This window comes from Campylobacter sp. 7477a, assembly GCF_014892335.1.
GTDB classification, from domain to species: domain Bacteria; phylum Campylobacterota; class Campylobacteria; order Campylobacterales; family Campylobacteraceae; genus Campylobacter_A; species Campylobacter_A californiensis.
The window spans coordinates 57,288-114,958 of record NZ_JADBJH010000001.1; the positions used below are offsets into that span (position 1 = coordinate 57,288).

Annotated in this window: 51 protein-coding genes (2 of these 51 cut by a window edge); 37 read left to right on the forward strand and 14 right to left on the reverse strand. The window is 35.9% G+C overall.

Going from position 1 to position 57,671, the window contains the following annotated elements; translation table 11 throughout:
- The 6 genes from CCAL5182_RS00310 to CCAL5182_RS00335 all read right to left on the reverse strand — a co-directional run.
- Positions 1-1,191, reverse strand: partial view of a hypothetical protein gene (locus CCAL5182_RS00310; RefSeq protein ID WP_336609960.1) — the 5' portion only. The gene continues 291 nt to the left of window position 1, outside the view; only the first 1,191 of its 1,482 coding nucleotides appear in the window; the start codon lies at positions 1,189-1,191; its stop codon lies beyond the left edge, outside the window.
- Entirely contained in the window at positions 1,151-1,705 is a 555-nt protein-coding gene (locus CCAL5182_RS00315) for a HyaD/HybD family hydrogenase maturation endopeptidase (protein ID WP_170016049.1), read from the reverse strand. The genes CCAL5182_RS00310 and CCAL5182_RS00315 overlap by 41 nt, the downstream gene beginning before the upstream one ends.
- Positions 1,706-1,707: 2 nt before the next feature.
- On the reverse strand, positions 1,708-2,367 hold the full coding sequence (cybH, locus tag CCAL5182_RS00320; protein ID WP_169935942.1) for a Ni/Fe-hydrogenase, b-type cytochrome subunit: 660 nt from the start codon (positions 2,365-2,367) through the stop codon (positions 1,708-1,710).
- Positions 2,368-2,370: 3 nt separating this feature from the next.
- Complete coding sequence (locus tag CCAL5182_RS00325; RefSeq protein WP_169971735.1) at positions 2,371-4,095, reverse strand: nickel-dependent hydrogenase large subunit; 1,725 nt, start codon at positions 4,093-4,095, stop codon at positions 2,371-2,373.
- Positions 4,088-5,242 (reverse strand): hydrogenase small subunit, encoded by a 1,155-nt coding sequence (locus CCAL5182_RS00330; RefSeq protein WP_336609961.1) that lies wholly within the window; start codon positions 5,240-5,242, stop codon positions 4,088-4,090. The genes CCAL5182_RS00325 and CCAL5182_RS00330 overlap by 8 nt, the downstream gene beginning before the upstream one ends.
- 181 nt (positions 5,243-5,423) lie before the next feature.
- Positions 5,424-7,997 (reverse strand): ATP-dependent Clp protease ATP-binding subunit, encoded by a 2,574-nt coding sequence (locus CCAL5182_RS00335; RefSeq protein WP_336609962.1) that lies wholly within the window; start codon positions 7,995-7,997, stop codon positions 5,424-5,426.
- A gap of 219 nt (positions 7,998-8,216) precedes the next feature.
- Between CCAL5182_RS00335 and CCAL5182_RS00340 the strand changes: the two genes are divergently transcribed.
- Genes CCAL5182_RS00340 through CCAL5182_RS00380 form a run of 9 tightly spaced genes read left to right on the forward strand, consistent with a single transcriptional unit; the run spans position 8,217 to position 15,010 of the window.
- Complete coding sequence (locus CCAL5182_RS00340; RefSeq protein WP_194238992.1) at positions 8,217-9,500, forward strand: S41 family peptidase; 1,284 nt, start codon at positions 8,217-8,219, stop codon at positions 9,498-9,500.
- Between the two features lie 17 nt (positions 9,501-9,517).
- Complete coding sequence (gene purC, locus CCAL5182_RS00345; protein WP_169935950.1) at positions 9,518-10,228, forward strand: phosphoribosylaminoimidazolesuccinocarboxamide synthase; 711 nt, start codon at positions 9,518-9,520, stop codon at positions 10,226-10,228.
- 8 nt (positions 10,229-10,236) lie between these two features.
- On the forward strand, positions 10,237-10,473 hold the full coding sequence (purS, locus tag CCAL5182_RS00350) for a phosphoribosylformylglycinamidine synthase subunit PurS (protein ID WP_169935952.1): 237 nt from the start codon (positions 10,237-10,239) through the stop codon (positions 10,471-10,473).
- Entirely contained in the window at positions 10,470-11,135 is a 666-nt protein-coding gene (gene purQ / locus CCAL5182_RS00355) for a phosphoribosylformylglycinamidine synthase I (RefSeq protein ID WP_169935954.1), read from the forward strand. The genes purS and purQ overlap by 4 nt, the downstream gene beginning before the upstream one ends.
- On the forward strand, positions 11,129-12,430 hold the full coding sequence (locus tag CCAL5182_RS00360) for an SH3 domain-containing protein (RefSeq protein ID WP_336609963.1): 1,302 nt from the start codon (positions 11,129-11,131) through the stop codon (positions 12,428-12,430). Before purQ ends, CCAL5182_RS00360 begins: the two co-directional genes overlap by 7 nt.
- Positions 12,411-13,097, forward strand: coding sequence for a lysophospholipid acyltransferase family protein (locus CCAL5182_RS00365; RefSeq protein WP_336609964.1), 687 nt, complete (start codon positions 12,411-12,413; stop codon positions 13,095-13,097). Before CCAL5182_RS00360 ends, CCAL5182_RS00365 begins: the two co-directional genes overlap by 20 nt.
- Complete coding sequence (locus CCAL5182_RS00370) at positions 13,090-13,449, forward strand: fluoride efflux transporter FluC (protein ID WP_169935960.1); 360 nt, start codon at positions 13,090-13,092, stop codon at positions 13,447-13,449. The genes CCAL5182_RS00365 and CCAL5182_RS00370 overlap by 8 nt, the downstream gene beginning before the upstream one ends.
- Positions 13,450-14,712, forward strand: coding sequence for a Y-family DNA polymerase (locus CCAL5182_RS00375; protein ID WP_336609965.1), 1,263 nt, complete (start codon positions 13,450-13,452; stop codon positions 14,710-14,712).
- Positions 14,693-15,010 (forward strand): YolD-like family protein, encoded by a 318-nt coding sequence (locus CCAL5182_RS00380; RefSeq protein ID WP_236860494.1) that lies wholly within the window; start codon positions 14,693-14,695, stop codon positions 15,008-15,010. The genes CCAL5182_RS00375 and CCAL5182_RS00380 overlap by 20 nt, the downstream gene beginning before the upstream one ends.
- A 212-nt stretch (positions 15,011-15,222) precedes the next feature.
- On the opposite strand, the gene CCAL5182_RS00385 is transcribed toward CCAL5182_RS00380, so the two are convergent.
- The gene (locus tag CCAL5182_RS00385; RefSeq protein WP_336609966.1) at positions 15,223-15,915 is read right to left on the reverse strand and encodes a hypothetical protein; all 693 of its coding nucleotides are present in this window, start codon (positions 15,913-15,915) and stop codon (positions 15,223-15,225) included.
- A 56-nt stretch (positions 15,916-15,971) separates the two neighbouring features.
- On the opposite strand from CCAL5182_RS00385, the gene CCAL5182_RS00390 reads away from it, so the two are divergent.
- From CCAL5182_RS00390 to CCAL5182_RS00415, 6 genes are all read left to right on the forward strand, one after another.
- Entirely contained in the window at positions 15,972-16,778 is an 807-nt protein-coding gene (locus CCAL5182_RS00390; protein ID WP_336609967.1) for a tyrosine-type recombinase/integrase, read from the forward strand.
- 111 nt (positions 16,779-16,889) lie between these two features.
- Complete coding sequence (htpG, locus tag CCAL5182_RS00395) at positions 16,890-18,746, forward strand: molecular chaperone HtpG (protein ID WP_336609968.1); 1,857 nt, start codon at positions 16,890-16,892, stop codon at positions 18,744-18,746.
- Positions 18,747-18,813: 67 nt separating this feature from the next.
- On the forward strand, positions 18,814-19,377 hold the full coding sequence (locus CCAL5182_RS00400) for a LemA family protein (protein WP_336609969.1): 564 nt from the start codon (positions 18,814-18,816) through the stop codon (positions 19,375-19,377).
- Positions 19,378-19,633: 256 nt separating this feature from the next.
- A complete protein-coding gene (locus CCAL5182_RS00405; protein WP_336609970.1) occupies positions 19,634-20,287 on the forward strand; it encodes a DUF3137 domain-containing protein in 654 nt (217 codons plus the stop codon).
- A gap of 102 nt (positions 20,288-20,389) precedes the next feature.
- Positions 20,390-20,935: a DUF3237 domain-containing protein gene (locus tag CCAL5182_RS00410; protein WP_169971742.1), complete on the forward strand. Its 546-nt coding sequence runs from the start codon at positions 20,390-20,392 to the stop codon at positions 20,933-20,935.
- Positions 20,936-21,015: 80 nt separating this feature from the next.
- Positions 21,016-21,423, forward strand: a complete 408-nt coding sequence (locus CCAL5182_RS00415; protein WP_228026805.1) for a DUF3237 family protein — start codon at positions 21,016-21,018, stop codon at positions 21,421-21,423.
- Here CCAL5182_RS00415 and CCAL5182_RS00420 read toward each other — a convergent pair whose 3' ends face one another.
- Entirely contained in the window at positions 21,424-23,457 is a 2,034-nt protein-coding gene (locus CCAL5182_RS00420) for an ATP-dependent helicase (RefSeq protein WP_336609971.1), read from the reverse strand. It lies immediately after the preceding gene.
- A 61-nt stretch (positions 23,458-23,518) separates the two neighbouring features.
- Between CCAL5182_RS00420 and pbpC the strand changes: the two genes are divergently transcribed.
- The 22 genes from pbpC to rfbB all read left to right on the forward strand — a co-directional run bounded on the left by pbpC (position 23,519) and on the right by rfbB (position 50,530).
- Positions 23,519-25,702 carry a penicillin-binding protein 1C gene (gene pbpC, locus CCAL5182_RS00425; protein WP_336609972.1) on the forward strand — a complete coding sequence of 728 codons (2,184 nt, stop codon included), beginning with the start codon at positions 23,519-23,521 and terminating at the stop codon, positions 25,700-25,702.
- Between the two features lies 1 nt (position 25,703).
- Positions 25,704-30,821 (forward strand): alpha-2-macroglobulin family protein, encoded by a 5,118-nt coding sequence (locus tag CCAL5182_RS00430; RefSeq protein ID WP_336609973.1) that lies wholly within the window; start codon positions 25,704-25,706, stop codon positions 30,819-30,821.
- 116 nt (positions 30,822-30,937) lie between these two features.
- A complete protein-coding gene (locus tag CCAL5182_RS00435; protein ID WP_336609974.1) occupies positions 30,938-33,550 on the forward strand; it encodes a valine--tRNA ligase in 2,613 nt (870 codons plus the stop codon).
- A gap of 108 nt (positions 33,551-33,658) precedes the next feature.
- A complete protein-coding gene (locus CCAL5182_RS00440) occupies positions 33,659-34,642 on the forward strand; it encodes a diaminopimelate dehydrogenase (protein WP_169971748.1) in 984 nt (327 codons plus the stop codon).
- Positions 34,643-34,686: 44 nt separating this feature from the next.
- Complete coding sequence (locus tag CCAL5182_RS00445) at positions 34,687-35,643, forward strand: methionine ABC transporter ATP-binding protein (protein WP_169935981.1); 957 nt, start codon at positions 34,687-34,689, stop codon at positions 35,641-35,643.
- Entirely contained in the window at positions 35,643-36,317 is a 675-nt protein-coding gene (locus tag CCAL5182_RS00450; RefSeq protein WP_336609975.1) for a methionine ABC transporter permease, read from the forward strand. Before CCAL5182_RS00445 ends, CCAL5182_RS00450 begins: the two co-directional genes overlap by 1 nt.
- 405 nt (positions 36,318-36,722) lie before the next feature.
- Positions 36,723-37,496, forward strand: coding sequence for a MetQ/NlpA family ABC transporter substrate-binding protein (locus CCAL5182_RS00455; protein WP_336609976.1), 774 nt, complete (start codon positions 36,723-36,725; stop codon positions 37,494-37,496).
- Positions 37,497-37,632: 136 nt separating this feature from the next.
- The gene (locus CCAL5182_RS00460) at positions 37,633-38,412 is read left to right on the forward strand and encodes a MetQ/NlpA family ABC transporter substrate-binding protein (RefSeq protein WP_336609977.1); all 780 of its coding nucleotides are present in this window, start codon (positions 37,633-37,635) and stop codon (positions 38,410-38,412) included.
- A gap of 33 nt (positions 38,413-38,445) precedes the next feature.
- A complete protein-coding gene (locus CCAL5182_RS00465; RefSeq protein WP_170000140.1) occupies positions 38,446-39,234 on the forward strand; it encodes a MetQ/NlpA family ABC transporter substrate-binding protein in 789 nt (262 codons plus the stop codon).
- A gap of 38 nt (positions 39,235-39,272) precedes the next feature.
- Positions 39,273-39,926 (forward strand): LysE family translocator, encoded by a 654-nt coding sequence (locus tag CCAL5182_RS00470; protein ID WP_169935998.1) that lies wholly within the window; start codon positions 39,273-39,275, stop codon positions 39,924-39,926.
- Between the two features lie 41 nt (positions 39,927-39,967).
- Positions 39,968-40,573 carry a DedA family protein gene (locus CCAL5182_RS00475; protein WP_336609978.1) on the forward strand — a complete coding sequence of 202 codons (606 nt, stop codon included), beginning with the start codon at positions 39,968-39,970 and terminating at the stop codon, positions 40,571-40,573.
- 46 nt (positions 40,574-40,619) lie between these two features.
- Entirely contained in the window at positions 40,620-41,498 is an 879-nt protein-coding gene (locus tag CCAL5182_RS00480) for a lysophospholipid acyltransferase family protein (RefSeq protein ID WP_169936002.1), read from the forward strand.
- Positions 41,495-42,385: an ELM1/GtrOC1 family putative glycosyltransferase gene (locus CCAL5182_RS00485; protein WP_336609979.1), complete on the forward strand. Its 891-nt coding sequence runs from the start codon at positions 41,495-41,497 to the stop codon at positions 42,383-42,385. Before CCAL5182_RS00480 ends, CCAL5182_RS00485 begins: the two co-directional genes overlap by 4 nt.
- On the forward strand, positions 42,382-43,479 hold the full coding sequence (locus CCAL5182_RS00490; RefSeq protein ID WP_336609980.1) for a glycosyltransferase family 4 protein: 1,098 nt from the start codon (positions 42,382-42,384) through the stop codon (positions 43,477-43,479). The genes CCAL5182_RS00485 and CCAL5182_RS00490 overlap by 4 nt, the downstream gene beginning before the upstream one ends.
- Complete coding sequence (locus CCAL5182_RS00495; protein ID WP_336609981.1) at positions 43,457-44,671, forward strand: O-antigen ligase family protein; 1,215 nt, start codon at positions 43,457-43,459, stop codon at positions 44,669-44,671. Before CCAL5182_RS00490 ends, CCAL5182_RS00495 begins: the two co-directional genes overlap by 23 nt.
- A complete protein-coding gene (locus tag CCAL5182_RS00500) occupies positions 44,664-45,641 on the forward strand; it encodes a glycosyltransferase (protein WP_336609982.1) in 978 nt (325 codons plus the stop codon). The genes CCAL5182_RS00495 and CCAL5182_RS00500 overlap by 8 nt, the downstream gene beginning before the upstream one ends.
- The gene (locus tag CCAL5182_RS00505) at positions 45,638-46,414 is read left to right on the forward strand and encodes a polysaccharide deacetylase family protein (RefSeq protein WP_336609983.1); all 777 of its coding nucleotides are present in this window, start codon (positions 45,638-45,640) and stop codon (positions 46,412-46,414) included. Before CCAL5182_RS00500 ends, CCAL5182_RS00505 begins: the two co-directional genes overlap by 4 nt.
- A complete protein-coding gene (locus CCAL5182_RS00510; RefSeq protein WP_170000147.1) occupies positions 46,411-47,166 on the forward strand; it encodes a glycosyltransferase family 2 protein in 756 nt (251 codons plus the stop codon). The genes CCAL5182_RS00505 and CCAL5182_RS00510 overlap by 4 nt, the downstream gene beginning before the upstream one ends.
- A complete protein-coding gene (gene rfbA / locus CCAL5182_RS00515; RefSeq protein WP_170000148.1) occupies positions 47,163-48,050 on the forward strand; it encodes a glucose-1-phosphate thymidylyltransferase RfbA in 888 nt (295 codons plus the stop codon). Before CCAL5182_RS00510 ends, rfbA begins: the two co-directional genes overlap by 4 nt.
- A 2-nt stretch (positions 48,051-48,052) precedes the next feature.
- Positions 48,053-48,637 carry a dTDP-4-dehydrorhamnose 3,5-epimerase gene (gene rfbC, locus CCAL5182_RS00520; RefSeq protein ID WP_169937431.1) on the forward strand — a complete coding sequence of 195 codons (585 nt, stop codon included), beginning with the start codon at positions 48,053-48,055 and terminating at the stop codon, positions 48,635-48,637.
- The gene (gene rfbD, locus CCAL5182_RS00525; protein ID WP_336609984.1) at positions 48,630-49,496 is read left to right on the forward strand and encodes a dTDP-4-dehydrorhamnose reductase; all 867 of its coding nucleotides are present in this window, start codon (positions 48,630-48,632) and stop codon (positions 49,494-49,496) included. The genes rfbC and rfbD overlap by 8 nt, the downstream gene beginning before the upstream one ends.
- Positions 49,496-50,530, forward strand: a complete 1,035-nt coding sequence (gene rfbB, locus CCAL5182_RS00530) for a dTDP-glucose 4,6-dehydratase (protein ID WP_336609985.1) — start codon at positions 49,496-49,498, stop codon at positions 50,528-50,530. The genes rfbD and rfbB overlap by 1 nt, the downstream gene beginning before the upstream one ends.
- A gap of 46 nt (positions 50,531-50,576) precedes the next feature.
- Here rfbB and mog read toward each other — a convergent pair whose 3' ends face one another.
- The 6 genes in view from mog to CCAL5182_RS00560 are tightly spaced (at most 55 nt apart) and all read right to left on the reverse strand, a layout consistent with a single transcriptional unit that may run on beyond the window.
- On the reverse strand, positions 50,577-51,116 hold the full coding sequence (gene mog / locus CCAL5182_RS00535) for a molybdopterin adenylyltransferase (protein ID WP_170000152.1): 540 nt from the start codon (positions 51,114-51,116) through the stop codon (positions 50,577-50,579).
- A 9-nt stretch (positions 51,117-51,125) separates the two neighbouring features.
- On the reverse strand, positions 51,126-52,781 hold the full coding sequence (locus CCAL5182_RS00540; RefSeq protein WP_336609986.1) for an ATP-dependent metallopeptidase FtsH/Yme1/Tma family protein: 1,656 nt from the start codon (positions 52,779-52,781) through the stop codon (positions 51,126-51,128).
- Positions 52,768-54,012, reverse strand: a complete 1,245-nt coding sequence (gene mtaB / locus CCAL5182_RS00545; RefSeq protein ID WP_322619322.1) for a tRNA (N(6)-L-threonylcarbamoyladenosine(37)-C(2))-methylthiotransferase MtaB — start codon at positions 54,010-54,012, stop codon at positions 52,768-52,770. The genes CCAL5182_RS00540 and mtaB overlap by 14 nt, the downstream gene beginning before the upstream one ends.
- Positions 54,009-55,598 carry a mechanosensitive ion channel domain-containing protein gene (locus tag CCAL5182_RS00550; RefSeq protein WP_336609987.1) on the reverse strand — a complete coding sequence of 530 codons (1,590 nt, stop codon included), beginning with the start codon at positions 55,596-55,598 and terminating at the stop codon, positions 54,009-54,011. The genes mtaB and CCAL5182_RS00550 overlap by 4 nt, the downstream gene beginning before the upstream one ends.
- Entirely contained in the window at positions 55,595-56,635 is a 1,041-nt protein-coding gene (gene aroB / locus CCAL5182_RS00555) for a 3-dehydroquinate synthase (protein ID WP_336609988.1), read from the reverse strand. Before aroB ends, CCAL5182_RS00550 begins: the two co-directional genes overlap by 4 nt.
- 55 nt (positions 56,636-56,690) lie before the next feature.
- Positions 56,691-57,671: the 3' portion of a COG3400 family protein gene (locus CCAL5182_RS00560; protein WP_336609989.1), read on the reverse strand. 444 nt of this gene lie beyond the right edge of the window; only the last 981 of its 1,425 coding nucleotides appear in the window; the start codon falls outside the window, past its right edge; it ends in the stop codon at positions 56,691-56,693.

Here is a 57,671-nt window from a genome sequence, read left to right on the forward strand (position 1 = left end):
TATCAAAACGCCTCTATTTGCACCAAAGTTAAAGGCGTTTAATAGCAGCCTTTCTCCTGCTTGTTTTAAATTTGGACTAAAATTTAACACCTTTGCACTCATGTAAAACAGTGAGTAAAAATTTGCATTTAGGTTTAAATTTTCGCTTGGTAAAACATAAGTTTTTGCAAAATTTTCAAGCAACCTTTCTCCGCCATCAAGCCCTTTTATCTCCTTAAAAATTTCGTCAAAACTTATAAAATTTGGTATAAAAAGTAGCGGTATCTTATCATTTTTACGCACTAAAAATATACCGTCGGCACTATTTTTGTTTAAATTTAACTCAAAATAATAACTCTCTAGCTCTTCTTTTGAACTGCTATCGTAAACCAAGCTTTCTTTATCAAAAAGGCAAAATTTCAAAATAGAATTTTTGCCTAAATTTCTAACTCCGATAAAATTTATCTTATCATTATAAAGTTTATCGCAAAGAGCAAAGATAAAAAAATCCTGTGGTAATTTAACATTTGCCGTAGTTTGAATTTGAGGGTGTTTTTGCTTAAAAAGCGCATTTGTTTTTAGTCTTAACATCGGCTTTTCAAAGCTAGCAAGTGCCGTTATCTCACGCTCATTAAAAGCAAAGATATTTAAAAGCGCTTTTGAATTAGTTGGCATGATAAAGTCAAATTTATCAAAGCTATGTAGGATCTCTACTTCAAATTCACTAGAGCTGCTCTTAAATTTCACTACCTCTCCATCTTTTATCTTTTTAGCGCACTGCCCTAAAAGGAGGTTAAAATTTTCTTCGCAAATTTTTTGATCAAGTACAGAAATTTTACTTAAAACACCAAATTCATTTTTGCAAATTTGTCCGTTTTGTTTAAAATTTAGCTCTTGAAGCGGGGTTAGAGCTGGCAAATCACACTCCAAGTGCACATCTTTATCGCTTTTGTCATTTGGCATGCTTGCTTCATAAACTCTACAGCCTTTTATAAAAAGCGAACTTGGTAAATTTATGCAAAGTTTGTCACTAAATTTAGAAAGTTCACTCTCGTTTGCACTAATAAAAAGCGTAAGTCCTTCGCTATCTTTTACTACTTTATGAGGTAAATTTTTAGCCGTTTGTCTTAGGATGATCTCAAGCCAAACAAGCTCTTTTATCCATAAAAATTCAAAAGCTAGAACCATAAAAACCTTTCTTCTTATACTCATTTGCTATATCTTGTATGCTAAGATTATCTATCTTTTCATACTCAAATCCGCATTTTAAAAGATAGTTTAAAAGTGCGTTTAAAGCGACATTTGCGCCATTTATCAGTTGGCTTGAGAGTTCAAAACTCATGGGCTCTATCCGCTTTGGGATAAGTCCTAAAATTTTAACCTCAGGTCTATCACCTAAAATGTCCATATATGCTAATGTTTGCTTCATCTCGACTTCATGTGCAGATCCGTCAAAATTTATAAATTCAGGGATATTTTCATAGTCAAAGAAGTAAATTTCACCTACTTTTGAGTCGTTAGCCTCTATACAATCAACCATCACTATACTATCAAATTCCGAAATAACGGGAGTTAGCGCCATGGCTAACGTCCCGCCGTCTATAAATTCAAGCAAATGCTCCTTGCTTGTAAAGCGGTAGTTTCTCTCTATCCACTTTATAAAATGCACTCCAAAGCCCTCATCGCCAAACATAACGTTTCCGATACCAAGAAGCAGAAATTTCATCTTTATTCTTTTACGAATTTATATCCGCTAACTATCGCATCCATGGCTCCGTTTTTGCCTTTAACGGCATTAAATACAGCCATATAGACGTGAATGGGCACAAATATCATGATAACCCACATACAAATTCGATGTATCGTTCTAACATTTGCCAAACCACCCATCATCTCCTCAAGCCATCTAGCAATGTCATATATAGCGCCACCAAGTCCTTCGTGATAAACGTGAGCGTAAAGCACAAGGCCACTAACGCATATAAGAGCCAAAACAACATAAAAGAAAAAATAAGACGCAAACTGAAGCGGGTTGTAAACACCTTTTAGATGAGGATGTTTGCCTAAAAACAGATAGTATTTGATCTGCGAGAACCAAATTTTTGGATTTAAAAAGTCAAAAACACTTCTTAACTCCTTTCTACTATGTTTGTCAAATATAAATAGATAAACTTTAAATATAAAGCACGCTATCAAAATAAACCCAGCAACCTGATGGGCGGCTCTCCATTTTGCGTTTAAAAACAACGTAGGTTCTGCCGAAATTTCAGGCGCTATAAATACATAAGAGATGTAAAACCCGCTAAAAATCAAAAACGCTATCGCAATAGCTCTAATCCAATGCGTAAGTCTAACTCCTATGCTAAATTCATACTCTGCTTTTCTCATGGCTTATCCTTTTAGATTTGCATCTATCTTATACTCGCCAAGTTTTGCCCCCTTTGTGTCCATCACATGAACGGCACAAGCTATACAAGGGTCGTATGAGTGAATTTTACGCACGATCTCAAGTGGCTGTGTAACATCGGCTATCTTTAAACCGATCAAACACGCCTCATACGATCCCATTTGACCTTTGGCATCTTTTGGAGAGGCGTTCCATGTGCTAGGAACTACAGCTTGCCAGTTGGTTATGACGCCATCTTTTATGCGACACCAGTGACTTAGCGTTCCGCGTGGCACATGACCCATGTATCTGCCTTTATACTCTTTGTTTTTGTCTATAGAGTATTTAGCACATGTCTCACGGTCGGTTTTTAAATTTTCTATGAGGTTATTAAAGGCCGTAATAGTGTTATCGGTTATGATTTTAGCTTCAAGCATCCTTGTTGCAGTTCTACCAAGTGTTGATAAAACAGCACTTAAAGGAAGTCCCGTGTCTTTTAAAAATTTATCCACCACAGGCACTACGTATTTGTTTCCTTTTGCGTAATTAACTACGATATTTGCCAAAGGACCTACTTGCAGAGATTCTCCGCCGTATCTAGGCGCTTTTATCCAGCTATATTTACCTTTTGTGTTAAATAATTTAGAATGAACCATCCTACCGTCTTCGCCAATACTTTCACCATCAATTAAACCTGTGTATTTTGGATCGGTTTTGCCATCATACGGATGAAGTGCTTTGTCATCTTCATACCAAGCATGTGTGGCTTCTTCAGTTATAAGGCTCTCATCAACATCATAAACCTTGCTTAGATCGCCGTTTTTAATGATACCACTTTCAAACAACCACTCGTTTGCGCCTATTTGAAATTCTTTAAATGTGTAAAGATTTGCTACACCGATATCATTTAGCACGCTAGGCTCGTTCGCATAGGCTTTTGCCGCCATAACTAAGTCCGGATAGTAAGCACGATTAACAAATTCCTGGATCTCTTTTAGTTTTGTTAGATATTCGCCTAGTCTTGCGGGGCTTTCGATATCCATAACGCAAGTTACACCGCCTACGGTTAAGCTTTGCGGATGTGGGTTTTTACCGCCAAATATCGCCATAAGTTGCGCTGCGGTGCGTTGAATTCTTAAGCATTCAAGATAGTGCGAAAGAGCTATTAAATTTTCTTCAGGACTTAGTTTGTAAGTGCTATGTCCAAAATACGCATTTGCAAATGGTCCAAGGTTACCTTTAGCTGCAAATTCCCCTACTCTTTTTTGAACTTCTTTAAGCTTATCCTCCCCGCACGCATACGGTAGGTCTGTAAATTTAAACGCAACTTCGCTTGCTTTTTTAGGATCAGCGCTAAGAGCTGATATAACATCAACCCAGTCAAGCCCATGCAAGTGATAAAAATGAACGATATGGTCATGCACAAAAAGCGCTGCATTCATAAGAGTTCTTGTTAGTTGGGCATTTAAAGGAGGCGTTATACTAAGTGCGTTTTCAACCGCGATAATACCTGCTTTATAGTGAGAATACGTGCAAACGCCACAAATTCTTTGAGTAAAAAACCCAACGTCTCTGGGATCACGTCCTTTTACTATCTGCTCTATACCACGCCAAAGTGTCGATCCAGAATACGCCTCTTTCACGACGTTATTATCATCAACAACAACCTCTACGCGCAAGTGCCCCTCTATCCTAGTTATAGGATCTATGACAATCTTTCTTTTACTCATCGTTATCTCCTTTTTTCATAGCGGCTATTGCTGCGTGCGCTGCTATGCCAACGGCTGTTAGAGCTAAAATTCCAACTCCGATTTTATCGCTTACGGCGTCAGACCCAATACCAAACGGAGTGTTGTATAATCTATCTGCCATTGGCTCTTCAAACGGCCCCATAGTATCCCAAAAGTCAGGCTCACTGCAACCTATACAGCCATGTCCTGCCTGGATAGGCCATGATGTATGAGAGTTAAAGCGCTCGCGTGAACAGTTATTAAAAGTATATGGTCCTTTACAACCTACCTTGTATAGACAAAAGCCCTGTTTAGCACCTTCGTCACCAAAGCTTTGCACAAACTCGCCGGCATCAAAGTGTCCGCGTCTTTCACAAAGGTCATGAATTCTAAGTCCATAAGCCCATTTTGGTCTGTTGTAAACATCAAGAGCAGGAAGAGTGCCAAATAATATAAAATGAAGCAGTGTTCCTACGATATTTTTCTCGCTTGGAGGACAGCCGGGGACGTTTATAACTTGTTTTGAAGTGATAACGCTTAGCGCTTTTGAGTTGCTTGGATTTGGATGTGCGGCTTGAATTCCTCCAAAACTAGAGCAAGTTCCTATACTAAATATAGCCGCCGCATTTTCACAGGCATTTTGAGCTATCTGCTTACCCGTATGACCTTCGGCGCCTATCGTTAGATAGTATTCGGTAGCTCCGGTTGGGATAGCACCCTCCACCATCAAAATATAGCGGTTTTTATACTTTTTAATGGCATCGTGCAAATTTCTTTCAGCTTGATGACCTGCCGCGACCATTAGGGTTTCATGATACTCAAGGCTAATATAGTCAAAAATAAGACTATCTATAGTTGGAGTATCACTCCTAAGAAGGCTTTCTGAGCAACCCGTGCACTCGGCCATATGAAGCCAAATCACGGGCAGTCTATCACTAAGCTCGGCAGCTTTTGCAATACTTGGCGCAAAACTTGAAGGAAGTGCCATAAATGCGCTCATCGCACCTGCCCACTTCATGAAATCACGCCTAGAAAAACCTTTTTCTTTTAAACGTTTAGCAATAGAACCTTCTTGATTGATTCTTGGAATTTTAGAAAGTTCGAGCAATCTTTTGTTAATCCTTACAAGGACGTCATTCTCGGTCATTTTTACTCCTTTTATATAATGAGATAAAACTAACTGTGAAATATTACACATAGTTTTACTAAAAGGTTATTAAAAATTTTATTAGAGATAATATTTAAGAGAGGATTTATTAATATTTATTTTATGTTAATATTATTTTTTAGCATATTGTAAAGGGCTGCCGCAACAGCCCTAAAATTCACTATTTCTTGGTAATTAAAATTTCATTTGCATTTGCTGAAATTTCTATCTCATCGCCACTTTCAAGCTCGTCTTTGAGTATCATTTCGGCAACATTATCTTCAACAAGCTCATACAGTGCGCGTCTTAGCGGTCTAGCGCCATAAACCGGGTCAAAACCGGCACTTGCGATAAATTTAGCCGCACTTATATCCAGATTTGCTTTTATATCGCGCTCGCCAAGTCTGTTTTGAAATTCTTTAAACATGATTTGCACGATACTTACAAGCCCATCTTCAGTTAGCGGATTAAAAATTATCATATCATCCAGGCGATTTAAAAATTCAGGCTTAAAGTAGTTTTTAAGCTCGTTTTTAACGGCTTTTTCTCGCTCTTCTCCCTCAAGATCAATGATAAAATTTGAAGCGATATTTGAGGTTAGGATAATGATAGTATTTTTAAAATCCACCGTAACACCTTTGTTATCGGTTGCTCGCCCATCGTCTAATATACCAAGCAAGATATTAAACACATCTTTATGAGCCTTTTCTATCTCATCAAACAAGATCACGCTATAAGGACGACGTCTAACCGCTTCTGTTAGTTGTCCGCCCTCGTCGTATCCGACATATCCGGGAGGTGCGCCAAGTAGCCTTGAGACGCTATGCTTTTCCATGTATTCGCTCATATCAAAACGTATAAGCGCCTTTTCATCGTCGAACAAAAATTTAGCAAGTGCCTTTGCCGACTGCGTTTTACCAACTCCCGTAGGACCTAAAAACAAGAACGACCCAATAGGCCTTGAACCTTCATTTAGCCCTGCTTTGTTACGTTTTATGGCACGTGAAAGCGCGTGCAAGGCAGCGTCTTGACCTATAACGCTTTTTTGCAAATGCTCTTCTATTTGTAGATATTTTTGTTTTTCGCTAGCTAGCATTTTTGAAACAGCTATGCCTGTCCATTTGCTCAAAATTCCAGCAACAAGCTCTTCGTCTACTTGATTTTTAAGAAGCACGCCCTCTTTTTTCATGCTTTCCCATTTGCTTTCAAGCTCTTTTTGCTTGTTTGTTTCCTCTAAAATTTTGCCGTATTCTATCTCGGCTGCTTTTTGAAATTCTCCGTTTCGTCTTGCGATCTCGGCTTCATTTTTTAGACTATCGATCTGTTTTTTAGCATTTGAAATTCCGTTAAACACAGCCTTTTCATTTTCAAATTTTATATCTAAACTTTGTTTTTGCTCGTTTAAATTTGCGATCTCTTTTTCTATCTGCTCCAAACGAGCCGAATTTTTAGCCTCATCTTCCATTTTTAATGCTTCTTTTTCAACGGCAAGAGTTGAAATTTCACGCTTTACATGTGCTAACTCGTATGGTTCGCTTTCTATTTGCATTTTTAGCTCAGCCGCCGCTTCATCTATAAGGTCGATGGCTTTATCAGGCAAAAATCGGTTTGATATATAGCGATCGCTCAACTTTGCAGCTGCCACAAGCGCACTGTCAGTTATAGTTACACTATGATGGACTTCAAGTCTAGCTTTTATACCTCTTAAAATTTGCAAGGCCTCATTTACACTTGGCTCTTTTACGTCGATAGGCTGAAAACGACGTTGTAACGCCGCATCTTTTTCAAAATACTTACGATACTCTTTTAGCGTAGTTGCACCAACTGCGTGAAGTTCACCACGCGCTAAAGCCGGTTTTAGGATATTTGCCGCATCCATACTACCCTCGCTTGCACCAGCTCCTACGATGGTGTGAATTTCATCGATAAAAAGTATGATGTTTTCAGCCTTTTTAACCTCTTCTATAACGGCTTTTAATCTATCTTCAAATTCGCCGCGGTATTTTGCACCGGCGATTAACGCACTCATATCAAGAGCTATCACGCGTTTGTTTTGCAAACTTACAGGCACGTCTTTAGCGACTATCTTTTGAGCTAAGCCCTCAACTATTGCCGTTTTACCAACACCCGGCTCACCAAGTAAGATAGGGTTGTTTTTGCTTTTTCTTATTAAAATTTGCATCATCCTTGTTATTTCTTCATCACGACCGATAACCGGATCAAGTGCGCCCTCAAGAGCTTTCTTGCAAAGATCAACCCCGTATTTTTCTAAACTATCAAGTGTTTCGTCACTAGTTTGGGTATCTATCTTGCGACCTGCACGAATGGCTTCTAAATTTTTCTTTATCTCTAAAATATCGCAAAATTTAGACAAAATTCCTTTGATCGGTTCAACGTCTAAATTTGCCATTATCCACGTATCTACTGCCACAAAGCTATCTCCAAGGCTAGTCATAAGCCCTTTTGCACTCTCAAGAGAGTTTATCATATCACGTGAAATTTGGATATTTTCACGGCTTACGTTTGAGCTTGTAGGCAATGATGAAATAATGCTTTTTATCTCAAGCTCCACGGCTTCTTTTGAGATAGACATTTTGTTAAAAACTTGGTTTAAGATCGAACCACTATCCGTAACCAATCCCCAAAAAAGATGCAGTGGCACAACCTGTGAATTTTTAGAATGTATAGCTAAAGACGCGGCACTTTCTAAAGCGCTTGTCATTTGTGCTGTCAAATTCTCTGTTATATTAGACATTCTTGGCTCCTTAATTTTATATTGGTTGTATTATATAACTTTAGTCTATTATTGTCAAGGTATTTTTATAAATTTAGCAGATAAAATATACGAGTGACAATATTTCCCTTTTTTATAATGCGTAGGAATTTTGAATTCATGCGACGATATTGCTAAAATTTAGCCATTTTTTAGGCAAAACCTACTAAAATTCCCAGTATTTAAATTCTAGGAGAAAAATTGAATAAAAAATTCATCTCACTTTTACTTTCTTCAGCACTTTTAGCAACTTCACTGACGGCTAAAAGCGATGATGATGCAAGTATTAGGATCGAAGCGCTTTCAAAACTAACAAAAACTATATCCACCGTTGAAAAATACTATGTTGATGATATAAAATTTAAAGAACTTATCGATAAAACCATAAGCGGTCTTATGCAAAATTTAGATGCACATTCGGGCTTTTTAAATGAAAAAGCTTTTAAGGATATGCAAGTCCAAACAAACGGCGAATTTGGCGGACTTGGCATAACTGTTGGTATAAAAGATAGCGCACTAACCGTTATCTCTCCTATCGAAGATACTCCGGCAGATAGAGCCGGTATAAAAGCAGGAGATATAATCCTGCGAATAGACGGCAATGCAACCATTGGAACAACGATAGATGAAGCCGTAAATAAAATGCGCGGTAAACCAAAAACTCCAATAACCATAACAATCGTAAGAAAAGGCGAGCAAAAGCCATTTGACGTAAAAATCATACGCGACATAATAAAAGTAGAGTCCGTATATGCTCGCATGATAGAAAAAGAAAACATCTTATATCTTAGGATAACAAATTTCGACAAAAACGTAGTCAGTAAAGCAAGCGAATTTCTTAAGAAATACCCTAAAGTAGACGGGGTTATAATGGATCTAAGAAATAATCCTGGCGGACTACTAAATCAAGCTGTCGGGCTAGTAGATCTTTTTGTAGATAAAGGCATCATAGTATCTCAAAAAGGTCGCGATAGTAATGAAAATGCCGAGTATAAAGCAAGCTCTAGTGCCACGCTAAGCAGACTTCCTTTGGCCATTTTAGTAAACGGCGGTAGCGCAAGTGCTAGCGAGATAGTTAGTGGTGCGTTTCAAGATCACAAACGTGGTGTAGTAGTAGGAGAGAATACCTTTGGTAAGGGCAGCGTTCAAGTCATACTACCTATCGACGACACTGAAGCTCTTAGACTTACTATCGCTCGATATTATCTTCCAAGTGGCAGGACTATACAAGCAGTCGGTGTTACGCCTGATATAGTAGTCTATCCAGGTAAAGTACCGCAAAGCGAAAATAGTGCATTTGCAATAAAAGAAAGTGAGCTAAAAGCGCATTTACAAAGTGAATTAGATAAAATAGACGCAAGTGCCGAAGCAAATAAAACAGAAGCAAAAGATGATAAAACGATAATTTCTCAGAAAAAAATTGATGAAGATTTACAGTTAAAAACAGCCATTGACGTAGTAAAAGTTTTAAAAATAAAACAATAATTTTCAAGGAGTAGTGTATGGAAAAGAGAGAGTTGATTTACGAAGGTAAAGGCAAAAAGATGTATGCAACCGATGACGCAAATTTGCTCATCGCTGAATTTAAAGACGATTTGACCGCATTTAATGCTCAAAAAAGAGGTAAAGAAGACGGTAAAGGCGCCTTAAATAATAAAATAAGCACACAACTTTTTAAAATTTTAAAAGAAAAAGGCATAGCGACTCACCTTGTTGAAACACTTAGCGACACAGAGCAGCTTGTTAAAAAATGTGAAATAGTTCCTCTAGAAGTTGTTGTTAGAAATATAGCAACCGGCTCTCTTTCAAAACGCCTTGGACTAAAAGAAGGCATGGTTTTACCGTTTACATTAGTTGAATTTTATTATAAAAATGACGAACTAAACGATCCTATCGTAACTGACGAACATTGTCTTGTTATGGGTCTTGTAAAAAGCGAAAAAGATCTTGAGACATTACGCCATATCGCTCGCGAAATAAACTCTATACTATTTAAATTCTTTGAAGCAAAAGGCTTAAAACTTGTTGACTTTAAGGTAGAATTTGGTATCGATAAAGACGGTAATATACTACTGGCTGATGAAATAAGCCCTGATAGCTGCCGCTTTTGGGATGCACAAACAAACGAAAAACTTGACAAAGATAGATTTAGACAAGGTATCGGCGAAGTAAAAGTCGCTTATGAAGAAGTTTTAAGAAGAATTTTATCGTAAGGCTAAAAATGAAAGCAGTTATAAATATAGCACTAAAAAACGGGGTCTTAGACCCTGCCGGCAAGGCAACAGAACATGCTCTTAGCTCACTAGGTTTTGCAAATGTATCTAATGTACGTATCGGAAAACAAGTTGTTTTAGATATAGACGCAACAGATAAAGAAGAGGCAAAAAAACAACTTAAAACAATGTGTGAAGAGCTACTAGCAAATACCGTAATCGAAGATTTTGAGATAGTGCTATGAAAGTAGCGGTAGTTTTATTTCCCGGTTCAAATTGCGAAGTAGATACAAAATACGCATTTGATCTTCTAGGCTGTGATACGCAGATCGTATGGCATAAAGAGGATAAAATCGACGCTGATTTGATTGTTTTACCCGGTGGTTTTAGCTATGGAGATTACTTAAGAACAGCAGCCATCGCTAAATTTTCTCCTGCTATGAAAGCAGTCGTAGAACACGCTAAAAAAGGCGGCTACGTGCTTGGAATCTGCAATGGATTTCAGATGTTGCTCGAGCTTGGATTATTGCCAGGCGCTATGAGACGCAACGAAAGCATGAGTTTTATATCAAAATACCAACCACTAAAAGTTGTAGCAAATTCAAATAAATTTCTATCAAATTTAGAAGTTGGAGAGATAGTAAATATCCCTGTTGCACACGGCGAAGGTAATTATTTTACAGATGATAAAACCCTAAAAGAGATGTATCAAAACGAACAGGTGTTGCTAAAGTATTGTGACGAAAAAGGCAATGACGTTAATATCAACGGCTCTATCGATAGTATAGCAGGTATTTGCGACAAGAGTAAAAAGATCTTCGGCCTTATGCCGCATCCTGAGCGCGCTTGTGAAAAAATACTTAACTCAGACGATGGTCTAAAAATGCTAAAAGGACTAGTTTGGTAAAATTTTTTTCAATTTTACTACTTGTTTTAAACATAAATGCGGCTCAAAGGAGTGAGCCTAGCATTTTTGATATGATGGATGGCGACAGAGAAAAGACTATCCAAAGCACACCCAAAGAAGATGTGCCCTCGGCTACACCGCAACCACCTATTTCAAATCCTGACATAAGTCAAAAATTAGTCTCACCACAGCCAGAGCGCATAACCCCGGAACAAATGCGTAATATCATACCCACAAACGAACCAGATATTAGCATACCCGACTCTCAAATTTACGATAGCGTAAAAGCAAAAGACGTCATACTTAAAGCCGTAAATATGCCTAAAAATGCCATTATTGGCGAAATTTTTAGTGTTGACATATTGGCTGATACTCAAAGTGACTTCGACTTTGAATTTACTACAACAGTCGATGAGACTAATATAAAATGGTTAAATTCCAAAAATTTAAAATGGACAAAAACAGATAATGGCGTATATACAACTACGCTTCATATGATAGCAAAAAGTATCGAAGCAAAAAGTCTTCGCGTAAGTCTTAATCTTAAAAGAAATAACCAAGATTACCAAAATGCAAATATAAACATCTTTCTTCCAAGACTTAAAGAGCTAAGGTCTGATGAAAATTTCAACCACATAGTCGCAGACAGCCTGGAAGTAAAGAAATTTAAAACTACTAAATTTGATGATATAAACAATATCATGGTTGTTGAAATAGTAGGTAGAAATATCGACATAAGCGCCTTTGATATACAAAACAAAACCATTTTAAAGCAAGGCGTAGATACTATAGTTGGAGACTTTGGGCTTCAAAGTGCATATTATTTTGCCGTATTTAAACCTAACAAAAAAAGTCTTGACTTCAACTACTATAACTTAAGTAGAAATAAATTCGAGAGCTTTTCTTTGCCTGTTAGTGTTGAGGATGACGATGTAAGCACTCAGATCGGGCTTAATCCAAAACAAAGCGAATTTAGCGCCTATAAAGATATTGCTATTTATTCGTTTGCCGGGATATTTTTCCTTCTTGCCCTTTTAAGAAGAAGATTTAGTTATTTTTTCGTTGCGGCCATCTTTGTAGCGCTTGGAATTTACACTTACAACCCTTTTGGCAAAGCAACACTAAAACCAAACGTAAGCGTGAGTATCTTGCCTACGCAAAACTCAACTATATTCTACACTTCGCTTGCTCAAGAAAATGTTGAAATTTTAGGAGATAAAGATGACTACCGTAAAATTTTATTTAACGACGGAAAGATAGGCTGGGTAAAAAAAGATGATCTTTTCAAGAATTAAAGCTTTTTTTTATCTACTTCAATTCCTGCTTAGCGTTTCAGTTGTTGTGTTTTTAATGTGGGTATTTAACGAAAGTAACCGTGCTATCAGACGAGCTTGGGCGAAATTGCAAAGAATTTGCGGACTTTATAGCTTAGAACTCGAAGGCGAATTTAGCGACGAAGCAAATATCTTACTTATAAACCATAAAAGCATGCTAGACATTATCGTTTTAGAAGAGCTTCATCCCAAAAACCTCTGCTGGATAGCAAAAGCTCAAATCGGTAAAATACCGATAATCGGTAAAATTTTAAGCCTGCCAAAGATGATAGCCGTGGAACGCGAGAGCAAACACTCCCTTATAAAGCTGCTAAAAGATGCAGAAGATAGAGTAAAAAATGGTCGTGTTTTGGCGATATTTCCAGAAGGCACAAGGTCGTATTCGGGCAAGTTACTACCATTTAAAGGCGGCGCAAAGATAATAACCGAAAAGCTAAATTTAAAAGTCCAACCTATCGTAATAATAGGCACAGATATCCTAAATGTTAAAAAATTTAGCTTTAAAAACGGCAACATAAAAGTTATCTGTCTAGACACCATTGACACAAGCGACAAAGAGTGGCTTGAAAATACACGCTCAAAAATGCAAGCCGTACTTGATAAAGAGCGTGCAAATTTAAATGCTTAACTTAATCCTTGTTGGCTTTGGAGGTTTTTTCGGGGCTATTTTTAGATATGGTCTGGATATTTTGATAAATAAAATTTTTATCACATCCTTTCCATTATCTATACTCTTTCTAAATTCACTAGGCAGCTTTTTTATAGGTGTTTTATTTAGCCTAAAATTTGATCCCAGCTTAAAACTCTTTTTGATAACAGGTCTACTTGGTGGATTTACTACATTTTCTACTTTTAGCTATCAAACCGTTACGCTTTTTTCAAAAGATCCGATACTGGCTTTTGCAAATATATTTCTAAGTGTTTTTATGTGTATAACCTTTTGTTATCTTGGGGTTTTAGTAAGCAAAAATTTCATCTAAATGAAAACATATATCGTAATAGACCTAAAGTCATTTTACGCATCCGTAGAGTGCGTGGAGCTTGGACTTGATCCATTTAAGACAAATTTAGTAGTTGCGGACACAAGCAGAGGCGATGGCACGGTATGTCTTGCGGTTACTCCATATATGAAGGCTCAAGGCGTCAAAAATAGATGTCGCCTATACGAGATACCAAAAAATATCAAATACACAACCGTTGCCCCTCGCATGCAGTATTACATAGACTATGCGGCAAAAATTTATGGTATTTATCTAAAATACATCGCAAAAGAGGACATTTATGTCTACTCCATAGATGAAGCCTTTATGGATATTAGCGAGTATATTAAATTTTACTCTCTTGATGCAAGATCGCTAGCTAAAATGATAATGGAAGATATCTTCAAAACAACCGGCATAACAGCTGCTTGTGGGATCGGTACAAATTTATACCTAGCAAAGATCGCACTTGATATGCTTGCAAAGCATAGTGATGACAATATAGCGTTTTTAGATGAAAATTTATACAAAGAAAAGCTTTGGACACATAGGCCTCTTAGCGACTTTTGGCGCATAGGCAAACAAACAGAAGCAAAGCTAAACCGATATGGAATTTTTTGCATGAAAGACATGTCAATGGTTCCTTTAAATTTACTTGAAAAGATATTTGGCATAGACGCCTATATAGCTCTTGATCATGCAAATGGTATCGAGCCGACAACTATCGCTGACATAAAAGCATACAAGCCAAGCACAAGGTCTTTTTATAGCTCTGAAATTTTACCGCGTGATTATGAGTATTATGAAGCTTTAACTGTTATAAAAGAGATGAGCGATAGACTAAGCTTAAAGATGTTGGCGCAAAATGTCAAAGCCAGCGGAATTAGCATAGTGATAAAATTTGCCGATAAAAATCTTGGACACGAACGCGCTACGATAAGCTACCATACTCCTACAAATATCGCCAGCAAGATCATACAAAGCGTTGAGGATCTATATCTAAATAAAATCAAAAATTTAGGACTTATCAGGCAAATTAGCATAAGCACAAACAATATCAAAAAAGATACTCAAGTAGAAAAAAGTCTTTTTGACGAGCAAGACGATAAAGAAAAAACTGCCTTAAAAGCCATAAATGCCATCAAGGATAAATTTGGCAAAAATGCCATCTTAAGAGCGATAGATCTTATGCCAGAAGCAACAGGGCGAGATAGAAACGAAAAAATCGGAGGGCATAAAAGCGGTGTCAAAGATAAAAAATGATAGAGCAAAAATTTTTAGCTCCTTTAATCCTCTGTCAACGCTAAGTAAAGCGCTTAGGGAACAAGAGAGACAAGCTAGTCAAAAGCTTGAAATAGACGAGGCAAAAGCCTATGAAAACTTAGAAATTTTAAGCACCTTAAAGCCTGGAGATAACATATCTCTTACCTACCATGACGGTTTTGACTGCATTCATTTAAGCGGACTTACTACACAGATAAATTTAAAACTACAAAAGATAAACATCGCAAAAACCGAGATAAATTTTAACGATATATACGATATAACTAAAAATAGTTAATAACATTGACATTACCACAGTCAATTTTAAAAATATTTTTAGCACATTACGATATAATTTAATACACGAATTCCAGTAATGTTAAATAGAACGTCTTTATCCCTAAATTAGGCATTCTAATACACTTTAGAAACTCTATAGAGTATATTAGAATTTTTAACTTTTGGCAACATTTTGTCACCAAAGACAACAAGGGGATTGCTCCCCTTGTTTTATAATCCTGTAGCAGTAGCTAACGGGACATGACTTGCAAAGTATTCAGCAGGTGTCACAAGTGGCACACTCGCTACCATGGCTAAGTCTTTAGTAAATATAGAACCCTCAAATGGGTCACTTATATTAAATCCAGGGAGCATAAACATAGACATTAAGCCTAATGCAGCTCTTGTAGGACTTTGTTTTACTAGTTGTGCTAGAGGTCTTTGTAATCTCGTATAGTATTTAGTAAACATAGCTAAACCATAATCATTAAGCATCTTTATACCTGCTGACGTAGGTAAGTTATAGTCTATGAACTGGTCTCTTATTCTATTCAAGTTCTCTTCTTCAGAGAGCTTCAAGTTATCTCTATTGTGTACATACATAGCATATCTAGCTATGAAGTCTCCATACTGAGTAGCTTTAAACAAAAGTTTATTTAGTCTTGTTCTTTCAGAAACAAGAACTATATCAAGACCTGTTTGTATAAATCCAGGTAACTTAGCTCTACCCTTCTCATAATACTCATCTGCTTTATCGAACTTAAGCTCATCAAGGTTTAAGTCCTCATTAATAACATCGAACAATCCAGCCTTCATTAACGGAGCTATAGGACTCTCTTTTAGTTTAGATTTTATATTCTCTAACTCGCCTTCGTTTATCTTTCTCCCACTCTTACGTAAAGCTTCTAGCTCTAGTTTTCTCATAGTTAAAGTTCTATACTCGTTTAGAGCAGTAGCACCTATTAAGCGAGCTATTAGATATGGTTTTAGAAAATACTAAGGCCTATAAAAAACCTTCTACAGTAGATACAACTTCAACTCTTTTAAAAACGCCGAAAAAATATGTTATAGATAAAAATATAACAAAATATACAGTAAAAGATATTGAAGATGTAGCATATAAAATGTATAGTAAAGGACTTGCTTCAGGAAGTATAAAAAATTTATTAGGAGCTATAAAAAGAGCTTTTGATATAGGCATAAAACTAGGTATTATAGGTTTTAATCCTGTTTTTAATATAAAAATTCCTACTAGAAAAATCCGCAGTAAATGTGTTTATACTAAAGAGCAAATAAAAATATTATTAGACAATTCTTGTGGTGAATTAAGGACTTATCTATACGTAGCTATATATACAGGAGCTAGGCCCGGGGAAATACTTGCTTTAACTAAAGAGGATATTCAAGGAGATTATATAAGTATATCTAAAACTCTTATTAATGGTACTAAGACGCTACAGACTCCTAAAAACGGGTGTTCTAGATTAGTATTTATTCCTGAGTGTTTAAGACAGGAGTTAAAGGACTTTAAAGCTTTTACCATAAAGTATACAACTCTACTATACAAATTTAAAAAATTATGCATGTCTTTAGAAGTCCCCTATTCTGGTCTTCATAGTTTAAGGCATAGCTATGCTAGTATTTTGCTTAATAACAAGGTAAATCCTATGATTATAAAAGAAGCCTTAGGACATAAAGATTTATCTATGATAAATACAGTTTATGGGCATTTTCTAGGATACCGAGAGCAAGATAAAGAAGCTATAAAAAGTAGTCTCGATTTTTAGTTTTGGCAATGTAATGTCACTAAATATAAAAGAGATACTGTGTTTTAGGCGCTTAAAGATGGTGTTATTAAATTACGATATAATCTGCTAAAAATTTAAAAAGGACATAAAATGGCAGACAAATTTGAATTTCAAACCGAAGTGAATGATCTGTTAAATTTAATGATACATTCACTATATTCCAACAAGGAAATTTTCCTTCGCGAACTTATCTCAAATGCAAGCGACGCACTAGATAAGCTAAACTACCTATCACTTACTGATGAAGCATATAAAAGTCTAAACTACACTCCACGCATAGATATAAGCGTCAACAAAGAGGCAAAAACACTAACAATCAGTGATAATGGTATAGGCATGAACAAAGATGATCTTATCGCAAATTTAGGCACTATCGCAAGAAGCGGCACAAAAGGCTTTATGCAAAATTTAAGCGGAGATGCCAAAAAAGACAGCTCGCTCATAGGTCAGTTTGGCGTAGGTTTTTACTCTGCGTTCATGGTTGCAAACAAGATAGAAGTCGTTAGCAAAAAAGCGTTAAGCGACGAGGTAAACAAATGGACTTCAGACGCAAAAAGCTATGAAATTTCAAACAGTACAAAAGAATCACACGGCACAAGTATAACACTATATCTAAATGACGAAGAATTTGCCGATACTTGGAAGCTCGAAGGTATTATCAAAAAATACTCAAACCATATCCCGTATGCGATTTTTATGGACAAAGAGGAGTATGTAGCTCCAAGTGGTGATGAAAAAGAGGGCAAATACGAAACAAAAAACGTTCAAATAAACAAAGCAAGCGCTCTTTGGCGCATGAACAAAGCCTCGATAAAAACACAAGAATACAATGACTTTTATAAGCAAATCAGCCACGACAGTACCGATCCGCTTTTGCATATCCACACAAAAGCCGAAGGCAAGATCGAATATAGCACGCTGTTTTACGTGCCTGGTTCAGAGCCGTTTGATTTGTTTAGAGTTGATTACCAAAGCGGTGTAAAGCTCTATGTAAAACGCGTTTTTATAACAGATGACGCAAAAGAGCTTCTACCTCCGTTTTTAAGATTTATCAGAGGCGTTATCGACGTAGAAGATCTACCTCTTAACGTAAGCCGTGAAATTTTACAAGAAAACGCCATCATGCGAAGCGTAAAAGAGCAAAGCGTGAAGAAAATTTTAAGCGAATTAGCTAAATTAAAAGAAAAAGATAGAGAAAAATACATAAAATTTTACACATTTTTCGGGAAAGTCCTAAAAGAGGCACTTTACGGCTTTGGTAATGACAAAGAGGCGGTTTTAGATCTTGTATTATTTAAATCAAGCAAACGAGATGGACTTATCAGCCTAAAAGAGTATAAAGAAGGTATGAAAGAGGATCAAAAAAGCATATATTACATAAGCGGAAACAACGAAAATATGCTTAGAAATTCTCCACTTCTTGAAAGCTTTAAGAAAAACGATATAGAAGTGCTGATAATGGACGAAGAGATCGACACTATCGTTATGCCAATGACCAATGAATTTGATAAAACTCCTATGAAATCAATATCTCACGCAGATATAGACGATGAGATAAAAAGCGAAGAAAATAGCGTTGATGATAGCAAACTGACAAATACGTTGGTTAAAATGCGTGAAATTTTAAAAGATGATGTTAAGGACGTAAAATTAAGCTCGCGCCTTAGCGACTCTGTTGCAGTGCTTATATATGATAAAAATGATCCTGATTTTGCTATGCAGATGATGTTAAAACAAATGGGCCAAAACGACCTACCTAAGGTAAAACCTATACTTGAGATCAATCCTAATCACGAAATTTTTACCAAATTAGAAACAAACGAGTTAATGATAAATGATATCTCTCGCCTGCTTCTTGATATGGCAAAGATAAATGAGGGTATGAACATAGAAGATCCTGCTCAATTTAGCAAAATCTTAACCAAAATAATGACAAAAGCGATATAGCGGCATATATTTGGTTCTATTTTGGAGCCAAATATGCTACAATTTGCAAAAAATTTAAAGGAATTTCATGAACGCTTATGTTGCTATTTTGATCGCTCTACTTGCACTAGTCATCGCTTTTATAAACATCTACAACTCGCTAATCGCAAAAAGAAATCAAGTAAAAAATATCCGTGCAAGCATTGATGCTGCACTTAAAAATCGCTACGATCTTATACCAAATTTGGTTTCAAGCGTTAGTCGATATGCAGAACACGAGAACGAACTTTTAACAAAAGTAACAGAGCTTAGAAGTAAAGCCATTAATGCAAATGAGAGTGAAAATTTAAAGATAAATAATGAGCTTAGCTCGACACTTGGCGGCATAAAAATACTTTCTGAAGCCTATCCCGAGCTAAAAGCAAACGAAAATTTCATAGAGCTTCAAAAGAGCCTAAATGAGATAGAAGCCCAGCTAAGTGCCGTAAGAAGAGCCTATAACTCTGCCGTGATGATTTACAACAACGCACTTGAGATGTTTCCTAGCAATATTGTCGCTTCTTGGTTTAAATTTAGCCCTAAAGAATTTTTTCAAGCACCTCAAAACGAACAAAATACGCCTGATGTAAAAGATCTTTTTAAGCGAGATTAAGATCGAAAATTTAAATTCATACATTGCAGATATTAAAGCAGAGCAGATAGCTGTTTTTAAAAAGCGCAAAAACGCCCTAATACTAGCTGTCTGCGTGGCTGTATTATCATTTTTATTTTTTCATTTTTATGCTCATGCTTTTGGTTTTAATAAACTAGGAGCTTTTATATTTAGCACTATCGCTATTGTCTTTGCTTTTAATTTCTATGTTTCAAAAATTTCCAAAAGCGTAAAAGTTGAGTTTAAAAGCAAAATAATGCCGATCATAATTAAAGATATCAACCCTGATCTAGTCTATAAAAAAGATAAATTTATAACAAAAAACGAGTTTTTATCTACAGAAATTTATAGTCCCGATATATCATTTTATGGCGGAAATGATCTAGTAAATGGCAAAGCAGATGATATTTTGGTTAAATTTAGTGATGCTTTGGTTAAAAGAGTGCAAAAAGACATACAAAACGGTAAAGATATAAAAAAAGAGATTGTTGTGTTTCAAGGAGTGCTTTTTATCGCTAAATTTAATAAAAAAATAAATTCTATCACTCAAATAATAGACAAAAAAGCAAATTTCATAAAAACAAACGGCGATAGAGCCTATATGGACGATGCTACTTTTGAAAGCCATTTTAAAACCTACACAAATGATCAAATAAACGCTCGTTATCTTTTAACACCAAAATTTATGCAGGATTTTTGCGAGCTAAAAAGAATTTTTAAAGCTCAAATTTGTGCTGTTTTGAAAGACGAATTTATTTATATTTACATAAATTTAGGCAAAGACAACTTCGAGCTTGATATGAAAAATGTACTAGACCAAGACAATTTAAACGCTTACAAAAAAGAGATTACCACATTTTTGGATATAGTTAAAAATTTAAATTTAAACAACAATTTATTTTGTAACTAAAAATACAAAAATCTTTTAAAACAGAGCAAAATTCAGTAAAAATTTATTATTCTTATATTATTATTAAAAAATATATTTACTTTATTTTTCAAAGGAGTTTATATGAGAAAGTTATTTTTCGCTGCATTAGCGATAGTCACACTCGGTCTTTTTGGTCTAAATGCTGCTGATATTTCAGCCAAAGACTTAAAGCAGCCTAAACTTGAGCTTGCCTTTATGATAGATATAGAGGTTGAAAAGCCGCTTGTTGTCGGCAAAGATGACGAACACGGCTTAAGAAGACTAATATATATAAAAGGCGGTAAAGTAAGCGGTAAACTAAATGGAGAGGTCTTGCCTTACGGTGTAGATAGTCAAGTCGTTCGCCCTGACGGACTTACGGAACTTACCGCAAGATACGCTATAAAACTTGATGACGGGGCTCAAATTTATATTGATAATAGCGGTATGAGGCATATAACAGACCCTGAAGTTGCAAAAGAGGCTGCACAAGGCAAGATCGTGGATCCAAAATATGTCTACTTTGCAACCGTAACAAAATTTGAAACTTACGATGCAAAATACAAATGGATGGAAAGAGCGATATTTGTTTGCTATGCTGTAAGGCTACCTGATAAAGTTTTATTAAACTTTTATGAAGTTAAATGATAAAAATTAATATAAAATTTTTAATTTTTACTTTTATTTCCATATTTATCTCAGGGTGCGCAAATGTTTCGCACCCTACTTTGCAAGAACCAAAACTTAAATACACATTTAGTATACTTATCAATTCAAACAAAGAAAGACTATATCTTGGAGATAACGAAAGAATTTTCGTACCATTTACACTTAAGGTAAGCGGTAAAATAAACGGTGTCGCCATGCCTTATGGAGTTGACATCCAAAAGCAAAAAGAAAACGGCATAAAAGAAATTTCCGCCAGATATGCCATACTTTTAGATGATGGTGAAACGATATACATACAAAATGAAGGCATGATACATAAAAAGAATGATGGATCTCGATACTTTGTTACAGTGCCAAAATTTGAAGCTTACTCTAAAAAATACAAATGGATACAACAAGCCATATTTATCGGTTACGCGGTATCCACTCCACAAGGAACGCTTCTTAGCTTTTATGAGCTAAAATGATTAAATTCCTGCCTTTGCCATGCCTGCTTCTATCAAAAAGCAACTTGGTTGATAATTTATCTTTTTTATCTTATCAAATTTAGCATAGCTTAGATAAAGCTCGTTTCTAGCTCTGGTGACTGCGACGTAAAAAAGCCTTCGCTCCTCTTCAAGCGAACCGCCCATGCTCATTAGCTTTAAATTTGGAAAACGATTTTGCGCAAGATCAACTATAAATACCTGGTCAAACTCAAGCCCTTTACTTGCATGAACACTAAGCAAGCTCACACCCTCTCCCTCGCTCATCTCATTGCTTCCAAGCGTTATAAAGTTATAAAATTTTTCCATATCATGATAGTTTTTAGACAGCTCGGCTAAGACTAAGGACTTTCTCATTATGCGCTCTTTTACCTCGTTAAATAACGACGGGTCAACATTACCGTTTTTCAGTGTAGCTCGTTTTGTGGCGATATTTTGCACGATAAGTTCGTAAATTTTGCTATCTCTTATCTCGTTTATCAGCGATGTTGGACGAGTTATACGTTTTGCGCGGAGTAAGAAATTATAAATTTCATATAAAAATATCGCTCCATTTTCGCTTAATTTTTGCATCTTAAGTATGGGATGGGATAGAAATTTATCGCTAAATTTAAGTGATGAAAAACGCGACACATCGGCAAATTCGTCTATGTCATCAAAAAGCCCTAGCTGATAGTTGCGTCTTTTATTGCTTTGTATGTTTACATTTTCATCAGGATTTAAAAGCCCCTCAACAAGGCTTCCATGTCCTAATTTTACAAGTGCGTCAAAAAGCTCCTTGCTAACCGCACTTCCAACACCTTTGGCATATTCGCAGATATGTATAAAAGCCATTATGTCTTTTGGGTTTATCACAACACCCATGATATCAACAAGCGCCTTTATCTCTCTACTTTCAAAAAAACTTATCCCACCCTTACGTTTTGAGCTTATCCCTCGCTCTTTTAACGCGACTTCAAGGCCATCCGCGCTTGAGTTGTTTCGAAAGATTATCGCGATATTTTGACGTGAAAACGGCGAGAGAGAGATGATATCTGCGATATTTACGTATTGTTCGAAAAGTTCATTATAAACAAGCAATGTCGGAGCTTTAAAATTTCCCTCTCTGCTTACTATTAAATTTTTCTCGTAAAGGCGCGGATTGTTTGATATTACTTTATTTGCAAGAGCAAGTATGGACGAGCTGGAGCGATAATTTACATTTAGTGCGTATATATTTGCATCTAAAAATCTATCCTTAAAAGAGCCGATGATCTCGATATTTGCACCATTAAAGGCATAAATACTTTGGTCAAAATCCCCAACACAAAAGATGCTTTTTGTTTTAAACGCGCTTATAAGCGAGCCTTGGAGAGTGTTTGTGTCTTGGTATTCGTCTATTAAAATTTCATCATAATTAATTTGAGCATTATTTTTTAGCTCGTTTCTCATATTTATAAGCAAGTCATTAAAGTCAGCGTATGAAAATTTACGCTTCTCGCTTTCGAATTCTTCTAAAACATCTTCATAAATTTCAGTATAAACGCCCTGTTCATCGCTTTTTTGCACTATCCAGTCGGCAAAGCTTATATCGCTTACGCTGTTTTGATAAAGCGAATACATGTCATAAAGATATGCGCCGCCATATGGTTTTACATCGCTTAAGTGATGAAATTTACGTCGCTCAACTAAGCTTTTTAGTAAAATTTTAAGCTCACCCGGTTGCTTTAGTATAACTCCTTTATTTAACGACTTAAGTAGCGTGTATGAGACGGAGTGAAATGTCCCTGCCGTGATTTTAGCGGTGATTTTTTTGTCAAAATACCGCTCTAGTCGCTCTATCATCTCGCTCGCAGCCTTGTTTGTAAACGTAAGAAGTAAAATTTTCTCAGGTAAAACGCCCAAATTTAAAAGATGTGCTATGCGAGCTACGATAGTGCTGGTCTTTCCCGTTCCTGCACTTGCGATTACCAGGTTATGACCAAACGGTGCGGTTGCGGCGGTGTATTGTTCTTTATTTAGTTTACTTAACGGCATGATGACTCCAAAAAGGCGTGATTATACCTAAAGTGAGTTAAAAATAAGATATAATCACGCAATGAATAAAACATTGCCAAGAGCTTTAAAATTCCTAAAATTTACGGTGTCTTTTTTTGCTATTTTGTTTGTGGCGTTTATGCTTTTTGACGCACTTTTTCCGTTAAATTTAGATAAATTAAACAAAGATGACTCCAAGGTTGTTTATGATAAAAACGGCGAAATTCTACGCATGAAGCTCGCAAGTGACGGAGCTTGGAGGTTTCACACACATGAAGTTCCTGAAATTTTGAAAAAAAGCGTTTTACTTTTTGAAGATAAATTTTACTACTATCATTTTGGCGTTAATCCCCTCTCGATAATTCGCGCTAGTTTTTATAACATAACGCACAAAAACCGCATAGGAGCCAGCACGATAACTATGCAAGTAGCAAGGATGCTTGAAGCCAATGAGCGAACTTACGCAAATAAAATCAAAGAAATTTTTCGCGCTTTTCAACTCGAATGGCATTTTAGTAAAGATGAGATTTTAAATTTATACTTTAATCTAGCTCCTTACGGGGGCAATATCGAGGGCGTAAAAGCTGCGGCTAGGTTTTATTTTAATAAAAATTTATCACAATTAAGCTACGCTCAGATCGCACTTTTGACCACAATACCCAAAAATCCAAACAAAAATCGCCTTGATAAAAAATCAGACATAAACACACTAAAAAACCGCGTCGCTAAACTGCTTTTTGATGCAGGCATCATCGACCTTAGTGCACTTAAGCGTGCTCAAAATGAGCCTTTTGTAAATACTCGCTTAAATGCCCCCTTTAATGCTCCAAGCTACACCGATGTCGCTTTTAAAAACGGTATCACAAACTCAAATTTAAATTTAGAATTTCAAAACGATCTATTAAACATCTTAAATCAAACCATGTTCAAACTCAAGCAAAATGGCGCAAATAACGCCTCAGCCGTCTTGATAGATAATAAAAAAATGAGTGTCGTAGCCTTTATCGGCTCACACGATCAAAGCTCAAAAGACGGCAAAAACTCTAGCCTAAATATGAAACGAAATGTCGGTAGCACACTAAAGCCCTTTATCTACTCGCTTGCCCTTGATAGCGGACTTATCACTCCAAAAAGCGAGCTTATAGACACGCAAATTTACATAAACGAGTATGTTCCTAGAAATTTTAACGACGACTTTTTGGGTAAAGTAAGCGCAAAGGACGCGCTAGGTCTTAGCCTAAATATCCCCGCCGTAAATTTAAATCAAAAACTTGGCGATAACTCACTTTATGAACTACTTGAAAAGATAAATTTAATAGACAACAAAAAGGAATTTTACGGAGCTTCCATAGCGCTTGGAAGTCCTGAAATAAGCCTTTTAAACCTCACTCGTCTTTATACGATATATGCAAACGGCGGCAAGCTTTTACCGCTTGAGTTTGCAGGTGAATTTGTAAATAACCAAAATGAAATTTTAAACCTCATAAGCCCTCAAAGTGCTTATCTGAGCGCAAAAATGATGAGCGAAGCAAGTAGGGGCATCTTAAAAAATGCATGGCAATACGCCCAAAATACACCAACCATCGCATTTAAAACAGGTACAAGCTATAACTCGCGAGATCTATATGCGCTGGGAGTTGATCAAAACTATACTCTTGGAATTTGGATAGGAAATTTTAACGGCGAGAAGACGAGTAGATTAACAGGCTTAAATGACGCTAGTTCGGTTGTGTTTGACATGTTTAAGTTGCTTTCTCAAAAAGAAAAACTAAATTTCATGCAAAAACCAGACGGCATAGTTCTAGCTCCAACATGCCTTGATAGTTTTGAGTTTAAAGAATGTAAAAATATGCAACAAGATGAGCAAATTCTCGGTGTTTGGCCTCAAAACAAATGTCAAAATTTAAGAAGTGAAGAGCTTGATTTTATGTATAAAAACGGATTTTTAAACAAAAATGATATCGCACAAAGTCCTTGTGCTAAGTTTTTACGAGATAAAGCTCCGATCTTTGCCTCTTTATATGATGGTCAAATCTTCATAAATGATAATAATCAAACCAAAGTTATGATAAAATGTTACGCTTATTTAGGAGATGAAATTTACATCACGCTTGGTAACGGCGAATTTATCAAACGCCAAAGTGCAAGCGAAAATATCGTTAGTTTGGCGACAGGTCAGCACCGCATAGGATGTCTTGATGAAAATTCAAACTACAAAGAGATAAAGATAGAGATAAGGAGATAGTATGAATCTTTCAAAAGCGCTTTTGATACTTTTTACAACTATAAATTTAAGCGCATTAACTTTTGATCAAAATATCACACAAACGCCGTTTTCGATAGAATTTGGCGTAAATGAAACTATAGATGAAAAACTCGTAGGAACAACAAGCGATGATAAAATTTTAACTTGCGTGCCTGAAATAAACGCAACTATAGAATACAAAACAAAAAGTATCATCCTTTACACCAAAGACCTTCACGCAGGCAAAAAACATACCTGCAAAATGCAAAACAGCAAGATAAACTTTAGCACTCCAAATTTTGAATTAAAAAGCATAGACAAAATTTCAGATTATAAATTTGTATTAAAATTTAACGACAAAGTCAGCGCCAATGAGCTAAAACAAAAGCTAACCATAAACGACAACAACTTTAGTATACAAAATTCATTTGAAAAGGCTTTTGTTATAGCTTTAGACAAAGCTCAAAGTAACCCCGCTTTTAACCTTCCTAAAGACTTTAGTAGCGAATTTAACGCGACTTTGGGAGCCGACCTTAATATAACTTACTTAAAACCATTAAATGAAGAAAATATCGTAGTAGAAAATGAAAAAGCAAAAACTTTAACGATAGACAAACTCTATCCTCAAAGCCTAAATAACGGAAAACTAGCAGCTAGAATTTATCTAAAAGACTGGCTTTATAATGATAGAAATTTTAATAAATTTATCGAAATAAAAGGCGTCAAAAATTTTCAAATAACAAATATCGGATATGTCATAGACGAAAACAAAACGGATGAGATAGGTGAGGATTTTTATTATTATTTTGATATCGTAAGTGATGAATTTAAAGCCCTTAACGAATACGAAATAACTATCAAAAAAGGTTTTGGCGATAACTGGAATGTAGTAAGAGACGATAGTACTTATATCGTTAAAATGCCAAATTTAGCACCTTTTGCAGAATTTATAAACGATAAGCCGTATATATCAAGCGTCGGAGAGATCGGCATAAGAAGTGTAAATGTAAGCAACCTTAAAGTAGTTATAGAAAAACTTAGCGATCAAAATTATAGATATTTTTTAAATTTCAAACCACAACCAAACGACATAGACGAATTTGTAAGCGAGATAGCTTCTAAAAACTACGAACTAGGCGGGGTTTTAAACGAGTTTTCATCACATAAAATCAAACTTGACTTTACCGGAGTTACAGATGGAATTTATCGTGTGAATTTATACTACGACAAAGATAAACACACCTCAAAAGTAGTCTATCTAAGTGATATAGCAGTAAATGCAAAACTTAGCAAGGATGAAATTTTCGTATTTGCCAACAGACTTGGTGAAAACATAATGCTAGCTAATGCAAATGTTAAAATTTACAGCAAGAAAAACGACGAGATCACGATAGGTGCAACAAATGACGAAGGTGTTTTTAAATTTAGCAAAAAAGACATTTATAAAGATGTAGGCTCGGTTGTCGTAAGCCTTGCAAAAGAGCAAAATTTCTTGATTATAAATGAAGACGGACATATAAACAAAGACGCTGCGTATTCGCTAAAAGACGGCAACCAAACTATCGACGCATTTACACACTTTGCATCAAATTTAATAAGACCAGATGAAAGCATAAAAGGTGTAAGCTATCTAAGAGATAGAAATTTTACTCCGATCTCAAACATGCCTGTTAAAGTCAAAATAACCGATCCGCAAAACAAAGAGATAGCAAATTTAACCTATCAAACAAATGAAGTAGGTGCTTTTGACTTTAACGAAAGTATATCAAGCGAGCTTAGTGGCAGGTTTACTTTTAGCGTTATTTATGCCGGTAAAATTTTATCAAAAGAGCCATTTTACGTTGAAAGCTTTACTCCAACTCGTATAAAAAATGAAATAACTCTTGCAAAAGATAAATTTCATGCCCAGGAGCTAGGCAAAATTTTATTGTCAAGCTCATATTTATTTGGAAATAAGGCAAGCTTTTTAAACGGTAGTTTGGAGATTGATTTTGTTGACTTAGAATACAAAAACGAACAATACAAAGACTATAAATTTAAAGACGACACTGTTAAAAATTTAGCCTTAGATGGCTTTTATAAGCCTGTTAAACTCGATGAAAACGGCACAAGCAAGGAGTCTTTTGTCATCGATATAAACGACAGCGTCCAAACCCAAAGCATAGCAAACGGCATAATAAATTTTAACATAAACGACGATGGGCAAAATGTAAGCGCAAGTAAGTTAATAACTATCTTTACGAAGCAAAATTTAGTTGGAATTTATGCAAACAAAAATTTTGTCGAGCCTGAAGAAAAGGTAAATTTCAAAACCGTAGTGCTTGATACAAAAAATATGAAAGAAGTTAAGCCAAATCTAAAATTTGAGATAAAAAGACGAATTTGGAACTATACAACCGACGCATTTAACGAGCTAAGATGGTTTGAAAGCCTAGAAACCATAGCTACATTCACACAAGAAAATAGCGCTTTAGAATACGCCTTTGCTCAAAGCGGCAACTATACAGTCGTAGTAACTGACATCATAAGCAAAGCAAGCACTAGCATAGACATTGATGTCAGCGGCTATACATACTCAACTTTAATGCCAACAAAAGAGCTTTCAAAAGCGCAGATAAAACTAAATGCAAAAAGCTACAAAAAAGGCGATGAGCTAAGCGCAGATATAAGTTCGGTCATAAAAGAAGGACTAGCGCTTGTTACGGTAGAAAGCGGAAACGTAAAAGCATATAAGCTTGCAAGGATAAAAAACAACTCGGCAAACGTTAAATTTAAACTTGATTTTGATTTTACCGGTTTATATGTAAGTGCGAACATCTACCGACTAGCAGATGAGGGAAGTACACCGTTTAGAACACATGCGAAAGTCTATGCAAACGCCGATAAAAGCGATAGAAACATACAACTTTTGTTAAATGGCCCAAAAAGCTCATTTACAAACAAGGACGTTAAGATCGAGATAAAAACCGAACCAAATGCCGATATAGCGTTATTTCTAGCAGATCTTGGTATACTTAACATCACTTCACAACCGTCCCCAAATCCGCTTCAATTTTTTGATAAAGTTGTTAGCGACGGCGTTTTTGACTATGATTTTTACGATAGACTAACAGGCTACAAGCTAAATGCAAAAACGCTAAATTTTGGCGGAGATAGCGCTAATATGCTAATGGCTGCCAAAATGGCAAAATACGAAAGTCCTGTAGATACTAAAAACATAAAAACATTTTATGAAGCTACAAAGCTTAAAGCTGACGAGAATGGAACTGCGGTTTACATGTTTAAAACACCTAGCGACTTTAACTCGGCCATCCGTATAGATGTTATAAGTTCAAGCAAACTAAAGATGTCAAGCACCAGTGCTGTTTTAGAGGTTAAAGACGATGTAGTTTTAAAACCCACAAAGCTTAGTTATATGATAAACGGCGATGAGATAGAGGGGATTTTGCGTATCCTCAACACTACGGAAAATAAAAAAACTCTAAATTTAAGCTCAAGTCACAGCCACAACCTGGATATAAATTTAAGTCAAACATCTGTAAATCTACAACCTTTTGAAAATATAGCTTTGAATTTTAATATAAAAGCAAAAGATGTTGCTGATGCTAAATTTGAGACAACAGCTACAGACGAAGCAAATAACACCTTTGTAAATTTAAACAACATTACCATCATAAATGCCCAACCAAAAAGCACTTACGCAAAAAGCTTTAGTGTGCATAAATCACGAAAATTCAAGCTCGCAAACGGCTATACAGACATAGCAATTGATGCTTCAAGTTCTATTTACGGTCTACTTGCGGCAATGTCAAAAAATTTAATCTCTTATCCATATGGATGTTCCGAACAACGCTCAAGTCGCCTTTTGGCCCTACTTCATGCAAAAAGCGCAGACGAAACCGAAGAAAAAGATAGAGTTAGGTTTATAAATAGCGCCATAAAAGAACTAAGTAAAATGCAAAATAAAAATGGCGAATTTGGATACTGGAGTGAGCTAGGAGCGGTTGATAGCTTTGCTTCTATATACACTGCCGATGTGCTTTTTGAGCTTAGCAAAGCTGGTTTTAACGTGGATGAAAATATCAAAAAACAAGCGATCAATGGACTAAAGCACCACACAAACGGTGATAACGCACTTTATGCGATGTATGTTTTAAGTAAAAATTCAAAAGCCAGCATGAGCGAGATAAATCAAATTTACGACACTAAAAATTACACAAAAACCACTCTTAGCAAATACCTAATGGCTTCGATACTACAAGCGGTTGGATACAAAAACGAAGCTTTGGTGGTACTTAAAAATTTAGATGTAGTTAAGACAGAAAATGAGAGCATAGGCTTTAGCTCAAATTTAAGAGACAAGGCATTTATACTATATCTGCACGCTACAAATTTTGAGAAAAATACATTTTCAGATAATCTTGCAAAAGAGCTACTAACAAAAACAAACAGCGCTCGCTCAACACAAGAAAGGGCGTTTATGCTTCGTGCGTTAAATGCTTATTTTGCAGATTTAAAAGATGATAAAGATGTGAAATTTAAAGTAAAATACGACGGCAAAGTTGAAGAATTTAACGCAAATCAAACAATAAATTTAAACACAAAAAATGGCGAATTTGAAGTAGAAGCAACCGGCGATTTGTTTATAACAATCAGTTCAAGTGCCTATACGCCTCTGCAGATAAAGCATACAAAAGAGAAAAAAGAGCTTGATATTTACAGGACTTTTGTCACAAATGATGGTAAAGAAATATCGCTAAATTCACTTAAACTCAACGATATAGTTTACTCAAAAGTTGAAATTTTATCCAAGGCAGACCTTGTGGGTGCTTTAAACGAGATAACTAGCACATGTTTTGAGCCCATAAATGAAAATTTAGCAAATTTTACAAGAGATGAAGCCGTAACAAATAGCATAAATTTATCACATCAGCTCATAAAGGACGATAGAGTTTTGAGCTTTTTCGAATTAAAAGGCGGTGAAAATGCAATTATCTATACACCTTACCGAGTTGTTTTAAAAGGTAAATGCTCTCTGCCTGCTGTCATAGGCAAAAACATGTATAACGAAGCACAAAATGACTATGATTTAGCTACAAAGAGCTTTATTATAAAGTAAAACAAAAGGGTGACTAGCTCACCTTACTCTATCTTCTTTAGCCCCTTAAAAAGCAAAATTTAAACAAGTTTTTGATAAAATCGAGCATTTTTTAAATAATAATTAAGGATAAAAAAGTGGCTGATTTTTACAATGCAAAAGAGATAGAAGAGAAATTTTATAAGATTTGCGAAGAGCGCGGATATTTTGAGATAGATGGCAACAAGTCTATCCAAGAAGATGGCAAAAATTTCTGCATAATGATGCCACCACCAAACGTCACTGGAGTGCTTCATATCGGACACTCGCTTACTTTTACACTTCAAGATATTATGACTCGTTATAAGCGTATGGACGGTTACAAAACACTATGGCAACCAGGGCTTGATCACGCTGGTATCGCTACTCAAAACGTGGTAGAAAAACAGCTTTTAGCACAAGGAACAAAAAAAGAGGACTTGGGACGCAAAAAATTTGTAAATAAAGTATGGGAGTGGAAGGAAAAAAGTGGCGGTCAGATAGTCTATCAGATGCGCCGTCTTGGTATCACTCCTGCGTGGAGTAGAGAGCGCTTTACTATGGATGAGGGGCTTAAAAAGGCTGTAAAGAAGGCATTTGTAAATTTATATGAAAAAGGTCTTATCATACGCGGTAACTACATGGTAAACTGGTGCACCCATGATGGCGCGCTAAGTGATGTAGAGGTTGAGCATAAGGAAAATAAGGGCAAGCTTTACCACCTAAGATATTTTCTAAAAGAAAGTAAAGAATTTGTTATCGTGGCGACCACCAGACCTGAGACATACTTTGGTGACACGGCTGTTATGGTAAATCCAAATGATGAACGTTATAAAAATTTAATAGGTAAAACAGTCGTGCTTCCTATCATAAACCGTGAAATTTCTATCATCGCGGACGAGCACGTTGATATGGAGTTTGGAACGGGCGTGGTCAAAGTAACTCCTGCACACGACGTGAACGACTATGAAGTAGGCAAACGCCATAACTTAGAGTTTATCACGATATTTGACGAGCAAGGGATTTTGAACGACTACTGCGATAAATTTAAAGGTCTTGAGCGACTTGAGGCGCGTGATATAGTGATGGCTGAGCTTGAAAAGATAGGAAATGTAGAGAAAATCGAAGACTACGAAAACCAAGTGGGCTACTGCTATCGTTGTAAAAACGTGGTCGAGCCGTATATCTCAAAACAGTGGTTTGTAAAAAGCGAGATAGCGGACGAGGCGATAAAAAAGGTAAACGAGGGCGCGGCGGAGTTTTATCCGTCACACTGGATAAATAGCTTTAATGCATGGATGAGAGAGCTAAAAGACTGGTGTATCAGCCGTCAGCTTTGGTGGGGACATCAGATTCCTGTATTTTACTGCGAGTGTGGGCATGAGTGGGCGGATGAGAGCGATACGCCTGAGTGCTGTCCAAAGTGTGGTAGTAAGATCTTCACGCAAGACCCTGACGTACTAGATACGTGGTTTAGTAGTGGTTTGTGGCCTATCTCAACACTTGGCTGGGGTAACGGCGACGAGCTTAAAAATGAGAAATGGTTTGAAAACGACTTAAAAGAATTTTATCCAAACACTATGCTTATAACAGGCTTTGATATACTATTTTTCTGGGTTGCTAGGATGATGTTTCAGAGTGAAAACGCACTTGGCGAGATACCGTTTAAAGATATCTACCTGCACGCGTTGGTAAAAGATAAAGATGGCAAAAAGATGAGCAAAAGTAGTGGAAATATCATCGACCCGCTTGATAAGATAGATGAGTATTCGGCTGATATTTTACGTTTTACGCTTACGCTTTTAGCGGTGCAGGGTCGCGATATACGCTTAAGTGAAGAGAAAATGGTGCTAGTTAGAAACTTCACAAACAAGCTTTATAACGCGAGTAAGTACCTGCTTCTAAACGCACCAAAATTTGAAAATTTAAGTGAAATAGAGGTAAAAACCGAGCTAGGCAGATATATGCTAAGTCGCTTTAACGAGTGTGTGGCAGTCGTGCGTGAAAACGTCGAAGCGTACCGCTTTAACGATGCGGCAAATGCGCTTTATAAATTTTTATGGGATGAGTTTTGCGACTGGGGTATCGAGTTAAGCAAGGGTGATAAGGATAGTGTGGCAGAGCTTGGGGCGATATTTAAAGAGGCGATGAGGGCGATGAGTCCGTTTATGCCGTTTATCTCTGAGTATCTTTTCCACGAGCTAAGTGGTACAAATTTAGAGGATACAAACTCTATAATGGTCGAGGCGTATCCAAAGGTAAATGAGCGTGATATGGATATCGAGCGTAAATTTGCACTAGTTATAGAAGCCATAGTAAGCATACGCCGTGCAAAAGCGACTGTTGATCTTGGTAGCTCAAAGATAGCCAAGGCTTATATGATGGTGGATGAGGATATGAGTGCTGTGATGCACTACGTAAGACTTCTGGCAAAATGCGAGGAGATAGAGATTTGCACTGAGAAAGTGGCAAACTCTGCCGTTGATGTTAGCGAAAATTTAAGCGTGTTTGTACCACTATCAGGCATCGATACTAGTGAGATAGTAAAGCGTCTAATGGGGCAGAAAAACAAGCTAGAAAAAGAGGTAGCAAAGCTAGAAAATATGCTAGGAAATGAGAAATTTGTAGCAAATGCACCGGCTGAAGTCATCAAAACTAACCGCGAAGGGCTAGAAAATGCAAAAGCACAGCTTGAAAAAGTAGTTGGCGAGCTAGCAAATTTTGGAGCGTAATAGGTGAAATTTTTTGGTTTTTGTGTTAGGACATGGCGACTTGAACGCGTGCCTTGAAATTTATAGATTTTAAAACACAAAAAACAGATAAATTTAACAAGGAAAAATATGAGTAAGATAAAAATAGCAGTTTTGGGATATGGAAATTTAGGTCGTGGCGTTGAACTAGCAACAAGAAACACAAAAGATATAGAGATGACGGCGGTATTTAGCCGTCGTGAGCCAAGCAGCGTAAAAACTTGCGGTGCGCCTGTATTTAAAATGGATGAAATTTTATCACACAAGGGCGAGTTTGACGTGCTAATACTTTGTGGAGGAAGTGCTACTGACCTGCCTACACAAACTCCTGAGTTTGTTAAAAATTTCAACGTCGTTGATAGCTTTGACACGCACGCTAAAATTCCAGAACACTTTGCAGCAGTTGATGCTGAGGCTAAAAAAAGTAAAAAAGTAGGCGTGATAGCCGTAGGCTGGGATCCGGGTCTGTTTTCACTAAATCGCCTTTATAGTGAGAGTGTGTTAGAAAATGGCGAGAGTTATACATTTTGGGGTAAAGGTGTTAGTCAAGGACACTCTGACGCCATACGCCGTGTAAAAGGCGTAGTGGATGCTAGACAGTATACAGTGCCGATAGAGAGCGCATTAAATAGTGTCCGAAATGGTGAAAATCCTAAACTTTCTACACGTGAAAAACACCTAAGAGAATGCTATGTGGTAGTAGAAGACAGTGCTGATAAAGCTCGTATTGAAAACGAGATAAAAACTATGCCAAACTACTTTGCCGACTATAACACAAGCGTGCATTTTGTCGACCTAGAAACACTTAAACGCGAACACGGCGGTATCCAGCACGGTGGTTTTGTGCTAAGAAGTGGTAAAACAGGTGAAAACGACGAAAGTAAACACCTAATCGAATTTTCGCTAAAACTAGACTCCAACCCGGAATTTACGGCTAGTGTTTTAGTGGCTTACGCACGTGCGGCTTACCGCTTAAATGCAAAGGGCGAGAGCGGTGCATACACAGTTTTTGACATAGCTCCGGCATTAATATCACCAAAAAGCACAGAAGAGCTAAGAAAAGAAATTTTATAAGCAAACAGTTTTAAATGACTGGTTTTGCCAAAAAAGGAATTTTAGTGATTGAAATTAAAAATTTAAAGAAATATTACGGCGACACATTAACCATCAACGATGTAAGTTTGCAGATAGAAAGTGGCGAAATTTTTGCCATAGTCGGACACAGTGGCGCCGGTAAATCAACCCTGCTTCGCTGTATAAACGGACTTGAGGACTATCAAGAAGGAAGCCTAAAGGTGTTTGGCAAAGAGATAAGCCAGATTAAAGGCGATGAGTTAAGGCGTTTTAGAAAAGATATCGGGATGATATTTCAACACTTCGCACTAATGAACCGCAAAACTGTCTTTGAAAATGTAGCAACTCCACTTAGATTTTGGGGGTTTGACGGCGCATACATAAACAAAAAAGTAAATGAGCTTTTAAGCCTTGTTGGCCTTGAAAATAAATTAAAATCATATCCAAACGAGCTAAGCGGCGGTCAAAAACAACGCGTCGCCATAGCAAGAGCATTAGCCTTGGAGCCAAAAATTTTATTAAGCGATGAAGCGACTTCTGCGCTTGATCCAAATACAACCAAAGGTGTTTTGGAGCTTTTAACACGTATCAACAAAGAGCTTGGTATAAGCGTAGTTTTGGTTACTCATGAAATGGAAGTCGTAAAAAGTGTCGCCTCTCGTGCGTTACTGCTAGAACATGGAAAGATAATAGGCTGCGGCAGTATCGAGGAGTTATTCTTAAAACCCGACTTAAAAATGAAAGAATTTCTTGGCGAAGAGGAAATTTTGCCAGAAAGTGGCATAAATATTCGCTTGTATTTTCCAAAAGAAGTCGCCCAACACAGCATCATAACACATATGGCGAGGACGCTAAATGTTGATTTTAACATCGTTTGGGGCAAATTAGAAAAGCTAAACGACCATGTTCTTGGAAATTTGGTAATAAACATCGAAGAAGAAGACAAAGAAAAAGTGCTTGATTATATATCTAAAAGTGGCGTTTTATGGGAGGTGGCGTAATGTTTGGCATTGATTTTTCAAAATTTACTGATGTGTTTAACAGAATTTTACTCCCTGCTATAAACGAAACCGTTTACATGAGCCTTGTTTCTACATTTTTAGCATTTGTCATAGGCATTATCCCTGCCGTTCTACTCATCATCTCTGATAAAGACGGCCTAAAACCAAATTCTAAAGTCTACTTTATACTTGATATTTGTGTAAATATCCTAAGAAGCTTTCCGTTTATCATCCTCATCATCGTACTATTTCCTATCACAAAAATGATAGTTGGTACAAGCATAGGCACTACTGCTGCGATCGTTCCACTTACCATCGGAGCTGCTCCTTTTGTGGCTAGGCTTATTGAAAACTCTTTAAAAGAGGTTGATCGCGGCATAATAGAAGCAGCAAAAAGCTTTGGTGCTTCAAATTTTCAGATCATTTTTAGGATAATGTTTGTCGAGGCACTTCCAGGTATCATATCTGCATTTACATTAACTCTTATCGTAAATATCGGCTTTTCAGCGATGGCTGGAGCTGTCGGTGGTGGCGGTCTTGGAGCAGTTGCGATAAATTACGGATATCAGAGATTTCGCCCTGATATAATGTTTTACACCGTAGTTATCTTAATAATCATGGTGCAAATCGTTCAAATTTTAGGCAACTATCTATATAAGATCACAAAAAAGTAGCCAAATCGGCTACTTTTTATCATATAAAAATTTAATTTATTCATTAAATTTCATTAATTAATACATCATAACAAACAAAAGCATTTTTACTATAAATTTTTATCTTTTTCTTTAAAATTTCAGTATTTTTTATCAATTGACCTAAATTTTAAAGATTTTAAACTTATTTTAAAGAAACTTTTCTTACAATTCGCCAATTTAATTTTAAAAAGAGAAAGGATATATCATGAAATCAGATATGTGCGAAATGTGTCGCTTGATAGAAACTAAGGTGTCGAAAGACAAATACTAAGCACAAATTTCTTTTTAAGTGCTTAGTTCGCTAAACATTTAAAAAGAAATTTAAGCCTTCTACTATCCGCTTATCCTTTTTGAGTGTTAGCAAATTTTTAAAAAGGATAAAAAATGACAAAAATACTTGCTTCTTCATTAGTTGCTTTAAGCCTGCTTGTATCAGCAAACGCAGCTGAAAAAATCGTAGTCGGCGCAACGCCTGTTCCACACGCTGAGATCCTTGAGGTTATAAAACCTATCCTTGCAAAAGATGGCTATGAGCTTGAAATAAAAGAATTTAACGATTACTCTATACCAAATATCGCAACTGACGACGGCGATTTGGATGCAAATTTCTTCCAACACCTGCCTTATCTTGAAGAATTTAACAAAAACAAAGGAACAAAACTTACGCATACCGTAGGTGTTCACCTTGAGCCAATGGGTGTTTACTCTAAAAAGATAAAAAACATCAACGAGATCAAAAACGGAGATATCGTAGCTATACCAAACGACCCAACAAACGAGAGTCGTGCTCTTGATGTTTTGGCCACCGCAGGTCTTATAAGGCTAAATGACAATCCACTAAAAACACCTCTTGATATAACCCAAAATCCAAAAAATCTAAAATTTAAAGAGATGGAGTCGGCTCAAACACCTCGCACACTAGATGATGTTACGATAGCAGTTATTAATACGAACTATGCTTTGAATGCTAGCCTAAACCCTACAAAAGACGCTCTTGCCCTTGAAAGTAAAGAGAGCCCTTACGTAAACTACGTAGTCGTAAAAGTAGGCAATGAGCAAAGTAAAAAAATACAAGCTCTAAACAAAGCTATAACAACACCTGAAGTAAAAGCTTTCATCGAGAAAAAATACGAAGGAGCTATACTTCCAGCGTTTTAATAGCGCCATTAAGGAAGCCAAAAGCTTCCTTAATGCCACAAAGAGCAAAGGCCTTTAACCTTTTGTCCTAAAGTCGGTAAATTTAAGTCTAAATTTATCAATGCAGCGTATCATGCATAATCTAAAAGGAAATGTAATGAAAATTTTAACCATAATAAGCACAACCATACTCGCACTAAATTTATACGGTGCAAGTGGTGATAAAAAGATCATAGTCGGAGTTTCTCCCGTTCCTCACGCTGAAATTTTAGAGTTTATAAAGCCAAATTTAAAAGCACAAGGGTATGAGCTGGTCATCCAAGAGATAAACGACTACTCTATACCAAATATCGCAACTCAAAACGGTGATCTAGACGCAAATTTCTTTCAGCATCTGCCATATCTTGAAGAGCAAAATAAAAACCGCGGACTCACGCTTGTTAAGACCGTAGCCGTTCATGTTGAACCGCTTGGCTTTTACTCTAAGAAGATAAAAAACATAAACGAGCTAAAAGACGGAGCGACCATAACCATCGCACATGACCCAAGTAATACCAACCGCGCACTTAAGATACTTGAAAAAGCAAAGCTTATCGAACTTGCGCCAAATATCAGCCTTGCAACTCCGCATGATATAGTTAAAAATCCTAAGAATTTAAAATTTCTTGAACTCGAAGGAGCGCAAATTCCACGCACTCTAGACGAGGTTGATCTGGCCGCTATTAGCACAAATTTCATCCTTGATATAGGTCTTAGTGTATCAAAAGATGCGCTTTTGCTTGAAGATAGCGATAGTCCTTATGCAAATATCTTAGTTACTCGCGCAGGAAATGAAAATAACGATAAGATAAAGGCGTTAAACGCCGCTATCACGACACAAGAGGTTAAAAATTTCATACTTGATCGCTATAAAGGTGAAGTTATACCGGCGTTTTAATGCCAAAAAACAAAATAAAATAAAGGAAAAATAATGAAAATTTCAAAACTACTACTACCACTTGCATCTATCTCTTTAGCGCTTAGCCTAAATGCAGCAGGAGATGCAAAAACAATAATAATCGGCGCAACTCCTGTTCCTCATGCGGAAATTCTTGAAGAGGTCGTAGCTCCGCTTTTGGCAAAAGAGGGCTATAAGCTTGAGATCAAGGTATTTAACGACTATGTTATACCAAATTTAGCAACCGAGCAAGGCGATCTTGACGCAAATTACTTCCAGGGTCTTCCTTACATGAAAGCCTTTAATAAAGACAATAAAACACATATTGTCCCAACTGCCGGCGTTCACGTAGAGCCTATGGGAATTTACTCAAAGAAGATAAAAAGCCTTGACGAGCTTAAAAACGGCGATATCGTAGCTATATCAAACAACTCTGCAGACTCGACTAGATCGATAAATTTATTAGAAAAGGCAGGGATTATAAAAGCAAACAATAGCGAATACAAATCTCCGCTTGACATAGTAGAAAATCCAAAAAATCTAAAATTTAAAGAGATGGAGTCAGCTCAAACACCTCGCGCACTTGACGATGTGACGATAGCTTTTATCAACATAAACTACGCACTTGACGTAGGTCTAAAGCCAACGCAAGACGCACTTTTGCTTGAAGGAAAAGATAGTCCTTATACAAATTTTGTAGCAGTAAAAGATGGTAATGAAAACCTACCAAAGATCAAGGCTCTAAACAAAGCCATACTAAGTCCCGAGGTAAAAGAATTTATTATCAATCGCTACAAAGGAGCGGTTATACCGTCGTTTTAACACGCAGGGCATATGCCCTGCTCTTTTGAAAGAATATCATGGAAATTTATGTACTTTTAGCCCTTATGGCGACACATTTTTTAGCCCTTATAGTACCTGGGCCAGACATTTTTCTCATCCTTAGAACATCACTTGCTTATGGATTTAGACAAAGCATTTTTGCCTGTCTTGGAGTTGGAGCCGGGATAATCATCTGGATCATGCTTACAGCCTTTGGTCTAAAAACACTATTTGTTTTATTTCCACCTTTGCAAATAGCACTCATGCTCTTTAGCGTCTGCTATCTTTTTTACCTTAGTTTTTTGCTTTATCGTTCTTCAAAAAATAGCTCAAATGTCAATGTTAAGGAAAATAAAGATAAAAATTTAAGCGCAAAACACTTTTTTATCGTGGGATTTTTAACAAATTTATCAAACCCTAAAGCCATTTTATACTTTGTGAGCATATTTTCAAGATTTATCGATAAGTCAGGCAATGTCTACCACATCATACTTTTAGTTGCGGTTATATCAATACAAAGCGTTCTTAGCTTCATACTCTTGGGCAAATTGTTTTCTTTGCCTAAAGCACGTGAAGCCTTTCTTAAAAAACAACGTCTTTTAGACGGAATTTGTTCACTCGTTTTTGCCGTTTTTGCCACAATCATCTTTTATGAGCTTGTGCTTGAAATTTTAAATGCTTTAAAAGGGTGATTTAACTATAATTAAGGCTTTAAATTTTTAAAAGGCCTGCCTTGTTAAGTGGTGTTATAAATTTTATCGTCTCGGTTGTTAGCCAGTGGGGATATACCGGGATATTTTTTATGATGTTTTTAGAAAGTTCGTTTTTCCCGTTTCCAAGCGAAGTAGTCATGGTTCCTGCCGGATACTTAGCACATAAGGGCGAGATGAGCCTAACTTTGGCATTTATGGCAGGAACTCTTGGTTCATTAGCCGGAGCTATTTTTAATTATTATTTGTCCTACTTTTTTGGTCGTCCACTCATTCAAAAATACGGTAAATTTGTTGGTATCACAGATAAAAAAATGCAAAAATTCGAAAACTTTTTTAACAAACACGGTGAAATTTCGACATTTAACTGCCGTTTGATCCCAGGGATCCGCCAATACATCAGCTTGCCGGCAGGACTTACTAAAATGAATGTTTTAAAATTTAGTTTATTTACTACGTTGGGTGCTGGGATTTGGGTTGGTATACTACTTTGGGTTGGCTACTTTCTGGGTCAAAATGAGGAGTTGATATCAGCCAAGTTAAAAGAGATAACATTATGGCTTTTGTTTGTAGTATCCCTACTCTTTGCAGTATATTTTATCTTTGTAAAATATTTTAAAAAAGCTTAAAAACATTTTTTGATATAATCTATAAAAATTTAAATAAAGGTGAATTTTGAGAGAAAAATTTGAGTATTTCTTGGCTGTATTGGTTATAAAAATTTCTAAAATTTGCCCTATTTCTTTTTCATATAAATTTTTTAAATTTATTGCCGTATTATTATATTACACACTTGGATCAAGACGGAAACTAGCCATTAAAAATTTACGTCTTGCCTATACAAATTTAACACAAAAAGAGATAGAAAATATAGCTAAAAATAACTTCACAAGCCTTAGTAAAACACTTTGCGAGAGCCTCTTACTATATAATGACAAAAAAACGCTTGACGAGCTTATCATAAACGGCAAAGAGGCGATAGAAACCGTAAACCGCCTTTGCGATAACGGCAATCGCCCGGTTTTGTTCACAACGGCTCATTTTGGCAACTGGGAAGCTTTGGCGCATTATTTTGGTTTTAACGGCTACAAACTAGTTGTTGTGGGCAGAGAAGGCAATAACTTACTTATAGAAAAAAATATCACAACGCCATCTCGCACTAAATTTGGTAACGCCCTAGCCACAAAAGATAACGCAATGATAAAAATGGTAAAATTTCTTAAAAAAGGATACCATGCAGGGATTTTGATAGACCAAAAACCAGGAGCCATAAATTCCATTCCGTCAACCTTTTTTGGAAGAGAGTGCTTAACGTCAAAAGCTATCGCACAGCTTAAATTAAAATTTAATCCAGTTATAATACCGATCTTTGCAATAAGAAAAGATGATGGACGATATGAGATTATCGTTAAAAATTTTGATGAAAGCGGTTTAAACGGCGATAGTGAGCATGATACTAAATTTATAACGCAACAAATAAACGATATATTTGAAGAGGTTGTGAGGCTTGATCCTGCACAGTGGTTTTGGATGCATAATAGGTGGAAAATGTGAGTGCTCTTATCATTAGCGATGCAAGAGCCGGACATGAAAGCCAAAGTGTGGCGTTTTGCGAACTCAAAGGATATAAATTTGAGATCCTGCGTATCAAATTCTCATATAAATGGCTTAAATTTTTAAGTTATTTGCTTGATTTTTTGCGTATATATCTGCCTATTTTTAACTATGGCAGTTTGAAATTTCAAAATTTTGATATAGTTGTTTCGGCTGGCTCTACGACGTATTATGCTAATAAATATTTTGCAAGAAAATTTAAAGCAAAAAACGTAGCACTAATGGCTCCAAAAGGTTTTAGAAATGACTTTGATATTGTATTTTGCACACATCATGATAATTTTCATGCCAAAAATGCGACCATATTGCCTGTAAATTTAAACTATCTAAAGCCAACAAACTACTACACCCCGCAAAAAAAGGCGATAGGTTTTATCATCGGCGGTAGCAACAAAAGCTTTGTCATGAGTGAAGAGATAGTAAAAACCATAAAAGAGATAAGGGCTAAATTTAGTGACCATGAAGCGCTTATTACAACATCTCCGCGAACTCCAAAAGAGATAGAATGCGTGCTAAAAAAAGAAAATTTTAACTTTTTTGTAAGCTATCTTGAAGACAAGATAAATCCAATATATGACTTTTTAAAACACTGCAAATACGTATTTATCACCATCGACTCCGTATCCATGATAAGCGAAGCCGTGTGTAACCTTAACGCAAATGTAGTCATACTGGAGCTTGAGAGAAAAGACGAGCATAATAAATTTGATGATTTCATACAAAATTTAAAAGATAAAAAACTGGTTGAAATTTATCAAAAAAACGAGGTGTTTGCCAAAACCGAAAAGATAAATTTAGCTAAAATTTTAAAAGAGATAAATATATGAAAGTAGTTCAGCTTTTACCTGAGCTAAATGAGGGCGGAGTGGAGCGTGGTGTAGTTGAGATAACACGCGAATTTAACAAATATAACATAAAATCATACGTGATAAGCGGTGGCGGAAAGCTGGTAAGCGAGATAGAAAAAAACGGCGTAACGCACATAACGGCTGATGTTTATAGTAAAAATTTGCTCACTATGATCCAACGAGTTTTAAAGCTTAGAAAAATTTTAAAAGAGATAGAGCCTGATATCGTGCATGTAAGATCTCGTGTGCCTGCTTGGCTTTTAAAATTTGCTAAAATCGGGCTAAATCTAAATATAGTAAGCACAGTTCACGGTATAAATACACCAAATTTTTACAGTAAGATAATGACAGATGCCGATAAGATAATATGCGTAAGCAACGCCGTAAAAGAGCATATTATAAAACATTTTAATGTGCAAAATGATAAAATATCGGTTGTTTTTCGCGGTGTTGATCTTACCAGCTTTGATCCTAAAAATTTAGCCGATAAGAGAACTTTAAGAGATAAGTTTAATATAGAAAGCGAGCTTGTTATAAGTGTTGTTGGACGCATAACTCAGATAAAAAATATCGAGACTATCTTAAAAGCGACCGCTTTGCTAAAGCAAAATTTTAGCAGTGTCTGCCTCATAGTAGCTGGTGGAGCACATCCCAAAAAAGAGGAATACTTTAACAAACTTAAGGCGCTAACTAAAGAGCTTGGACTTGATAAAAATGTAAAATTTTTAGGTAGTATTAGTGAAGTAGCTAAAATTTACAAACTAAGTGATGTGGTGGTGAGTGCGACCTTAAAACCCGAAAGCTTTGGTAGAAGTGTGGCTGAAGCCATCGCTCTTAACACCCCGGTAGTAGCTAGTAATCACGGCGGTGTGAAAGACATCATAAAAGATGGAGAAAATGGCTACTTTTTTGAGCCACTAGATGAAGCGGAGCTTTCTAAAAAGATACTCTTAGCGCGCGAGCTTAAATTTGATGGATTTAATTACATAAAAGAGAAATTTAATCTAGAAAATATGACAAAAGAGACAATTAAAATTTACAAGGATTTTTATGATACAAAAAATAACTTATGAAAATATTATGACTTGGCTAATGTGTCTTCTGGTTGTTAGTTTTTTTATTGGAAAAAGCTTTAATGTGGTTGGTGGGCTAATAGTAGTTTTATTTTTGATACATATCATAAAAACACGTTCTTTTTGCTTGTTTAAGGATAAGATTTTTATATTTTTATCTATTTGGTGTGGATATATGTGTCTAACCGCACTATGGGCTGTAAATAAAGCAGGTGCTGTAAACTCTGCTAGCAAGGTGTTTTTGTGGGTGCTTTTATATTTGGCTATAAAAGAAAGCCTGAGCACAAAAGAAAAGCTTGAAAATTTCTTTAAATTTGTGGCAATCATAGTACTACTTATAGCATTTAACGCACTACTTCAAATAGCAATAGGCTACAATATGTTTGGTACTGCTATAAAAGACGGCAGGGTGTCGGATCTGTTTTACAGCGACTCCAGGGATTACTCTTATATACTTCCGCTTTTTGTAGGCATATTTGGCGCGATGCTTTCTTTAAAAGATCGTTTAAAATCACACTACGTTTTATATTCACTAGCACTTTTTGCACTTTTGATATCCATGCCAGCAAGCGGTTCTAGAGGTCCTCTTATCATACTTGCTGTATTTATACCGGTAATAGCTTGGGTTAGTCCATATAGAAAGTATGCATTTGCAGCACTTGGAATACTTATTTTGTGTATAAGCGCCATGGTTTTAACAAATGATAAATTGCAAGATAGACTAACTACATTATCAAATCCATTTGAGAGCCAGAAGCACTATAGGATAGCCATATGGAAGACATCGTTTGAAATGTTTAAAGATAATCCAATCTTAGGCGTTGGGTTTAAAAATTTTAGAGACAGACAGTTTGATTATTATAAAGATGAATTTGAAAGCTATGAGATAAATAAAGAAAAAAACTTGACGGTTCATCACTCGCATAGTCCATGGATGGATATATTAGCCGAGCAAGGACTTATAGGATTTTGCTTTGGGATTACGCTTTTAGTAGGTGTATTTTTGAGAATTTACAAAAAAGGCGCCTTTATGTTTATAAGTACTTTTAGCGTACTTTATGCGTTTTCTTTCTTAAATTCATCCTATATACTATCTGGTAGTCGCACAGCATTTTTTATGATATTTGCCATTACTTTATTTGTTTTGCTTGATAATTATTATGGTTTAATTACAAAGAAAGATAATGAATAGTTTAAAATTTCTACAGCGTAAAGAGAAGGATTACTCTCGTTTTAACATCATAAAGGACTTAGTTAAAGATGTTAAGATTAAAAATGAAATTTACATACTAATGCCTTTTTCAAAAAATGTTTTTTTAAAAAATTTCTTTAAAAGAGATAGGATAATAAACGACTTTTTTATCTCAAACTATGACACCTATGTGTATGACAGAAAAAAGATAGGCAAGCTAAATCCTCGTGCTTGGATAAAATTTTTACAAGACTATATAAATTTTAAATTCTCAAAATATCTACTTTCGGATACAAACGAGCACTTTTTATACTGGCAAAGTTTGTTTGGAAAATTTAACGGCAAACACCTTGTTTTGCCTGTTCTTGCTGATAAAAACATATATTATCCAATACAAAATGATATAAAAAATGAAAAAATAAAGGTGCTTTTTTATGGATCTTTTATACCACTTCATGGCATAGATGTGATACTTCATGCGTTTAGTATCCTAGAAAAAGATGGAGTGCAGTTTGACGGCAAGATAGTAGGTAGTGGGCAGACATATAAAGAGTATAAAAAGCTTTTTGATAGGCTTAATCTTAAACAAGTGAAGATGGATGGTGAGTTTATAGCTGAAAATGATTTAGCTAAGATAATACGCAGTAGTGACATACTTCTTGGTGTTTTTGGTAGCTCAAACAAAGCAAAAAGCGTAGTGCCAAACAAGGCATATCAAGCCTTAGCTTGTAAAAAACCACTTATCACGATGCACTCAAAGGCTATTTATGAATTTTTTGATGATAATGAAATCATGATGTGCGAAAATTCACCGGAAATTTTAGCAAAAAGCATTAAAGAACTGATAGAAAATAGAGACAAAAGAGAATCACTTGCACAAAATGGATATAATAAATTTATCTTTTTATATGAAAAAACAAAGATCGAATTTGAAAATTTTATAAAAGCGATTGATGAGGAAATAGGATGATATGGTTTTATATTTTTATAGCATTTTTAGCCATTGTGATATCACTTCGATACAACTGGTGGAGAAAAAGTGAGAGCCTTGCTCATGCTAGAGTGCTTATGTATCATAGCATAGAGGAGCACAAGGGTGATAAATTTGATAAATGGCGTGTAAAACCCAAAGACTTTGAAAAACAGATGGCGTGGTTAGCCAAAAATGGCTTTAAAAGCTATACTATAAGTGAGCTTTGCGATTTTAGCAAGCTTCCAAAAAAAGCTGTTTGTATAACATTTGACGATGGATACGCTGATAACTTTACAAACGCATATCCTGTACTTAAAAAATATGGCTTTAAAGCAACCATTTATCTAGTGCCAAACCAAAAAACAAATCACTGGGAAGAGAAAAATACAAAATATGTATCGTGTATGTTAAACGAAGATGAAATTTTAAAGATGGGTGATCTGGTCGAGTTTGGCTCACATACGATGTCTCATCTAAATTTAGAACGCGCAAGTTTAGAAAGCGTAAAAGATGAGCTAATAAACTCAAAAAAAGCAGTAGAAAATTTAAGCAAAAAAGAGTGCAAGGCATTTGCCTATCCATACGGCAAATACAACGACGATATAGTTTGCCTAACAAAGGATGTGGGATATAAAAATGCCGTTATAGTAAAACGTGGTTTATTTAAATCAAAAGATGATAAATTTACCATAAAACGCATAGGAATTCTTGGCACCGAGAGCTTTTTTGACTTTTGGCTAAAATTTCATAAAGTAAGGAACAAACTATGATAAAAGCTTCGGTTTATATGATATGTATGAACGAGCAAAGGCATATAAGAAGAGCCTTAGAAGCCGTTAAAGACTTTGATGAGATAGTTGTTGTAGATAGTGGTAGCTCTGATGAAACAGTGCAAATCGCAAAAGAGTACACAGATAAAGTTATATATAAAAAATGGGAGGGCGAAGGCATACAAAAGGCTTACGCGCTAGCGCAATGCACAAATAAATGGGTACTAAATATTGACGCTGATGAAGAGGTAACTCCAGAGCTTAAAAGAGAGATCGTTGAGCTGATGAAGCAAGATGAGTATGGCGCTCTTGATATACCGTTTCACGAGTATAGTCTAGGTAAGATTTGCCATGACAAAGTACGTAAAAATACACATATAAGATTTTTTAAAAAAGAAAATGCTAGATATACAAATATGGGTGTTCATGCTCAGGTTGAAATTTTTGATACAAAAATAAAACGTTCAAAAGGAACGATACATCATTTTAGTGATAAATTTATACATGAATTAGTAATGAAAAACAATAATTATTCAACACTAAGAGCCGAACAAAAAGCCGGCAAAAAAAATAAAAGTTCATTTTTAAAACTACTTTTTATATACCCACTTACGTTTTTTAAGTCATACTTTTTAAGACGTTCATTTTATGATGGCAAAAAAGGCTTTATTACGGCAAATATCAATGCATTTTATGCATTTATGAAAGAGGCAAAGCTTTATGAGCTGGACAATTTTAAAGGAAAACAATGAAAGGCATAATCCTAGCAGGCGGTAGCGGCACTAGACTCTATCCTCTAACAAAGGGTGTTAGCAAACAACTCATGCCCATATATGATAAGCCTATGATTTATTATCCATTATCTGTTTTAATGCTAGCAGGTATCACAGAGATACTTATTATTACCACACCAAACGATCAAGCTGCTTTTAAAAATTTACTCGGAGATGGCTCTGATCTTGGACTTAAATTAAATTATATTATCCAGCCAAGTCCAGACGGTCTGGCTCAAGCATTTATCTTAGGTGAAAAATTCCTTGACGGCGATGATGCATGTTTGGTTCTTGGTGATAATATATTTTATGGACATGGTTTTACAAAGTTACTAGCACAGTCAGTGGCTAATGTAAAAGAAAATAATGCAACTGTATTTGGCTACTATGTAAGAGACCCTGAAAGATACGGTGTGGCTGAGTTTGATGCAGATGGTAATGTGGTATCCATAGAAGAAAAACCAAAAAATCCAAAATCAAACTATGCTGTTGTTGGGTTGTATTTTTATCCAAATGATGTGGTAAAAAAAGTAAAAGATGTAAAACCATCAGAGCGCGGAGAGCTTGAGATAACAACTTTAAATGAAATTTATTTAAAAGAAAACAGGCTAAAAGTCGAGCTTATGGGGCGTGGATATGCGTGGCTAGATACAGGCACTCATGAGAGCCTACTAGAAGCTAGTCAGTTTATACAAACCATTGAGAATAGACAGTCACTTAAAGTAGCGTGCCTAGAAGAAATAGCTTATGAGATGGGATATATCTCAAAAGAAAAACTTCTTGAGCTAGCAGAACCTTTAAAGAAAAATCAATACGGACAGTATCTAATTAATAGAGCGAAACAACCCGGAAGGATTAAGTAGATATGAACTTTATAAGAACGCGTATCCAAGACGTTGTTATTATCGAGCCAAAGGTGCATGGAGATAGTCGTGGCTACTTTGTAGAGACCTTTAGGCAAGATAAGCTAGAGGAATTCTTAGGTTACAAGATAAAATTTTGTCAAGACAATGAATCAAAGTCAAGTAAGGGAGTTTTAAGAGGACTTCACTATCAGCTTGCTCCTTTTGCACAGACAAAACTTGTTCGTGTTATACAAGGAAGAGTTTTAGATGTCGCGGTTGATATCAGAAAAGGCTCACCAACTTTTGGACAACACGTAGCTGTAGAATTAAGCGCTGAAAATAAAAGACAACTACTTATACCAAGAGGCTTTGCTCATGGCTTTGTAGTTCTTGAAGAAGATACGATATTCGCATATAAGGTAGATAGCTACTATAGTCCGGAATGTGATAGAGGTATAGCATTTGATGATAAAAATTTAAATATTGACTGGATATTGAACCATGATGAGTTAAATTTATCACAAAAAGACAAGGTTCAGCCAAAGTTATTTGATATAAAAGACAGTAAAGAGATATTTGAGTTTGGAGTAAACTACTATGCTTAATATCCTAGTAACCGGCTCAAACGGGCAGCTTGGCTCTGAGATAAGAGAGCTAGCGTCAAACTATGAGTATAAATTTTTCTTTACAGATAGAACTAATATAGACATCACAGATAAAAATGATATAATAAATTTTTGTCAGACAAACTCTATCAACGCTATCATTAACTGTGCGGCATATACAGCTGTGGACAGGGCTGAGAGCGACATAGAAAATGCTGATCTAGTAAATAGAAAAGCTGTAAAAAAGCTCTCTCTTGTCGCAAAAGAGCTTGGTATAAAGCTAGTTCATATCTCAACTGATTATGTATTTGACGGTAAAAATTACAAGCCATACATTGAGGAACATCAGACAAATCCACAGTCGATTTACGGCAAGTCAAAGCTTGATGGTGAGACTGAGATGAGAAATATAAATCCACTAAATTCTATCATTATTAGAACTTCATGGGTTTATAGCTACTATGGAAATAACTTTTTAAAAACGATGCTAAGACTTGGCAAAGAAAAAGAGAGTTTGGGTGTGATATATGACCAAGTAGGCGCTCCGACATACGCAAAGGATTTAGCAAAAGCTATACTTGACATTATCCCACAAATTAGTAACAACAAAGTGGAAATTTATAACTACTCAAACGAAGGTGTTTTATCTTGGTATGACTTTGCAAAAGAAATAATGAAGATGGCAAAACTACCTTGCAAGATAAACCCAATAGATACATTTGAATACCCAACACCGGCAAAGAGACCGCATTTTTCATTACTAAACAAAAGTAAGATAAAGTCGAAATTTAACGTAGTGATACCATATTGGAAAGATGGCTTGGATGACTGTTTAAAAAGACTAGGGGAGAGAAGATAATGTTTAATAACTCAAATAAAACTATTTTAGTAACAGGCTGTGCTGGATTTATAGGAAGCAATTTTGTGCCGTATTTTTTAGAAAAGTATCCAAACTATAATATTGTAAATTTGGATCTTTTAACCTATGCTGGAAATTTAGAAAATTTAAAAGAGTGTGAAAACAACCAAAGATATAAATTTATAAAAGGCGATATCTGTAACCGTGAGCTTGTGGAGTTTATATTTTCTGAGTATGATACAAGGGGAGTCATCCACTTCGCGGCCGAAAGCCATGTGGACAATAGCATCAAAAACCCCGGTGTATTTGTGCAAACAAATGTAAATGGCACCTACACTCTTGTAGACGTGGCTAAAAAGCATTGGATGGATAAGCCATTTGTCTATAAAAAAGAGTACGAAGACTGCAGGTTTCATCATATAAGCACAGATGAAGTATATGGCACGCTATCAGAAGATCCAAATGATCTTTTTACTGAAAAGACGCCTTATGCTCCAAATTCACCATACTCAGCATCAAAAGCTTCAAGTGATATGATAGTAATGGCTTATGTGGAAACTTTTGGACTAAACTGTGTTATCACAAACTGTTCAAACAACTATGGCCCAAAACAGCATGATGAAAAGCTAATCCCAACTATCATAAGAAACGCTCTAAAAGGCAATCCTATCCCAATATATGGTGATGGCAAAAACATAAGAGACTGGCTATATGTGCTTGACCACTGCAAGGGTATAGATTTGGTTTATCACAATGGCAAAAGGGGCGAGACATATAATATCGGTGGAAGAAACGAGCGAACAAATCTGCAAATCGTGGATAGAATATGCGAAATTTTAGATAAAGAAGTGCCAAAGCAAAACTTCTCATACAAAAGCCTAATAACTTTTGTAGAGGATAGAGCTGGACATGATAGACGCTATGCTATAGATGCGACTAAGATAGAAAATAAACTTGACTGGAAAGCTGATGAGAATTTTGAGACAGGTATTATAAAGACTGTTGAGTGGTATTTGAAGAAGTATGGTATATAAATCAAAATACCAAAAATTAGTGCCTAACAAATAGGCACTAAAATATTTAAGAAATTTTCTTTTGTTTTGGTCTAAATACCTTCATTACATTTTCATCTGTTTCGATAAAAGCCCCTTCGATAAGGTCTATGCAGTATGGCACAGCAGGAAATATCGGCTCAAGGCACTCTCTTATAGCTTTTGGCTGACCCGGTAAATTTATGATTAAAGATTTACCACGAATGCCGGCAGTCTGCCTTGATAAAATTGCCGTTGGGACATATTTCAAGCTTGCCGCTCTCATTAACTCCCCAAAGCCCGGCATCATCTTCTCACATACATCTTCAGTTGCCTCAGGAGTTACATCTCGCACTGCAGGACCGGTTCCGCCTGTTGTTAAGATAAGACTACATCCAAGCTCGTCTGACATATATTTAAGGCGCTTTTTGATAAGTTCGAGCTCATCTGGTATAACCTCGTAAAAATACTCGCATTCGCTTACTATCCATTCACCAAGCACTTCTTTTATAGCTGGTCCTGATTTGTCCTCATATGTTCCGTCACTCGCCCTATCGCTAAGTGTTAAAATTCCTATTTTTACTTTCATATAATCTTCTTATTTATAAATTTTATTTAAAATTTCAGCCACCATATCTTTATCTATCGTTTCATAGCTTAAAAGATATTCGGCTATAGCTTCAATTTGCGTATCAACACCCTTTAAAAAGCTTACCACTTCCTCTTTTGCTTGCAAAAGTATCTGCTCGACATCCATTTGATTTGGAATAAAGGAGCTCCCCATTCCGTATTCAAAGATCATTTTTTGAGCGATATCTTTTGCTAAATTTAGATCATTTTTAGAATTTGAGAACAGATCATTTTGATCAAGCTCAAGCTTGCATCTGCCTGATAAAAATACCTTGATACGAGCTAACATTTGGGATTTTGACTCTATCTCTCTTTCAACGCCTATAAAACGATCCTCTACTAAAGAAATTTTTTCAAATCCAACGTCAAACCAATACGCACTTAACACCTTTGCCGCCTGATAAACAGCTTGTATCTTTTTTTCGCTTTCGGAGTAGCTTAGGATTTTCTTTTTGCCAAGTAAAACCTTGCTTGAAACAGCTTCAAAGTCTGATATATCTATACTTGTTTTATTTTGCCTTAGCGCACTTATAGCAGCTTCATTTACCAAGGTAGAAAGAGCCGCTCCGCTAAATCCTACACTCATTTTGGCTATCTCATTTACGTCGACATTGCAGCTTTTTCCGTTAAGATATGCTTTAAGTATCGCCACCCTATCCTTAAAATCAGGCATAGAAAGAAAAATCCTCCTATCAAACCTTCCGGATCTTAAAAGCGCCTCATCTATCATCTCCATGCGGTTTGTTGCAGCTATGACTATAACGCCCGAGTTATCTTCAAAACCATCCATTTCGGTTAAAAGCTGGTTTAGCGTAGCTTCACGTTCATCGTTTCTACTGCCTCCCCTACTCTTGCCGACAGCATCTATCTCATCGATAAAGATAATAGACGGTGCATACATCTTAGCTTTTGAAAAAAGCTCTCTAACGCGTTTTGCACCCATTCCAACATAAATTTGAACAAAGCTAGCACCGTTTTGATAAAAAAACGGCACATTTGCCTCTCCTGCTACAGCTTTTGCAATTAAAGTTTTACCTACTCCAGGAGGTCCAACCATCAAAACGCCCTTTGGCATCTTTACACCAAAGCTTTTGTATTTTAGTGGATTTTTAAGAAAATCGACGATCTCACTAAGTTCTATTTTTACCTCACTAATGCCTGCCACATCGCTAAATTTCACATTTGATATAACAGGAACGCCAAAAGAATTTACAACACTTTCGACATCATAAACAGGCTTTTTTTCTTGTTCTAACTCTTTTTTTCTAAATCTAACAAACAAAAACATTACAAAGAAAAGCACAAAAGAAACTATAAAAATAGTAAAAATTTCACTCACTGATATGTATCTTTCCTTTTGTTCTATTGGCACCTTTTTTATGAGTTCTTTTACGTCTATGCCGTCTTTTATGATTTTATATCTATTGTTTTGTGCATAGATTATTACTTCGTTATCTTCTATAACTGCTTTGTCGATAAAGTCTCCGTCAAGAAGCGCGCTATAAGCATCATATCTTATCGTTTTTGGCTCTTTTAAAAGTGCAAATCCTATAAGCAAAAGTAGCAAAATCAAAACAATGACTACTATATTTTTTTTATTAAATTTAAAATTAAATTTTTGCATAATTTAATTCCTCTTCTATCTCATAATCCTTAAGCCAAAGCCACTCTTTTGATATATCGCGTTCTGATTTGATCTTAATTTTATTATAAAACTGATCAAATCCTTCGTAAAATTCATTGTTTTTTTGTTCAACCAAAACGCCAAGTTCTACTTTATGTTGCTTTCTAAATTCTAAATTTTTCTGCCTTGTTATCTCTTTTAGTGTATTTAACCTAGCTTTAGCTATATCGCCACTAACGTCTATCTTCATAGTTGCCGAATGTGTGTTAAAACGCGGTGAATAAACAAATGCATGTAGATGAGTAAGCGGAAATTTCTTGAAATTTTCAAGCCCTTCATCCCATATCTCTTCACTCTCGCCGGGATGTCCGACTATATAATCCGTCCCAAGCGCAAATCCAAGCTCGCTAAGCTCATAGAATAATTCCAAGTCACGCAAGGCTTCATTTCTTCTGCGCATGATACGAAGCATTCTTTCGCTTGTATGTTGAAGTGCAATATGAAGATGTTTTTCTAGCCACGGCTCGTTTAAAATTTCTCTAAAACTATCATCTATCTGGCTTGGCTCAATACTACCAAGCCTGATGCGCTTAATGCCTGAAATTTTACCCAAATTTGCAAGAAGAGCGCCAAGCGAACTGCCTGTATCTTTGCCATAACTGCCTATATTTGTCCCTGTCAAAACAAGCTCGTTATAGCCGTTTTGAGATAAAATTTTAGCCTCGTTTAAGATATTTTGCTCATCCATGCTACGTGCTTTACCGCGCACGCTAGGGATTATGCAATAACTACAAGAAAAGTTACAACCTTCTTGAATTTTTATAAAAGCTTTTGTGTGATTTTCGTAATTTGTAACGATATCTCTGTCTATGGACTTTAAATTTCCAAGCTCAAAAAATCTACCTTGCGAATTTAAAAGCGTGTTTATATTTGCTTTTTCACTAGCTCCTATCACGCCAAAAATTCCATTTTTATCAAACAGCTCTTTGCCTTTGCTAACAGCTCCGCAACCTGTTAAAACAACCTTGGCACCACGTCTTCTTACACTATTTATATAAGCTCTTACGCCACTATCTGCGCTATTTGTTACAGTGCATGAGTTTATGATAACAATATCTGCGCTATCTTCGTCGTTTGTTATCTCATAGTCTTTGATGTATCTTTTCATAAGCTCAGTGTCGTAGATATTTGTGCGACAACCGAATGTTTTAAAAAACACCTTTTGCATTATATCCAGCTACTTTCATTTTCAAGCTCGCTATGTGGGCTTGGGTCTTGTTTTTTGCTTAGATACATGGTTTGCGTAGGGTAAGCTATCTTTATATCATCCTCCTTGTTAAAAGCGTCTATGATCTCGGCACTTATCGTGCTTCTAAGAGCAAGTGCTGCGTATGAATTTGTCATATACCAACTTGAGATATTTACTCCGTAAGGCTCAAAAAAAGTAAAAACTTTTGGCTCTACATTTGGATTTTTTATGCTGTATTGACTGCGTAATTTTGTCATTTGGCGCTTTGCGATATCGGTATATCCTTTTGAGTATTTTCTAACTATACTTTTTGCTATATAGACAGCTTTTTTATGGTTACTATCAAAGCTAAGCACGATATCTATACCATCCCAAACAGTCTTCATGCCGTAGTGAGAGTAGTTTGCGATAAGATCGGTAAATATATAATTATTTGGTATAAAGACAATTCGTCCTGCACGACGATTTACTTTATATGTCGTATATGTTACATCCTCAAAAACAGTCATCCTAAGAAGAGAGATGTCGATAATATCACCAGTAAATTCAGAACCGTTATGTAACACTCTGATCCTATCTCCAACATGTATCGAGCCACCAAACATTATCACCATCCAGCCAAGCATGCTCATAAACATATCTTTCATAGCAATAGCAATACCAGCTGACGCAAAACCAAGCACAGTAACGATATAAGTTACGTTTTCTATATATGCAAACAAAAGTATAAGTATAATAAGCGTAACGTTTAAAAAGTTTAGAAATTTATTTACCGTATAAAAGCGCTCATTATCAGTTATCGTTCTTTTGGCTATAAATTTAGCCAAGAACGAAAGTATGATCGTTGCTATCAACCAAATCGTGATATTTAACATGCTAAAAAATTGTGCTTTTATATCATTTGTAGCTATACTTATCGCCTCGTCGGCTCTTTTGCCATATACACTAAATGTCGTTTGTGCGATCTGTTTTGCTGCGCTTAGTTCTGAAATTTCTTGTCTTGTTGAATAGAGTAAATTTCTATTCTCCTCGCTATTATCAAGATCAAGCATAGCAACTAAAAGCTTTTCTTTCTCATCAAGCCTAGATAAAACCATGTCAAGTTCAAGTATATGACGAGAGTATTCGTCTTTATTTGTTTTTACTTTTTTAATATAAGAAAACCCTGAGATAAGAGCGATCGGGTTTATGATACGTGGTGGATTTTCTACTTCAGGTGCGGCAAGCATGGCTGAAAATGGTGTCTTCTCATACTCTTTTAGTAAATTTACCTGCTCTTTTAAGGTCTCTATCCTCTTTGCAGTATCGCTAGTCTTACGAGAATTTTTATCCATTTTTTTTATGGCAGCTTCGCCCTCTTCCAACTCAGAAAGCAATTTTTGGTATGTGTTGTAGTTTGCGTATCTAGTTATCCACGCATTACCTTTTAGCAAGCTATCTATGCCGTCTATTTGTTTTTGCACTTCAGTGATCTTAAGTGAAATTTCAGAGTCTTGAACGGATATAGTGGAGTTATCTTCCGCACAAGCAAAAACAAAAATAGAAAATAAAACAACTAAAAATTTCATTTAAATTCTCTTAAAACTTTTAAAACATCACTTTTTGATATGTTATCTTTTATAACCGCATTTCCAATGCCGTCTGCAAGGATAAATTTTATCTTGCTATTTTCACTCTTTTTATCAAGGAAAAATGCGTCGTAAAATAGTTCTTCGTCATTTATCTTATAGCTTGTCGGCAAGTCAAATTTTAACAAGAGCCTCTTAACTCTTTCAACCTCTTCTTTACTCATTAAACCCAAGTGCAAAGCAAGAGCATTTGCCATGTTTACACCGATGGCAACAGCTTCTCCGTGAAGATAGGTTTTATAGTTTGTTTGGTTTTCTATTACATGGGCAAATGTATGGCCATAGTTTAAAACAGCCCTTACACTTTTTTCTTTCTCGTCGTCCATAACAACATTTGCTTTTATGCCAACTGCTTTATATATTAAATTTGCTAAATTTTTTTCATCGTTTAAGTCAGCATTTTCGAGCCACTCAAACATCTCTTTGTCAAATGTTACCGCCATCTTGATAGACTCAGCTACGCCTGCACTAAACTCGCGCTTGGCTAATGTTTGTAAAAATTTACTTTCACAGTAAACCGCTTCTGGCTGATAAAAAGAGCCGATCAAATTCTTTCCAAATTTATTATTTACTCCGGTTTTTCCGCCTACACTTGCATCAACCTGAGATAAAAGAGTGGTTGGGATGTTTATAAATTTTATCCCTCTTTGATAAATACTAGCCACAAAACCCACCATGTCGCTTATTACACCACCACCAAAAGCTATTAGCGTGCTACTTCTATCAAGACGGCTTGTAAACAATTGCTCTAAGATGCTCTCAACCATAGTTAAATTTTTATACTCTTCGCCGTCAGGAACAGTAACTATAAAATAATCATCGCACTTTAAAACATCAAGAAGTCTTTTAAGATGAAGTCCCGCGACTTTTGGATTAGTTACGATCGCAACTTTTCCTTTTAGCTCTATGCGCTCAAGCTCATTTATATAAACCTTATAGTCATGCTCTTTTTGTTTTAATCTTAAATCTATTTGCATATTTACTCCGTATTTATGGATATTTTAGCCAAATTCTTTCAAATTTAAGTAAATTTTACACACTTGTAGGCACAAAAAGCTGTGCATTGTTACTTAATTTTTTATAAAGTCTATTCATGTCTCTTGACATAAAGGCAAAAGGGCTTGAGGTAACGATATTTTCGTTAAACACCACAAAATGCAACAGATCTTTGCTTTTTTTTAAAACTATGATAGGATTTTTGTCTTTGCTACTCTCTATGGTTATACGTCTTGAAAATAGGTTGCTTATACTTTCAAAATGCTCTGTCAAAGCGTCTTTATCGCTATTTTGGCTATCAAAATGATAAAATTTCATATCAAGACTAAGCTGCGCGCAACAGTCCATTATGACGGCGGATTGATTTTCGATCTCTTGACTCTCTTCTCCAAGTATAACACCCTCTTTTACCTGTTTTAAGTCTAGCTTGCCCGTCTTTAAAACAGGTAGTTTTAGCGAGTAGAAAAATTTTTGAAATTTAAAGAAATACTCATCATCGCTAACGATCATACCGACATCTAATTTAAAAATTTCTTGTTTTATATAAGCTAGATCCTGTGAGAAATAATCCAACAAAACGTTTATTTTTTTATCTTTTATGCTTTTTAGCATATCTAAATTTTTGCCCAAAGTCGGATTTAAAACCTTAAGTATCAAGCGCTTATTATTTAGCTTAGAATTTAAGAACAAGCTATCTTCTATAAGCTTTGCAACTCGCTCTTTACTCATTTCATGCATGTCTATTATCGTATAGATATTGCTTCCAAAAGGGCTTGGAAACTGTCCCGGCTCACGTTTTATAGAACGATAAACATTTTGCAAAACGTTAGGATCGCCAACTATTAAAAGCGTATCGTTTGGCTGTATCATCACGCTAGGCTTTGGAAGTATTATCTCGCCCATACGATAAACAAGCGAAATTCTCCACCTTTTTTGCTGAATGGCATTTATATGCCTATACATATATGCACTGCCGATAGGCACTTTTACTTCCATTATCTCGCCCTCGCCAAGACC

Excerpts from the sequence above, each read along its gene's own strand:
- CCAL5182_RS00315 (WP_170016049.1), bottom strand. The coding sequence starts at position 1,705 with ATGAAATTTCTGCTTCTTGGTATCGGAAACGTTATGTTTGGCGATGAG.
- cybH (WP_169935942.1), bottom strand. The coding sequence starts at position 2,367 with ATGAGAAAAGCAGAGTATGAATTTAGCATAGGAGTTAGACTTACGCAT.
- CCAL5182_RS00325 (WP_169971735.1), bottom strand. The coding sequence starts at position 4,095 with ATGAGTAAAAGAAAGATTGTCATAGATCCTATAACTAGGATAGAGGGG.
- CCAL5182_RS00330 (WP_336609961.1), bottom strand. The coding sequence starts at position 5,242 with ATGACCGAGAATGACGTCCTTGTAAGGATTAACAAAAGATTGCTCGAA.
- CCAL5182_RS00335 (WP_336609962.1), bottom strand. The coding sequence starts at position 7,997 with ATGTCTAATATAACAGAGAATTTGACAGCACAAATGACAAGCGCTTTA.
- purC (WP_169935950.1), top strand. The coding sequence starts at position 9,518 with ATGGAAAAGAGAGAGTTGATTTACGAAGGTAAAGGCAAAAAGATGTAT.
- purS (WP_169935952.1), top strand. The coding sequence starts at position 10,237 with ATGAAAGCAGTTATAAATATAGCACTAAAAAACGGGGTCTTAGACCCT.
- purQ (WP_169935954.1), top strand. The coding sequence starts at position 10,470 with ATGAAAGTAGCGGTAGTTTTATTTCCCGGTTCAAATTGCGAAGTAGAT.
- CCAL5182_RS00365 (WP_336609964.1), top strand. The coding sequence starts at position 12,411 with ATGATCTTTTCAAGAATTAAAGCTTTTTTTTATCTACTTCAATTCCTG.
- CCAL5182_RS00370 (WP_169935960.1), top strand. The coding sequence starts at position 13,090 with ATGCTTAACTTAATCCTTGTTGGCTTTGGAGGTTTTTTCGGGGCTATT.
- CCAL5182_RS00375 (WP_336609965.1), top strand. The coding sequence starts at position 13,450 with ATGAAAACATATATCGTAATAGACCTAAAGTCATTTTACGCATCCGTA.
- CCAL5182_RS00385 (WP_336609966.1), bottom strand. The coding sequence starts at position 15,915 with ATGAGAAAACTAGAGCTAGAAGCTTTACGTAAGAGTGGGAGAAAGATA.
- CCAL5182_RS00390 (WP_336609967.1), top strand. The coding sequence starts at position 15,972 with ATGGTTTTAGAAAATACTAAGGCCTATAAAAAACCTTCTACAGTAGAT.
- htpG (WP_336609968.1), top strand. The coding sequence starts at position 16,890 with ATGGCAGACAAATTTGAATTTCAAACCGAAGTGAATGATCTGTTAAAT.
- CCAL5182_RS00400 (WP_336609969.1), top strand. The coding sequence starts at position 18,814 with ATGAACGCTTATGTTGCTATTTTGATCGCTCTACTTGCACTAGTCATC.
- CCAL5182_RS00405 (WP_336609970.1), top strand. The coding sequence starts at position 19,634 with ATGCCGATCATAATTAAAGATATCAACCCTGATCTAGTCTATAAAAAA.
- CCAL5182_RS00410 (WP_169971742.1), top strand. The coding sequence starts at position 20,390 with ATGAGAAAGTTATTTTTCGCTGCATTAGCGATAGTCACACTCGGTCTT.
- CCAL5182_RS00420 (WP_336609971.1), bottom strand. The coding sequence starts at position 23,457 with ATGCCGTTAAGTAAACTAAATAAAGAACAATACACCGCCGCAACCGCA.
- pbpC (WP_336609972.1), top strand. The coding sequence starts at position 23,519 with ATGAATAAAACATTGCCAAGAGCTTTAAAATTCCTAAAATTTACGGTG.
- CCAL5182_RS00430 (WP_336609973.1), top strand. The coding sequence starts at position 25,704 with ATGAATCTTTCAAAAGCGCTTTTGATACTTTTTACAACTATAAATTTA.
- CCAL5182_RS00440 (WP_169971748.1), top strand. The coding sequence starts at position 33,659 with ATGAGTAAGATAAAAATAGCAGTTTTGGGATATGGAAATTTAGGTCGT.
- CCAL5182_RS00450 (WP_336609975.1), top strand. The coding sequence starts at position 35,643 with ATGTTTGGCATTGATTTTTCAAAATTTACTGATGTGTTTAACAGAATT.
- CCAL5182_RS00455 (WP_336609976.1), top strand. The coding sequence starts at position 36,723 with ATGACAAAAATACTTGCTTCTTCATTAGTTGCTTTAAGCCTGCTTGTA.
- CCAL5182_RS00460 (WP_336609977.1), top strand. The coding sequence starts at position 37,633 with ATGAAAATTTTAACCATAATAAGCACAACCATACTCGCACTAAATTTA.
- CCAL5182_RS00465 (WP_170000140.1), top strand. The coding sequence starts at position 38,446 with ATGAAAATTTCAAAACTACTACTACCACTTGCATCTATCTCTTTAGCG.
- CCAL5182_RS00470 (WP_169935998.1), top strand. The coding sequence starts at position 39,273 with ATGGAAATTTATGTACTTTTAGCCCTTATGGCGACACATTTTTTAGCC.
- CCAL5182_RS00490 (WP_336609980.1), top strand. The coding sequence starts at position 42,382 with ATGAAAGTAGTTCAGCTTTTACCTGAGCTAAATGAGGGCGGAGTGGAG.
- CCAL5182_RS00495 (WP_336609981.1), top strand. The coding sequence starts at position 43,457 with ATGATACAAAAAATAACTTATGAAAATATTATGACTTGGCTAATGTGT.
- CCAL5182_RS00500 (WP_336609982.1), top strand. The coding sequence starts at position 44,664 with ATGAATAGTTTAAAATTTCTACAGCGTAAAGAGAAGGATTACTCTCGT.
- CCAL5182_RS00505 (WP_336609983.1), top strand. The coding sequence starts at position 45,638 with ATGATATGGTTTTATATTTTTATAGCATTTTTAGCCATTGTGATATCA.
- CCAL5182_RS00510 (WP_170000147.1), top strand. The coding sequence starts at position 46,411 with ATGATAAAAGCTTCGGTTTATATGATATGTATGAACGAGCAAAGGCAT.
- rfbA (WP_170000148.1), top strand. The coding sequence starts at position 47,163 with ATGAAAGGCATAATCCTAGCAGGCGGTAGCGGCACTAGACTCTATCCT.
- rfbC (WP_169937431.1), top strand. The coding sequence starts at position 48,053 with ATGAACTTTATAAGAACGCGTATCCAAGACGTTGTTATTATCGAGCCA.
- rfbD (WP_336609984.1), top strand. The coding sequence starts at position 48,630 with ATGCTTAATATCCTAGTAACCGGCTCAAACGGGCAGCTTGGCTCTGAG.
- rfbB (WP_336609985.1), top strand. The coding sequence starts at position 49,496 with ATGTTTAATAACTCAAATAAAACTATTTTAGTAACAGGCTGTGCTGGA.
- mog (WP_170000152.1), bottom strand. The coding sequence starts at position 51,116 with ATGAAAGTAAAAATAGGAATTTTAACACTTAGCGATAGGGCGAGTGAC.
- CCAL5182_RS00540 (WP_336609986.1), bottom strand. The coding sequence starts at position 52,781 with ATGCAAAAATTTAATTTTAAATTTAATAAAAAAAATATAGTAGTCATT.
- CCAL5182_RS00550 (WP_336609987.1), bottom strand. The coding sequence starts at position 55,598 with ATGAAATTTTTAGTTGTTTTATTTTCTATTTTTGTTTTTGCTTGTGCG.
- aroB (WP_336609988.1), bottom strand. The coding sequence starts at position 56,635 with ATGCAAATAGATTTAAGATTAAAACAAAAAGAGCATGACTATAAGGTT.